Below are 54,941 nucleotides of genomic sequence, written 5' to 3'. Positions count from 1 at the left end.
TTTGCTCCCTCCCCTGGCCTTCTTGCGCTTTCCGCCGAAGCCCTTGAGGGTCTGGGTGAGATTCGCCTTGATCCGCGAGGCCCCCAGTTCGACTGCGCTGCGGAGCGGGCCCTTGCCCTGGGCGGCCTTGCGGCCGCCTTCCAGGGCCAGCTTGGCGAGGCCGGGGCTGTGGCCCTCCGCGATGTCGTTGAGCTTGACCGTGGTACGGCCGAGGGTGCGGCCGACCGCCGTCATCTTCCGCTGGGCCTGCACGGCCAGATAACTCTGCAGCTCCTCTTTCAGTCTCTGAGCAGCGGGGTTGTCTGCGCTCAGCAGGCTCTGTTTCTCAGCCACTGCTACGGCCTCCCCTCGAGGTTGCCTTCTTGGCAGCAGCCTGCTTTGTGGTGCGCCGGCCGGTCCCGGCCGCCTTCTTGGCCGGGCTCCTGCGTGTGGGCGCTGTCTTCTTCGCCGTCTTCTTCGCCGGTTCTTCCGCCTTGGCCCGTTCCTGAGGCTCCCGCTTCTCCTCGTCCTCCTCCAGGTCCTGATCGGCCTCGTCCTCACCATGCACATCGGAGTCAGCGTCGTAGATTCGGTCCTGCACGCTCAACGTCCGCTCGTGCAGCCGGTCGGCCATTCCTTCGAGCTGCCGGTTGACCAGCGCTCCGGTCGCCGCCCTGCCCACCCCGCGCAGGTCCTCCCGCAGTTGGTCGCCGATCGCCTTGAACTGCGGGTTGCTCTGCAGCTGTTGGGTAACGAGGTCGCCGAGCGCTCTCGGACTCAATTGCAGCCGCTTGCCGGCCACCATCGTGCCGATGGCGAATGCCAGCTTCGCCTTTTTGGTGCGCCCGAGCACATACCCGGCGCCCACGGCGAGGCCCATCACCAGCCGGTTGTTCAAGCTGTTCATTGCTTCTGCTCTCTGTTCTGCATGATCTGCAGCCGCTCGAGGAGTTCGTCCTCGCGGCGGTCGAATTCGGCCTCGTCGATATCGCCCGCATCAAACTGCTCTGCGAGACGGGCGAGTTCGCCCTGTATGGCCGACGGGTCGTAGTACTGCCGTTCCGCCTCGTCCACGACCTGCTGCAGCACCCAGGCGGTGCCACGCAGGGGTGCGGCAGGCAGCAGCAAAAGTTCTCCGAGCAGCCCCATCGCTCACTCCACGAAGCTGTACGGAGGAAGGGGCCCGGTCACGGTCAGTGCCAGGTGTGGCTGTTGCAGGCGCAGCTCGTCGACGGCGTTCAGGAATTCGGCACCGCGTTCGCGAATCACGAGGAAGGAGAGGTTCGTCAGCCATCCGGTGCTCTGCGGTCCGGCGCTCACTTCCTCGGTCGATCCTTCGAGCGTCGCCCGCACCAGATCGGCGTCCAGGGCCTCGCGCAGCTGCACGGCGGCCGCGATGCGCTCGCCGAGCTGTACCTTCTGCTCTTGCGAACCGCCCTCGGCGGTTCGGCCGGCCTCAGCCATGGCCCGCAGTCCGGGGTCGTCGGCGAGCACCCGGTGCAGGACAGCGTCTTCGTCGTGTGTTGCCTTGACGTTGTACTCGGCCTTGCCGTCCAGTGCGCGCAGCCGGTCCAGGTAGTGGTCCTCACGTTCGGCGAGCACGGCTGTCAGTGTCTCGTCGTCCGGCGAGATGCCACCGAAGCGCAGGGGCAGTACGGTGCCCTCCTCGCCCGCCTCGCGCAGCACGTTCTGATGCGCCAGCAGATCGCGCCGCTTGGGCTTCAGGTCTTCGGGCGCATCGCTGACCAGAGCCAGGAGCTTGCCCTGCCTCAGGGCGCGTACGGGCCGCGGCGGGTTGCCCACCCCGGTCGCCGTCTCCGGGAGGCTCGGGTGCGAGCTCCGTGCGATGCCATAGACGTACGTACTCACTCCGTCTCCTCCTTCTTTGCGCGGGACGTCGTGCGCCTGGTGCGCGGCCTGGATTCGGCCTTCTCCTCATCACGGCCCTGCCGGAACGAGTCCGAGATCTTCTCCGCGGCGCCTTCCAGCACGCCTTTGGACTTGCCGCGCGCTCCGGACTCCGTGATCTCTCCGACCAAGTCGGGCAGACCCGGGTCCTTGCGCGGCCCGGCCTCGAGGTCGAGCCGGTTGCACGCCTCCGCGAAGCGCAGATACGTGTCGACGCTGGCGACCACGATCCGGATATCGATCTTCAGGATCTCGATTCCTACGAGGGAGACCCGTATGAAGGCGTCAATGACGAGCCCACGGTCGAGTACGAGTTCCAGGACGTCGTAGAGGCCACTGCTGCCTCCACCCCTGCTTTGCTGTGCCGGCACAACGGTCATCGGTGCCAGCCTCCTTTCTCGGTTGTCGGTTCTCGGCGCTGTCGGGTTCTCGGCTGTCGGTCGGGTGCGCGGCGTACCTGCTATCTGGGGTCGGCCCTGCCGCGCTCGTAGCGGCGAACGCGTCGGTAGCCGGTCAGCTCGCCCTGGGCGTCGAGGGTCACCTCGTACGTCGCCAGGAGGCTTGTCGTCGCGGGGACGCGGGCCAGTTCGAGCACCTCGACCTCCAACGACCAGCCGTCCTCGGTCTGGACGAACGACGAGACCGATTCGACCTCCATGCCGGTGAGTTCCGTCAGCTGGGCACGCGCCTGGCGCAGCAGCTCCATCGGGCCCGGCCTGTCCGCCGCATTCCCGTTCCTCTTCGGTGTGTTCTCTGATTTCGGGGTGTTCTCTGATGTATTCGCCATGGCTCCTCCCTGCTGCGGGTTGCACGTCTGGGCAACTTCAAACATCAACTCGCGAGGAATGGTGCCGAATTGGCGATGGCGAAAATGTTTGGAGGCTGGCCGGGAAGGGAGAGGGAACCCGGAGCACAGTTCCCAGGAAATGGCATGGAGCTCATCGCCGTGCTCGTTCCGATGGCGATGCTGGGCATCGGCCTGGCACTCGGCCGCCTTGAAGAACTGCTGCTGCCACCGCAGGAGGCGGCGAGCGTCGAGTACGCGACCGGCCGCCGCGTGGGGCCGCCCGGCGTGCTCTCGCTTGTCGAAGGGGCGACAGTGGAAGGAGCGGCCGGCCACCGCCAGTGACGCGGGTAGTGCCCCGCGCCCGGCTCCGAGGTGGCCGTCACGGTGCGAAGGAGCCGAGATGCACCCCGTGGAGGCGCTGGAACGGATCGCGTTCCTGCTGGAGCGCTCCCTCGCCGAGACCTACCGGGTCCGCGCCTTTCGCACCGCAGCCGCCGTCCTGGCTCAGATGCCCGATGACGAGATCCGCCGACGCGCGGAGGCGGGGTCACTTGAAGCCGTCAAGGGCATCGGCCCGAAGACGGCGGGTGTCGTACGTGAGGCGCTGTCTCAAGAGGTACCGCGCTACCTTCAGCGGCTGGAGGACGAGGCGTCCAGGCCGCTTGCCGAGGGCGGGACAGGGCTGCGTTCCCTGCTGCGGGGCGACTGCCATCTGCATTCGGACTGGTCGGACGGTGGCAGCCCCATCGAGGCGATGGGGCGGGCGGCGATCGCCCTGGGCCACGAGTGGGCCGCTCTCACCGACCACTCTCCGCGGCTGACCGTCGCGAAAGGGCTGTCCGCCGAGCGGCTGCGTGAGCAGTTGGAGGTCGTGGCGGAGCTCAACAGGCGGTGGCCCCCCTTCCGGCTGCTGACCGGCATCGAGTGCGACATCCTGTCGGACGGCTCCCTCGACCAGGAGCCGGAGCTGCTGGATCAGCTGGATCTCGTGGTCGTCTCGGTCCACTCGGAGCTGCGCATGGAGTCGGCGGCAATGACACGGCGGCTGGTCAAGGCGGTTCAGAACCCCTTGGCCGATGTGTTGGGCCACTGCACGGGCCGACTCGTCTCGGACAAGAAACGACCCGAGTCACAGTTCGACGCGGAAGAGGTCTTCGCGGCCTGCGCCGCCCACGGCACAGCCGTGGAGATCAACAGCCGGCCCGAGCGACGGGATCCCCCCAAACGCCTGCTGCGCCGAGCGGTGGCTGCCGGAACCTTCTTCGCCGTCGACACGGACGCACACGCCCCGGGGCAGCTCGACTGGCAGATCATCGGCTGTGCCCGGGCCGAGGAGTGCGAGGTGCCCGCGGACCGAGTGATCAATACCTGGAACGCGGCTGACCTGCTCGACTGGACCGGGTCCCGCGTGGGCCCGGCCTCCTGACCGGAAGCCGTCGAGAACGTCGGGCACGAAGTCGGCCGACCCCGCAGGTGCGCGGCTCGGCAGTCTCTGTTTCAGACCGGCCACGGCCGAGGGCCGCGGTCGGCGTCGACTCCCCGGCGACCCGGCGACCGAGCGCGACCTGCTTTACCACCCGGGTGACGTGGCAGCGGCGCCGACCCCAACGAGTGACCGTGCCGACGCCGTGCGTGAGCGAAGTGGGACAGGGATATTCTGCCGGTATGCCCCTACTGGACCGGGACGCTGAGTGTGATGGACAAGGAAACGACACCGGCGGCGTCTGACACGACGTCGAGCCACGATGTGTATGGCGCGCCCTGCTGGATCACCCTGCTGGCGCGCGACCTGTCAGAAGCGCAGGCCTTCTACGGCGCGGTACTCGGATGGCAATTCCGGCGGGCCAAACTCGGGGACCAGTTCAGTACCGCCATGCTCGATGACATGCCGGTTGCCGGCCTCGGCTCACCCGAGCCCGCTCTGCGGGCGCCGTCCGGCTGGACGCCGTATTTCGCGGTCGCCGACGCGGACGAGACCGCGGCGCGGATACTGGAACGCTGCGCCACGGTCGCGGTGGGCCCGCTGACCTTTCCCGTCGGCCGTGGTGCGCTGGCCGCGGACCGGGACGGCGCCGTCTTCGGGATCTGGGAAGGACAGCTCGTGTCCGACTGGCTGAGCTGGCGCAAGAACGCGCCGGCCTGGCTGCGTCTGCGGACACGGGACGCGTTCGATGCCGCGATCTTCTACGGGCAGGTCCTCGACTGGGCATGCGAACGCCCCGGCTGCTGCGAGGTCGAGTACGAGAAGGAGGAAGTCGTACTCCGCCAGGAGGGGCACATCGTGGCCCGCCTCAGCTCCGGCGCGGTCGAAACCGCGCCGGACCCCATGATCCGGCCGCGCTGGCACGTCCACTTCCCCGTCGCTGATGTGACCGCCACCAGCGAGGCGGTGCGCCGCAACGGAGGCATGGTTCTCGGGCAGCGCGACACTCCCGAGGGCCGGGCAGCGACCGTGTGCGACCCCAACGGCGCCCTGTTCACGATCACCAGCCGCACGTTCCCCGACTGAGCCACCGCCGGGCGAGCTCTGCAAGGCGACTTCGCTTCTCCGCAGTTGGTGGCGTTCCCGCGGTTCGGCGTCAGGAACTCGCGCGCCCCGGACCTGTCCCGAAGCGTCGCGGTCGGGGCAGCATGCAGAGGCGACCGGTGCCCAGGGCCGCTTCCGGCCTCGGGCGGATCGTCGTCCCGGGCACGGGCCGGAGCTGCCAGCGCGTACTGATGGCTGCCAGGGCCAGGGTCGCCTCGGCCAGGCCGAATGCCTCACCGATGCATTTGCGGCTGCCGGCGCCGAAAGGCACCATCGCGCCACGCGGCACTGATGCCGCCCGCTCGGGAAGCCAGCGATCGGGGTCGAAGCGATCGGGATCGGGGAAGAGATCAGGATTGCGGCCGAGGACGTAGGGGCTGTACAGGACGGTCGCGCCCGGTTTCAGCCTTTCCCCGGCGAGTTCCGTCTCGACGGTGACCATCCGGCTGAGCAGCCAGGCGGGCGGGTAGAGGCGAAGGGTTTCGGTGATGAGGCGTCGGGTGTAGTCCAGGGCGGGCAGGTCGGCGAACACGGGCAGTCGGCCATCGAGGATGCGGTCGGCTTCGTCGTGCAACTGCTTTTCGACCTCGGGGTGGTGACTCAACAGGTGGAAGGCCCATGCCACGACGCTCGCGGTGGTCTCGGTACCTGCGATCAGCAGGGTCATGACCTGGTCACGGAGGTCGTCATCGGTGAAGCATTCACCGCTCTCCTCGTCCCGGGCACCGACCAGGGTCGACAGCAGGTCCCCGTTGTCGGCCCCCGAGCGCCGGCAGCCCTGCACCGTCTCGTCGATGACGGCGCGCAGCCTCCTGCGTGCCTGCTCGAATCGCCTGTTCTCCGGGGTGGGCAGTCTCTCCAGGAGACCGACCGGCGCGGTCATCCGCCGGTAGATGCCGCGGAGGATGATGGGCAGGCAGTGCTGTACGTCGGCAACGACCCGACCACCGACCGTGGTGGAGAACAAGGTTCGCGTGGTGACCCGGACCGTCAGCGCATGCAGCGTGGCGCCGAGGTCGATGGCATGGCCCTCCTGCCACGAACCGAGGACGGCGCCTATCTCTTCGCACATCACGGCGACGTACGACGCCGTCCGACCGGGGTGAAAGGCGGGCCGCACCAGTCGGCGCTGTAATCGGTGTTCCGCCCAGGCCGAGCTGAACAAGCCGTTGCCCACGAGCGGTCGGACCTTGTCGAACAGCGGTCCGCCCTTGTCGTAGGTGCGCGGGTCCAGCAGGACCTGCCGTACGAGTTCGGGGTGGCAGGCCAGGTAGGCGCGCTTGGGGCCGAGACGGATCTCGACCAGATCGCCGTGCGCGGGCAGGTCGACCAGGAATTCCAGCGGACGGCGCCGCAGGGGGATCGCATGGCCGAGAACGGGGAGCCTGCCGGGGGCGCTGCCTTTCCTGGACGGCGCCGCCACGCCGGTCGTCGAGTTGCCGGCGCACGGCCGTATACGTGCGGTCTCTGTCACTCTTCAGCTCCTCGTCAGGGATGGTGTCGCCACCTTCGGCCTGCTGCTCTCCACATCGGTATGGGTATCGGTGCTGCTGGTGGCGTTGGGCTGTGCGTTGGCGTTGGGCTGTGCCCGGAATCGGGTGACGGGAGCGGTGAGGCTGATCCACCCCGAGGTGGAACCGTCCCAGACGAAGCCGTCGCCGAAGTAGCGAGGCGTGAGGTACTCGAACTCCGCGCTGCCACCGATGAGGTGGTTCAGGCCGTTCAGATAGGCACGGATCTCCGCGCGCATTCCGTGTGGACCTTTCAGCACCTGGTCCCGAGCCACGATGTAGGCCCTCTCATGGTGATCGACCAGCTCACGAAGCCGGTCGACACACTGCTGCAGGCCTAGTCCCTCGCGCTCGATCAGCACGCGAACCACCGTCATCTTGTCGCCCTGGGCGTGTTCCTTGCGCCACGAGAGCAGGTCGTTGACGATGATCATCTGCCGCATGCAGTGGGTGTGCACGTCCGCGAGCAGCCGGTCGAGTCCGCTCATGTCGACGGCCGCCGCGTATTCGGTCATCAGCCGTATGAAGTCGCAGCCGAAACTGTCCAGCCGCACGGTCATGCAGGTCTCGTAGTCCGGAACCTTCTCCGTCAGCTTGAAATGGATCTCGGTGACGCACGCACGCAGAAACGCTTCGAGAGCACCGGCGAACCGTCGTATCTGACCCGGAGAGAGCCCGGGGCTGATACGACGCCACAGCTCCTTGCCCGCCACACCGTAGGGAAAGTCCTCCCTCCCGCCGCCGTCACCGTGAAAGTCGTCCATGATGTCGGCGAACACGTCGCGAGCACTCGCCTCATCGGCTCCCAGCGCCGAACGGTCCGAGACGAAGCTGTCGATGACGGTGACGTACTGGTACCAGTCGGCGATGTCGAGCGCCCGCTGCTCATCGGCGTACGGCACGGTGAGTGGCCCGTACAGTCCGTTCCGCTGGCGCAGGTAGCGCAGCAGGTCTTCCTCACTCGCGAAGCAGTCGCCGAGGCGGCTGCGCACCCAGCCGTTCGACCGGAACTCGATCTGCGCTGCCTTGGGGTGGTAGGCAACCGGAAGCAGCCGAGGCAGCTCGGGCAGGAAAAATTCGGTCATGACGTCCTCACAGAGGCGGCGTGGGCGAGTTGGCGCAAGGTTTCGATGGCCGCCTCCGGGAAAGGGGCGCGATCCAGGGCCTTCATGGCTTGCCGGTGGCGACGGGCTATCATCCGTTCCACCGCGAGGCGGGCGCCGGTGGCTTCCAGAACGGCCCGTACCGCATCGGCTTGCTCCTCGGTCAGATCGGGACGGCCCACCAGAGCATGCAGCAGGCGGCGTTGCGCCGGAGTGGCCCGTACGACGGCGAGGGCCATCAGAACGGTGCACTTGCCGTGGCGGAAGTCGTCGGTGCTGGGTTTGCCGGTCGCCGCAGGATCGCCGAATCCCCCCAGCAGGTCGTCCCGGAGCTGGAATGCCTCTCCGATGGGAAGGGCGTAGGCGGTGCAGGCATCCCGCACGGCGCCGCTGCAGCCGGCCAGGGCGCCACCGAGATGCAGCGGTCGCTCGACGGTGTATTTCGCCGTCTTGAAGCGGCTCACGGTCAGGGCACGGGCAATACTGCCGTGCGCCCTGCCGGTCCCGAGCAGGTCGAGATACTGGCCGAACATGATCTCGCTACGCATGGCGTCCACCACGGCAAGGGCCGCGCGCAGTTGGGCGGTCGTGAGACCGGCTGTGTGCAGCAACTCGTCGGACCAGGTCAGTGCGAGGTCGCCGAGCAGGATGGCTGCGTTTGTGCCGAACCGGTCTGCGTCCCCGGGGCCATTGCGGCTCCGGTGGCGGTCGGCCAGGGACGCGTGGACGCTTCGATGCCCTCTGCGGGTGTCACTGTCGTCCATGACGTCGTCGTGAATGAGGGCGCAGGTGTGGAACAGCTCCAGAGATGCCGCCGCCCGCAGCACTGGCTCCGGGTCTCCGTGACCATCCGCGGCATACCATCCGCACACACACATCAGCGGCCGTATTCGCTTGCCGCCTGCGAAGAGGAATCGGCGTAACGTATCGAGGAGTTCCGGGAGTTGAGGAGGAGCGGAACGGCTCTTCGCCGCCAGAAACTCCACAAGCACGGAGTCGACCGCGCGGCGGACCTCCACCAGGTCCGGCGCGGCATCGGTGAGGGCCATCAAGATTTGGCCCTTCGCACCTGCCACAGCAGCGCGCATGGCCCCCCTCCGAGGGAGCGAGACGAGGAAGCAAGAGCGAGCAAGCCAGGGCGGGGACCAGGCGCTCCCCGTTCTCTCGCCCTTGATGCTTCACCTATCGGCGCCGGGAGAAACCGACGATGCCGCCCCGGGCGCACCATGCCTCACCACATGGGGCACGGCACGCCGCGGGCGGGCTACAGTGCGCCGTTGACTACGTGGATGGTGCTCTGCTAGGCGGAACGTGGCGGGCCACCTCCAAGCGGCGCGGCCTCAGCCCCGCTGCGACCAGTTCGTCACGCGCCCGCGCCGCCACACCCCCGGCCCCGCACTGACCGGCCAGATCCACACCACGGTGCAGGGGCTCGGCCGCTTGTGAGAGAAGTCCGGCACGGCGCAGAGTGGTGCCGAGTTCGACCAGAGCGCCCGCGAGTTCGTACGACGACGGCGACAACTCCAGCGTAGTGACGGCACGCTGCAGCAGAGCGATTCCCCCGGGCCCCTCCGTCACCCGGGCAAGCACACACAGCGCCTTCCCCACTGCCGTTGCCGTACCGAAGCGCTCGGCTCGGCGCAGTGCCTCCCGCGCCAGGTCCAGCGCCCGCCCAGCATCCGTCGTACAGGTGGCCAGCGCCAGCTGGGGCAGCCACGGGCACCAGGCGGGATTGCGCATCCCGCGCAGGTCGAGGCGGTGGCCCACTGCGGCCAGCTCTTCAGCGGCCTCCTTGTCCATGCCCCGGACCAACAGCAGTTCGCCGTGGACGGTTTCGGCGTCGGGAAGCGTCACAGCCGACGGGAACGGCTTGCCGAACCGGCGGCGCACCGCCAGCTCCTGGGCAGCCGCGGCCTCTCCGCGGGCCATCAGGATTTCGATCAGGCTGGCCATCGCGTACCACTGCGCATGAATGCCCGCGGGCCCCAGGCGGTCCGCGAGTTGCAGCCCGGCACGTACGAAGTCTTCCGCGTCAGTGAGCTGGCCCTTCCACAGCCGGATGTAACCGAGCAGGCTGTAGCCGAGCGAGAGATGCACCCCGCGCCAGCCCTGCTGCTCGTACTCCGCGATGGCTCCCGCGTACAGCTCCTCGGCCCGGTCCGGGCGGTCGCAGTACAGGAAGGTGAGAGCCACCAGCGACGGGACTTCGAAGCCCCACTGCTCGTCCGTCCAGCTCATCCCGGCGGATCCCAGCGCCCGCTCCGCGAACTCCAGCGCGGTCGCCGCCGGTTCACCGCGCACCATCGCATCCCATGCGCGCAGCCCGTAGAGGTAGCGCTCGGTCTGGCTCTGGCCGGACAGCCGCTGCGTGAGGTGGCTGAGCCGGCGCGACAGGACCGGGGCTTCCCGGTCGTCGGAGGTGAACGCCGACATCATGAAGTGCTCCATGAGCATGCGGAGGCGCACTCGCGAGTCTGCGGCGATACGGAATTCCGCCATCGCCACGTCGGCCGCCTCTGTGAGCCGGTCGCAGTGCGACAGCGCCCGCCCGAGACGGATCACGATGCTCTGCCGCAGCTCCGGCGGCAGGTCCGGTTCCTCCAAGGCAGCCCGCAAATGATTCACCGTCACCGCCGGATCGTGCAGCAGCGCCGGGGAACCGAGTTCATGCAGTACCACGGCCCGCAGTCCCGTGGGCGGAGGCTCCCGCAGAGCACGGCGCAGACAGCGCCGGGCAGCGTCGGGAGCGCCGAGGCGCACGTACTCCCGGGCCGCGTCGCGCAGTTGCTCCGCCACCCAGACGTCACCCTCCGGCTGCGTCTCCAACAGATGCCGAGCCGCGACGGCCGGACCCTTGCCCGCCTCGACGAGCTCCCAGGCGGTCTTCCCATGCAATGCCACCCGCATCGCCGAGGGAATGGCCCGGTAGACCGCCGTCGCGATCAACGGATGGACGAATTCCGGCTTCATGCCGTACGTCAGAATGCGCTCGGTCCGCAGCGTATCCGTCGCGCCGGCGGCCTCTGCCGGTCCCAGCGCCGCCAGGGACGCGGCCATGCCGAAGGTCGCCTCCGAGCCAAGGACGGCCACAGCCCAGGCCAGTCGCACCGCGGCCGTGCCCAGCTGCTCGAGCCGGTCCACCAGGCCGCCGCCCTTGGTCTCGGCCGCGAGGTCCCGCAAAGCGCAGGCGTTCTCCATCCCGGGGGCCAGCTGACGGTCGCGTACCTTCGCCGCCAGCTCGACCGTCTCGAAGGGATTGCCGCCGGTGACCAGCCAGGCCTCACGGCAGAAGCCGTCGTCGACGTGGGTGCCCAGCGTGTCGCGCATCAGACGCGCGACCGCGGCCGGCGTCAACGGCGCCAGGTCCAGCGGGCTCACCCGGTTCCGCTCGACCATGTCGCTGAACGCCGTGACCTCATCGGGCATTTCCTCGGGGCGGTACGCGATGACCAGGAGCACAGGCAGTTCCTCGACCCGTGCGGCAAAGGAGGTCAGCCAGGCCAGGGACTCCGCGTCCGCCCAGTGCGCGTCGTCGACGACCAGGACCAACGGGCCGCGCCGTACCGACACATGAGTGACCACCCAGTCCAGACCGTCCCGAACACCTTGCGGATCCGGCACCACTCCCTCCGCGGCGGGACTCAGGCCGACACAAGGGCCAACGATGCCGTACCAGTCGCCCAGCACCTCCCGGCGCTCGCTCTCGGAGTACGAGGCAAGCAGCGGCTGGAGCAATTGCCGCACCACATGGAAGGCCAGACTCCGTTCCTGCTCGCCGCCCTTGGCGAAGAGACCTGTGCACTCCCGCTCGGGCGCAAGACGGCGCACCTCCTCCAAGAGGGTCGTCTTGCCCGCTCCGGCCGGTCCTGTGAAGGCCAGTAATCCACCGCGGCGCACCGAGGGGATCACCGCACCCGTCGCCGACCGGCCGCTCACCGCGTCCAACGCCGCGTCGACAACGACCAACTCGGCATCTCGCTCAAGGGTTCTCGGCACGATCCGTATGTCCCGCTCGCGCTGCTCCCCGTCCGGCGCTGGTCCTACGGCTCGCTGCGCGTCCGACCGATCCGTGACCACCCGTTCCCCTCCTGGCACGGCAAGCATGCACGTCTTCCGTCCCGCTCTTGACGTAGCGTATCCCCCCAATAACCGTCAGCGAGAGGGTGGCGGCGCAGATACATCCCCAAGAGTGGACAGTCGACTACACTGCCCCGCCCTTGCGGCGCGTTGACACCCTGTGGACGCGGTGGCCTTCACAGGCTTCGGTTGCGGTCGCAGTCAGCCGGGCCAGGTTCCGGTCAGACGGTGCACCGCGCTCGCGCCGCCGCGGTCGACCGCCGCCTTGACCGCGGCGAAGATCGCACCCTGCAGGATGGCGGCGATCAGGACTTCCCGCCAGCCGCGATCTTGGTCGGTGGCGTGAGGAGCGTCCTGGTCGTGGCCGGTGGCCTTCCACACCTGCTTGAAGGCCACGCCGGCGAGAGCACCGCTCATGACGCCCAGCGCCAGGCCGACCGGCTTGTAGGCAACCTTGGACGCTTTCATCAGCTCTTCCTCCTACGGCGGGCGAGGATGACGACGGCCAGGGCGGCCGCGCCGGCGATGAGCAGTGTGCGGTTGCCGCGCGCGAGCTGCGCCGTCCGCCCCACCTTGTCGCGCACCGGCTCCGGGGTGTTGTCCTGGATCTTCCCGCCGACGATGTGGGCAGTCTCGGTCAGTTGCTGCTTGGCGTGCGCGGCCTTCTCACGTACCGGCTCCGGGGTCTTGTCCTGCGCGAGGTGGAGGGCGTGGGCGCTCCTGTCCTGCGCGAGGTGGAGGGCATGGGCGCTCCTGTCCTGCGCGAGGTGGAGAGCATGGGTGCCCTTGTCCTGCGCAGCGTGGAGGGCATGGGTGCCCTTGTCCTGCGCAGCGTGGAGAGCATGGGTGCCCTTGTCCTGCGCAGCGTGGAGAGCATGGGTGCCCTTGTCCTGCACCTCGCTCTTGACCTTCGCCGCCTTCTGCTGCGCCTGGGCCTTGATGTCGGCCTTGGCGGCCAGCGCCTCGACGGTCTGACCGAGTTCCTCTCGGGTTCCCTTGGCCTGCTCGCGCAGTTCTTCAGGGGTGGGTGTGGCGTCCTTCTTCCGGGACTTGTCCGTCATCGGTGTGCCCTCTCCTTGATCTCTGCGACGTCTTCCTTGACATCCTCGATGGCTTGCTCGGGGGTGGGCGGGGTGGCCTGCCTGATCTGCTTCTTGCCCACGGCAGCGAGCACACCGGCCACGACAAGGAGGACGGCGGCCACAGTCAGCGCCGAAACCCACAGGGGCCAGATCAGATCCAGAGCCACGATCGCGGTCGCCGCGAGGGCCTGCAGGGCGATGAAACCGATCACGCCGGCTCCGCCGAACAGGCCGCCACCGATCCGGAACCGTTTGCCCTTTTGCTCCATCTCCGCCTGCGCAAGTCGCAGCTCCTGCCGCATCAGCCGGGAGACCTGCTCCGATGCCTGCTTTACCAGTTCGCTCACCGATACCTCGGAGGCCCGGCGCGGCGGTTGGTCCAGTGACCTGTTCATCGTGACCTTCCGTTCGGTTCGTGCACGGCTTGATCTCTTCGCGAGTACCCGAGCCCGGCCCGCCCATTCGGCTGTCCGCCGCCCCGGCCGAGGCAGCCATGGACGCATGATCACCCCTTTCCCGTCGCCGGACGCAACGCCCCGCTTGAGACCGTTCGCGATTTTCCCCGGCATGGGCGGGTCAGCGGTCGCCCATCTCCTTGTGTTCCTCTTCGGTCCATGTGCGGGTGTCACGCGGCTCCACGTAGGGCTCTTCCTTCTCGGGGTGGCCGCCGATGATCGCGCGTTCGCGGACCATTTCCGCGTCGAATTCCAGGCCCAGAAGGATCGCCAGATTCGTGATCCACAGCCAGACCAGGAAGATGATCACGCCGGCCAGGGTGCCGTAGGTCTTGTTGTAGGAGGCAAAGTTCCCGACGTAGAAGGCAAAGCCCGCCGAGGCGATCATCCAGATCACCAGGGCCAGAAAACTCCCCGGGCTGATCCACTTGAATCCGCGGCCCTTCGCGTTCGGCGACGCCCAGTACAGGATCGCGATCATGATGGTGACCAGCACCACCAGGACCGGCCACTTGGCGATCGACCACACCGTCAGCGCCGTGTCCCCGATCCCCAGCGCCGTACCCACCTGCCGGGCCAGACCGCCGGTGAACACCACGATCAACGTGCTGACGCAGGCAAGGATCATCAGCACCAGCGTGAGGCCCAGCCGCACCGGCAGCACCTTCCAGACCGGGCGACCCTCGGGCACGTCGTAGACGGCATTGGACGTGCGGATGAACGCCGCCACGTACCCCGACGCAGACCACAGGGCAACCAGCAGACCGACAATCGCCAGCACCGATCCGGTGCCACTGCTGCCCTGGAGCTGCTCGATTGCGTTCGAGATGATTTCGCGCGCCGAGCCGGGAGTCAGCCGCTTGATGTTGTCCAGAACCCTTTCGGTCACCGACTCACTCGCGATGCCGAGCAGCGAGACCAGGACCAGCAGTGCGGGGAAGAGTGCCAGCACGCCGTAGTAGGTCAGTGCCGCTGCACGGTCGGCGAGCTCGTCATCCTTGAACTCCGCCACCGTCCGCTTCAGCACCGCCCTCCACGACTTCTTCTCCATCGCTGTCGGCGCGTCCGGAGCGTCCCGCTCCACCTGCGGAGCCGGCCCGATCCGGCCGCCGTCCGGCCCCGAATCCGTCCCACGGCCTGCCTGACGGTGCCCGCCGTCCTGCTGGTGCCGCTCGTCCCGCTTGCGCTGCCACATCGGTGCCATACCGTGCGGGTAACCACAAACCGCCGTCCTGAACCCGGTGCCGGGCACCCGAACCCGGCGCCTGGTCGGAAGGTGACCGGGCATGCCGCCCAGCCGACGCCGCGCCGTACTGGGGCAGGCGCACGGTGTCATCATCTCGTAGCCCCCGAGAACAGACCCGGGCACTGCCCCCTGCGGCTCGGTCCCGGCATTCAGCTGCGCGGAAGAAGGGTTCCGAGTGGTCCGAGGTCGAGGTTGAGGTCCTCCTGACGCAGCCCGTGCTGGTCACAGAGTTCGGTCATGCGTTGCTCGAGCAGCATGAGTGTTGTACCGATCTCCTCGACCTGCCCATCAGTGAGGTCGCCCAGTTCAACCCGCCGGATTGCCTGACGTTCCATCAGCTGTCTGAGGAGCTCCACCACGGTCAGAACAAGCGTGACCAGGTCGCGTCCCATCTGGTCCCGGTCCACATCGAGCCGACTGGTCGTCATAGGGGGCCTCCGTCCGCCCAAGGTGCGGGAACTCGCTCGTTGACGGACGAAAGCAGAGCGTGCAGGGACAGCCGCACCAGTGGAACCTCGGCGATCGCGATGACCAAATCACCGCTGATGACTACGCCAGTGCCCAGAACGCGGTCCAGGAGATCGACGAGCGGAACCCCGATGGGGCCCGACAAGGGCCCCGGAGCATCCCAGGGCACCACCTCGTGCGTCATGGCTTACACCTCCCCGACGAAGGAGTACGGCACCCAGGGCCCTGAAACCTCGATCTGTGCTCCGGTCCGCTGCCGCAATGTCTCCGCGAGCCGGCCGAGCTCATGAACGCGTTGCTCAGCCACCAGATACGTGGCGTTGAGAATCTGAATCCGCCGATTGCCCGCCGGCTCCTGGCCGTGTGTCCGCAGCCTGCGGAACGCGGTTGCCAGGTTCTGGAGTTCGGCATCCACTTCGTCCGCGATGCGCAACGTCTCTTCCTGATGACGTTCACGCCGTTGCTGAATACCTCGTTTGCGGTCCAGATAGGCAAGTCCGGCGCCCGCGGCCGGAGAGGCGGATACAGCGGGCCGGGTGGTGTGGCGGGCGGTGTCCGGCGGGGCGCTGGGGGCGTACACCTTCACTCCCCATTCGGCGTGATTCTCGATGCGCTTCAGAACGGCGTGGAAACGGTCCGCCTCACTCTGCAGCTTCTTCCGTGCGCTCTCATCGCTGAGGTACAGAGTCGCCAGCGGAAGGGGAATCGTGGGGCCACCGGCGGCAACGACCGAAACCACTTCATGGTGAGCGCGTGCACAGCGCTCGAGTGCGTCGCGGTCCGAGAGGCGCTCCTGCCAGGCCTCGTCGATGAAGTCGGCAGCGGGCACGTGCTGGACGACAGCGGTGAGCGTCCCGAACGGCAGTTTTCGCACGGGCGCATCGTCCGTAAGGCCGGGCAGCCCCGTCACCGTGGCCGCCTCCAGGGTCCGGCAGACAGCGAAGACGTAGGTCGCGACGGCATCGGCGGAGTCGGGGTCCTGCTCCTTCATGTGCCTCGTTTCTCCTTGGTCCGTTGCAGGGACGAAGTGTCGTCCACCTTCGATTCGAGCGCTTCCAGGCGCTCACGCAGCCGGTGATTCTCGTCCTGCAAGGCACTGCGGGACGCTCGGGAACTCAGTGCCGGGTCGGTCTCCCACCAGTCGATGCCGGCCTTCTTCGCCGTGTCCACGGATGCCACGAACAGACGGAGCCGGATGGTCAGGAGCTCGATGTCGAGAAGGTCGATCTTGATATCGCCGGCGATAACGATCCCCTTGTCGAGGACGCGTTCAAGAATGTCGGCGAGGTTGGAGTTCTGGGGCCCGGGAACGGGGTGGGAGCCTTGTCTGAAGTCGACGTCGGTCACGTGGGCGCCTCAGTCCTCTCTCTCCTCGTCGGCGGGTTCCTCTTCGTCCTCCCACTCACCGTCCTCCTCCTCGCCCTCCTCGCCCTCCTCGTCCTCTTCGTCCTCCTCTTCGCCCTCCCCGTCACCGTCCTCGTAGTCGTCCTCCTCCGTGTCCTCGGCCTCGTCATCAGCTGCTTCTTCCTCCTCCATGGCCTCTTCATGGGACACGACGACCTCGGCGTCACGGATTTCGCCGCGCCAGCCTTCGGGCTCTTCGTCGGTGAGGGTGACGTACCGCTGGAAATGTTTGAAGTCCAGTCGCATTCGGCGACCTTGTGCGCGCCACAGGTTGCCGGTCTTCTCGAAGAACCCGGACGGGTAGTACTCCACGACCAGGACGATGCGGGTCAGAGTCGGCGCCAGCTCATGGAAACTGACGGCACCGCGGGTGGTGCCCTTGGGGCCCTCGGAGGTCCATACGATGCGGTCGTCGGGAATCTGCTCCTGCACGGTCGCTTTGAAGCTCCGCGAGGAAGGCCCGACTTTGACCTTCCAGTCACTGGACATCTCGTCGCTCATCGAGACGTCCCGGACCCCCTTGGTGAAACTGCTGAACTGGTCGTACTGCGTCCAGTAGTCGTAGGCCGTACGCAGGGGCACTCCCACATCGAGGACTTCGACGATGTTCATGGACTTGCCGCCGCTGCCCTTGCCCTTCTTCTTGCCGCCGCCCAGGGCGTCTTTGGCTTTGTCCACGACGTTGTCCTTGACGCCCTTTGCCTTCTGGGTGACAAAGGCCTTCAGCGGCGACTCTCCCTGCATGATGGAGCCGAGCGCAGGCATGAGTGACCCACCGTTCTCGGCGACATCGGTAAGCCGGCCTGTGACGTCAGTGAGCTTTTCACCTGCCTTCTCGGCGAGTCGTCCCACCTGCGTGCTGAGGAAGTTCGACATCTCCTCGCGGAGACGGTCGACACCTGATTCTTCTGCCTCGGGCTCGTTCCTTTGCGTCCTGGCCATGGCTGGCTACCTCCGGCGATCGGCGCGGTTGGTTGTCTTCTTGGCGCCGCGCTGGGATGACGTCGTCTTCTTCGCCGCGCTCTTCTTGGCCGGGGCCGTCTTCTTCGCCGCGGTCTTCTTGGCCGCGGTTTTCTTGGCCGGGGCCGTCTTCTTGGCCGCGGTCTTCTTGGCCGGCGCAGCCTTCTTGGCCGGGGCGGTCTTCTTCGCCGCGCTCTTCTTGGCCGGCGCAGCCTTCTTGGCCGGGGCGGTCTTCTTCGCCGCGCTCTTCTTGGCCGGCGCAGCCTTCTTCGCCGGGGCGGTCTTCTTCGCCGCGCTCTTCTTGGCCGGGGCCGTCTTCTTCGCCGCGGCCTTCTTCGCGGGGGCGGTCTTCTTCGCCGCGGCCTTCTTGGCCGGGGCCGCCTTCTTCGCGGGGGCGGTCTTCTTCGCCGCGGCCTTCTTCGCAGGGGCCCTCTTCCTGCCTGCGGCCTTCGTGGAGCGCCCTCGGGGCCTCTGCACACTGCGGCGCCGTCGCGGACTTACCTCCTCCGGCTCCTCCTCTTCGTCTTCCTCTTCCTCCTCTTCCTCTTCTTCCGGCTCCTCTTCCGGTTCTTCCTCCTCCTCGTACTCCTCCTCCGGCTCCTCCTCTTCCTCTTGCTCCTCCTCTTCCGGCTCCTCCTCCTCGTACTCCTCCTCCGGCTCCTCCTCGTACTCCTCCTCCGGCTCCTCCTCTTCCTCTTGCTCCTCCTCTTCCGGCTCCTCCTCCTCGTACTCCTCCTCCGGCTCCTCCTCGTACTCTTCCTCTTCCTCTCCCTCGCCGAGGCGCGCTGTACGGTCACTGATGGCGTCAGCCAGCGAGCTCATCCCTCGGTTCGCTGTAGCTGTCACCGCCTTGCGGCCGGCGTCGAGGACTTCCCCCTTCAATTGCTCCTGCAGCTCGGCGAATTGTGGGATCTCACCCAGCCTGCGCATCCCTTCAGCGGCGAGCTGACGCGGTTCCAGCCCGAATCGCCTGCCCGCGATATACGTTGCCACGGTGAGGGCCAGTCGGCCTTTCTTGGTGCGGCCCAGCACGTAGCCGCCCACGATTGACACGGCGAGGGCCAACTTGGTTTGCTCGTCCATGGGTTAGTCACCTTCGTTCATTCCGCGCGCAGGACGCTTCATGGAGTCGGTCGAGCAGCCGCTCCTCTTCTCGCTCGAACTCCTCTTGACTGATGTTTCCGTCTTCGAGCTCCTGATTCAGCGCGACCAGTTGGGCGCGCAGTACGGCGGGGTCATGCAACTGGCGGTCGGCGGCTTCATTGACTTTCTCCGCTACCCAGATCACTCCGCGGACCGGTGCGAGAGGGAATGTGAGCAGTCCCGTGAGGAGTCCCATGTCATGCTCCAGCCGGCGTGGGAGTGCCCTCTGCCGCGACGAAGCTGTAGCACGGCAGAGGCCCCGCAATGCGAAGCTCGACGCGTTCACGGTGGGCATCAGCAAACCGCTGCGCCGTCGTTCGGAAGACGTCGCTGTCGCTCCGGTTGACGAGGAAGGACACGTTGAGAGCGCACCCCTGAACTTCCGGTCCCGCTGCCACCGCGCGGGCCACGGGCGTGAGCTCGCGCACCGCCCGCTGACCGGCTTCGGCCGCCCTGCGGGACAGCGCCCCGGCCACGGCTTCACCCAGCCGGAGAGTGGCGTCGTAGCTGGGATGGCGACGTACATCCTCGCGGAGTCGCCTGATGTTCTTGTCCTCGGCGACGAGGGCGGCCAAGCCGTTCTGGGCCGGAAGGGCCTTGATATTCATCTCGACCCCGCCGTCCAGGTGCTCCAACGCCGCGATGTGGCGCGTCTCGGCGGCCTCCAGTTGCTTGCGCACGGCCTCCTCATCCGGTGCAACCATTCCGAAGCGCATCGGCAGCACCGGTCCGCCGTCAGCCAGGTGCATCAGCAGGTCCTGGTGTGCGAGCAGGTCGCGACGCCGTGCACGCAGCTGCGGGGGCGCATCGCTGACGACGGCGGTGACAGGCCCCTGCCGGACCACCCGCAGGGAAGCAGGCGGGTTGCCCACGCCGGTAGAGTCAGCCGGCAGCGGCCTTCCGGTCCGGATGATCGCGTAGACGTACACACCATGGTTCGTCACCGGTCATGCCTCCACGCGTCGGCGTCGACGGGCCCCGCTGCCGGCAGACGCGCGCCGACGGGGACGCTCCTGCTGCTCCTCTTCGGACTCTTCGGACTCGTCGGACTCTTCGTCATCGCGGCTTCCGACCGCCTTCCGCACGGTGTCACCCACGGCTTCCGCGGCCTTCTTCACCTTGCGCTTGCCGACAGCCTTGGCCGCACCGCCGCCGAACAGCTCCGGGACGGTGGTGCTGCGCGAGTCGCGCTCCAGGTCCAGCCGGTTGCACGCTTCGGCGAACCGCAGATAGGTGTCGACGCTGGCGACCACAATGCGGGCGTCTATCTTGAGGATCTCGATGCCCACCAGGGAGACCCGGATGAACACGTCGATGACCATGCCCCGGTCCAGGATGAGTTCCAGCACGTCGTACAACGTGCCGGCGCGCGGCGGGCACGCAACCTCGTCGGAGTAGACGGTCGTGGGCATAGGGTCGTCCTCTCAGCTGGTCGGGCAGCGCAGATCATTCGTCGGCGGAGCCCCTTCGATAGCGGCGGACCCTGCGGTACTCCAAGAGCTCACCGCTCTGATCGAGTTGCACCTCGTACGAGGCGAGCAAGCTCGTTGTGTCCGGAATTCGAGCCACCTCGAGAACGTCCACGACGACGCACCATCCGTCTTCCGTACGTCGTACTGCCGACGCGCCCTCTACCGAATGGCTGATCAGCCGCTCCAGCTGCTGGCAGGCATCGCGGGCAGCCTGCTCCGGCCCCCGAGGGGAAGAGGTTCGCCGGCCCGACGTCTTTACCGAGGACCGATCCCGCGTGCGCCGCTCTTCTGCCATGAGTACAAGTCTCATCGCCAACAGGCACGGCGCATCTTGTACTGAGCCGTCGGCGTGGCAGCTACACCCTCGTCTCCCCGAAATCGGCACGTCGAGTGCAGCGCACGCCTGCCCCGACCGCGGGCCTAACGGTCAACCGCGGCCGCGGCCACCGGCAGCGAGCCCCCGCGGCGCCCGGGCACGGTGTGGACCCGGGAGCGGTTGCCGCCTGATCCGCCGAAGAGCAAAGTGGTAGAGGCATCTATTTGCGGCATCGGAGGACACCGTGATCGCTCTGGGCGTCATTCTGCTTCTCATCGGATTCCTGGCCGGTATCAGCATCCTCTGGACCATCGGGATCATCCTGATCGTGATCGGGGCAATTTTGTGGATCTTGGGGTCCGTCGGGCACGCGGTCGGCGGACGGCGGCACTACTGGTAGAGGAGCGCGCTACGGGGGCGCTCGCGTAGTTCATGCACATACATCTGACGGCGATACGGCCCCGGAAGCAGGCGACTCGGCGCGCCGTCCCGCGCCGGCCTCCTGAACGCGTGACCGCGGCCACCGCGGCCCCCGGCCCCCGGCCCCCGGCCCCGCAAGCTCCCGGCAAGCTCCCGGCAAGCTCCCGGCAAGCTCCCGGCAACGGTGCCTCCGATCCGGCGTGTCGCCGCTTCCCCGACGGGTAACCGGTACCCGAGGGGAGCGGACGGAAGGAAATTCGATGACCGACGCTGGAGGCAGGCGCAGGGGTGTGGGCCCGGCAGATCTCGACGACCAGCAGCTGCTGCGGGAGCTCGAGACCATTCACCGCACGCGGCACGACACACTGCTGCACGGTTCACAGAACGCACTGGTGGCGCACAGCATCCGCATGACGGAACTTGAAGCCGAGTATCTGAAGCGCCATGCCGACCGCCCCGCGGCGAGCGGCAGGACACGGGAAGGCGCCCGCGCGAGGACCGAGTGATCAGTGCGAGACGTCGCGCCCTCGGCGCCTCGGACCGATGGAAGCCCGTGCACGCGCGCCGCCGTCAGCCGTAGGGCAGGGCGGGGAAGGCGGGAATCATGGCTTCGGAACGCCCGACAATCGACGAGTCGTACTGGATGGCCACCACTCCCGATACCGGATACCCACCCGTCGGCGAGGACCTGACCGCAGACGTCGCCGTCATCGGTGGTGGCATCGCAGGCCTGTGCACCGCATGGGAACTGCTGAGTGCGGGCCTGGACGTCGTCGTCCTGGAGGCTGACCGGATCGCCGCCGGAGTGACCGGATACACGACAGCCAAGCTGACGTCCCTGCACGGTCTGGGATACGCGCGGCTCGAGGCGAAGCACGGCGCCGACAACGCCGGGTTGTATGCGCTCTCGCAGCAGGACGCGGTCGACCGGACCGCCGCTCTCTGCGCCCAGCTGGACATCGACGCCGACCTGGAGCGTGCCCCCGCCTACACGTACGCGGAGGATCCGCAGCGCGCGGACGCGATCAGGGACGAGGCGGAGGCGGCCCGCAGGGCAGGACTCGACGCTTCCTTCGTGACCGGGACAGAACTGCCCTTCCCGGTGTCCGGCGCGGTGCGAGTCGAGGGCCAGCTCCAATTTCATCCGCGGAAGTTTCTGCTCGCCCTGGCCGAGAAGTTCGTCGCCGCGGGCGGCCGCGTTCACGAACGCAGCCGTGTCACCGCACTTCACGACGGCAGCCGCTGCCGACTGTCGACGGAGAGCGGAGTCACGGTCGAGGCGCGGGATGCCGTCATCGCGACGCATTACCCGGTATTCGACCGCACCCTCCTCTTCACCCGGCTCAAGCCCCGGCGGGAACTGGTGGTCGCCGCGCCGGTGCCGGCCGCTCTCGCGCCGACGGGCATGTACATGAGTCCCGAGGACAGAGTGCGTTCGGTGCGCAGTGCTCCCCTCGACGAAGAACGCCGGCTGCTCATCGTCACCGGTGAATCGTTCGAGCCGGGGGCCGGAGGCGTACGGGAACGGTTCGCGCGTCTCGACTCCTGGGCGCGCGAGCGGATGCCCGGCTTCGCCGAAGCCGACAGCGCCTACCGCTGGTCGGCGCAGGACAACGACTCGAGCGACCACCTGCCGTACGTCGGACATGCCCACCCGGGCACCCAACACCTCTATGTGGCCACCGGCTTCGGCGGCTGGGGCATGAGCAACGGGGTGATGGCCGGCCGGCTGCTCGCGGCTCATATCGCGGGCGGCGGGCGGCCTGCCTGGACCGACCTCTACGACCCGCGGAGGCTGCCCGGGGTGAGCGAGACGGTGGAGCTGGCGAAGCTCCAGACCGCTGTCGCCCGGCACTTCGTCGGCGACCGCTTGCACACCCACCACGTCGACTCGGTGAACGACATCCCGCCCGGCAGCGGAGCGGTCGTACGGCTGGAGGGAAGGCGCTGCGCCGTGTACCGCGACGAGTCCGGGAACGCCAGCGTTCTCTCCGCGCGCTGCAGCCACCTCGGCTGTCTGGTGCAGTTCAACGATGCCGAGCGGGTCTGGGAATGCCCATGCCACGGCTCCCGCTTCGCGACGGACGGTTCGGTCCTGCACGGACCCGCCGCCAAGGCACTGGAATCACGCGAGGTGCCCGGAACCGGGCGATGAAGGCCGCGGACTCGGACACCCGCATCCCGGTCTGCTCCCGGACTCCCAGCGGCTCGCCGCCAGAATCGCGCAAGGCAGCCCCGCTTCTGCCATTCGGTCCGAAAATTTCGGAAAACTTGGGATATGACGCCGCAATGTGGGCAGTCGCTGTCGAGATGGCAGGTACATATCGCCGCGCGATGATGAAAGGACGTGAGTCCCGTGCGAGTGGCCTTTCTCATGGCTCCCGAGGGTGTGGAACAGGTCGAGCTGACCGACCCCTGGCAAGCCGTCGTCGACGCCGGCGGCGAGCCGGAACTGATCTCGACGAAGTCCGGACGCGTACAGGCTTTCCATCACCTCGACAAGGCCGACACCTTCCCCGTCGACCGGACGATCACCGAGAGCAACGCCGATGACTACGTGGGGCTGGTACTTCCCGGAGGTGTCGCCAATCCGGACGCACTGCGCATGGATAAATCGGCCGTGGCATTCGTCAAACAGTTCTTCGACATCGCCAAGCCGGTTGCGGCGATCTGCCACGCCCCCTGGACGCTGGTGGAGGCCGACGCAGTGCGCGGGAGGACGCTGACCTCCTGGCCCAGCCTGCAGACCGACATCCGCAACGCGGGCGGCACATGGGTGGACGAGCAGGTCGAGGTCTGCCGCGCCGCCCCCGCCACCCTGATCACGAGCCGGAAACCCGCCGATCTGAAGGCTTTCTGTTCGGCGTTCATTCCGGAGTTCGGCTACTGAGCTGCCGTACTCCGGGGAGAGACCGATGGATAGCCACCCTCAGCGATAACCATAGCCACCCAAATGCGCACTCTGGGTGATGCGTGCAGGATGTGTAATCAGCCCACCCCACGCGAAAGGGCAATGATCATGAGTAAGGCAAAAGCAAAGGCAAAGCAGGCCAAGGGAAAGATGAAGGAAACGGCCGGCAAGGCCACCGACGACCTGGGTATGCGGGCGGAAGGCCGCGGCGAGCAGATTGCCGGCAAGACCCAGGAAGTTGCGGAAAAGGCGGCCGATCAGGCGAAGAAGTCCGGACGGTAAGCCTGGTATTACTCAAGGGCTGGACCTGTGGCGCCCCCGCCTCAGGTCCAGCCCTCTGGCGCAAACCGGCTTCTCCGCCCGCAATCCCTCGGACCGGACCCAGCTCTACCTTCGGCTTCCCGGCTTGAGTGGATCGTGCCCGAGGGTCATGAGGCTGTGACGCCACTCAATGTCCCCGGCGCCACCTACCTGCTCCTGCCGCGTTTCGACCGCTTCCACGACCTGGTGCATGACGTGCACGTCATCGTCGGTGAGATCGACACGCCGCTTCAACAGAATCGACAGCACATGCCGGCCCGCCTCGGTGTCGACGCCCGTCGGCAATGTTTCCGTACTCTCGGCCGCCTCGCGGGTCTCGAGCCATGCGCTCAGTTCCTGGGACGTCATGTTCACCAACTGATGAAACTCGTCCCAGAGCGCCTCGCTCTCGACTGCGTCCATCTCACCCATGCTCGGCTCCGTCCATCGTGCCGTCTCTGCAGGCAGCCGCGCCGACGATCGCACGCGGCTGTTTTCGGCCCTGCCGATGGCCTTCGGGTGACCGATCGACAAGGACTCCAAACATGTCGAGCCCGAGACGACCGGACGACCTGGCAGGAGTCCCCGGCGGATTGGTCGGGGCCGGGAGCACGTCAACGGCGTTCCAGGGAGCCCCGGATGAATGCTGCCTGGCCGACGTGCTGCAGGTCGTCGGCGAGGACGCTGATCAGCCGGACGCCCAGGGTGACCGGCGGGGACCAGGTCTCGTCCACGACTCTGTCGAGCGCTGCGTCGTCGAGCCCGCGGACGAATCGAATGGTCTGCTCGTGGACTGCGTCGTAGTAGCCGAGCAGCAGCTCGGCGGACTGGACCCGCACCGCGGCGACCTGCTTGCTGGAGTGGCCGAACCCGGTCGCCCCCTTCGCAAAGGGCAGCTCGAAACGGTCCGCCCAGCCCTGGGAGAACCACACCTGCTCCCATGCGGCTGCATCAGCCACGTGATCGTCCTGGATACGCGTCAAATGCCACACGAGCCAGGCGATCGAATTCGCGCCAGGGTCCAGCCGGGCGTTGAGGCTGTCCGGTGAAAGCCCATCCGCCGCTGCGTGCACCGCCTCCCGTACACGCTCGAACGCGTCCGCCAGCAATTCTGAGCTGTTCATGCACTGATCCTCGGTCCTGGGCTGTTCCGGCACGTGGTCATGTCTCCGGAACCACAGTGGTCATGTCTCCTGAACCACCATGAACCCTTTCCCGCCCCGGTCCATGCGTTCGACACGAAGTAGCGGGGCATGCACAGGGGGCGTGGCGTCTCAGAATCATGCGGTCCCCCAGGACCACCTGGGTGCTGTTGGCCGAGTTGAAGCCGGTCACATCCAGGCAGCGGCCGGACCGCGGGTTGACGAGCGCACGCCGGCCGAGGCTTTGGGGGGGGCGGAGGAGCCGAGACGCGGGCTGCGCGATTACAGCGCGGTAACCGGCGCGTCCGGCGGCAGCCGGAAATGCGTGCGGGCGGCCGACTCCAGCGAGCTCGTACGGTCCCAGTCCTCGCGCCGCACCAACGCCGCGCCCCCTTCCGAGAACGAACGGCCGATCCACTCGTCATAGCCCGCACCGTCGGGCGGACTGTCCTGGCGGCGTACGTGGTAGCCGCCCTTCCCGTCCTTGGAGAGTTCCATCAGCAACGGCCCTCGGACGGCTGTTCCCTCGACAAGGGTCCTGCCCCGCGCCGCCAGTTCCGAGCACTGCGTGACCAGACCCACCTTCAGGACCCCGCCATCGACCTCGCGGATCTCGACGACCTTCTCCGTACAGAACCACCGGGCCGTGGAGGCGAACGAGGAGTCGGCGAGCATGCCGCCCTCATTCTCCAGTCCGGCGACCGCTGCGTCATGCACGACCGGCTGGAGTGTCTTCCTCAGCGTGGGATCGACATCCGGGGCGGGCGCCGTACAGCCCGCGGCCACCAGCGCCAGGACTCCATACGTACCCGCACACCACCACACCCGAGCCCTGCTCATCGTCTCCCCCGCCCCTCCACACCGCCGAGGCGTGAACTCTACGCGGGAGCCTGATTGTTCAGGTCCTGATCTCCACCGCCTCGTACTCGTGCCCCAGCCGCAACGGCGCTGCTAGGCGATGTCCGACCAGCCGTACGGCGGCGGGATGGGTCCGCTCCCCGCTCCGGCGCCCACGGCCTCCAGGTCACGGTCGGCCACCCTCATCAGCTGCCCGGCGATGTCCCTCATGGCCCGGCTCGCGGCCAGTTCGTCGCCGATCGCGGGGACGTCCACGTCCTGGGGATTGCAGTGGGCTGTCCCATGACCGGTGAGCGTCGCGGTGCCGGTGTCCAGCACCGCCTCGGCCTTCGTCGTGCCGTCCTCCTCGGTCAGGCAGACGCGGACCTGCCACTCCAGTGTCCGAGTCATCGCGCACCTCCTCACCCGCGGCCGCGGCGCGCCGCCGCAGCACGGTCCTGCCTTCAGGATCCCTCCAGCGGGGCCCGGGCGCGCGCCATCCACAAACAGGAAACAGGCGGACGCGCGGAGCAAGGGGCTGGCCATCCGGGGGATCTCCTGACTCCGGCACGACGCGTTGCGACGGTAGCCGCGGGGGAGCCATTACGTTCCGGGGACGGAGGCGCTGCGCGGGATGACCAGGCACCCCGTGCTGCGAGGTCCGGGAGGTGAACGGTGGGGCACACAAACGGTCGGGCACGGGCGCGCGGCGGCGCATCGCCGCGACTCGCAGGCCGTGGCACCGCACGGCGCCTGCGGTGCCTCACCGTGATTCCCCTGCTGGCCGGACTGCTCACCTCCTGCGGCTCGGAGGAATCCGGCCCGGTCAGCCTGAACTGGTACAACTTCCCCGACGACTCAGGCGCCCTGGCCGGCGCGGCGAGCAACTGCACCCGTGCCTCGGGCGGGCGCTACCGCATCGTGTACAACAAGCTCCCGCGCGGCGCGGACGGCCAGCGTCAGCAGCTCGTCCGCCGACTCGCCGCACACGACGACACCCTGGACATCCTGGGCCTCGATGTCACCTGGGCCCCGGAGTTCGCCGAGGCCAACTGGATCCTGCCGTGGACGGGCGGCAATCGCCGCAGTGCCACCGCGGGCACCCTCGAAGTGCCGCTGCAGACGGCGACGTGGAAGGGCAAGCTGTACGCCGTCCCGTACAACACCAACACCCAGTTGCTGTGGTACCGAAGCGACCTCGTGCCCAAACCGCCCAAGACCTGGGCCGAGATGCTCGGTATGGCGCGCGGCCTCGCCAAGGAGGGCAAGCCTCACTACGTCGAGATTCAGGGCGCCCAGTACGAAGGGCTGACGGTCTGGTTCAACACACTCGTGGAGAGCGCTGGCGGCTCCATCCTCAACGCCACAGCCACAGCACCCTCGCTCGGGCCGCCCGCGGTCCAAGCGGCCACGATCATGCACAACCTGGCCACCTCACCCGCCGCGGACCCCTCGCTGTCCAACCAGATGGAGGATCAGAACCGGCTGGCCATGGAGTCGGGAAACGCTGCCTTCGAGCTGAACTACCCATTCGTCTATCCGTCGATGAAGTCGAACAAGCCCGCTCTGTTCAAGAGTTTCCGTTGGGCGCCGTACCCCGGCGTGGACCCCGGCCGGCCATCCAAACCCACCATCGGCGGCATCGACCTCGCCATCGGCGCCTACTCGCGCCACCCCGACCTCGCGTACGAGGCCGCGCTGTGCTTGCGCAATCGTCAGAACCAGATGGCCGCGGCGCTCAAGGGCGGGCTGCCCCCCACCCTGCGCGCGCTCTACTTCGACAAGACACTCTTCAAGAGCTACCCGTTCGCTACCGAAGTGCTCTCGGCACTGGAGAACGCCAGCGTCCGCCCCCAGACCCCCGCCTACCAGAACGTGTCCATCGCGATCTCGCACACGCTCTCCCCGCCCTCGGCGATCAATCCGCGGAGCGACGTCGAACACATCGGCAGCCAGATCGAGGACGCCCTCCAGTCCAAGGGGCTGATCCCGTGAACACCGCGACTCCCGCCACGTCGGCGGCCCCGGGCGGGGCCGAGGCGTTGTCCGAGGGCGCGCGGCAGGAGCGACGGCTGGGATGGCTGTTGTGCGCGCCCGCGGTGGTCGTCATGCTCGCCGTCACCGCCTACCCCATCGGCTACGCGATCTACCTGTCGCTGCAACGCTACGACCTGCGCTTCCCGGATCAAGCGCGCTTCGTGGGCCTGAGCAACTACGCGGCCGTACTCTCCTCCGAGTTCTGGTGGGAGGCGTTCTGGGTCACCCTGTTCATCACCGTCATCTCCGTAGCCGTGGAACTCGTCCTCGGCTTCGCGCTGGCCCTGGTCATGCATCGCGCGATCTTCGGCCGGGGAACCGTACGTACCGCGATCCTGATCCCCTACGGCATCGTCACCGTGGTCGCCGCCTATTCCTGGCAGTACGCCTGGACCCCGGACACGGGCTATCTCGCCGCACTGCTGCCGTCCGGTGATGCCCCGCTGACCGAGCAGTGGCCGGCCATCGGGCTGATCATCCTCGCCGAGGTCTGGAAGACCACCCCCTTCATGGCACTCCTGCTGCTGGCCGGACTCGCCCTGGTGCCCGAGGAGACGCTGCGCGCCGCCATGGTCGACGGTGCGTCCGCCTGGCAGCGCTTCATTCTCGTCACGGTGCCGCTGATGAAGCCGGCCATCCTGGTGGCCCTGCTGTTCCGCACCCTGGACGCCTTCCGGGTCTTCGACAACATCTATGTGCTGACCTCGGGTGCTCATGGCACCGGCTCGGTGTCGATCCTCGGCTACGACAACCTGTTCACCGCGCTCAACCTCGGCATCGGATCGGCGATCTCCGTGCTCATCTTCCTGTGCGTCGGCGTGATCGCCTTCGCCTTCATCAAACTCTTCGGGGCTGCCGCTCCCGGCTCACAGGAGGCGGGACGCTGATGGCGGGCGCGGGCAAGAGGCATGTCACGGGCTGGGCCATCGCCAACACCGTGGTGATCGCCTATGCCCTGTTCCCCGTCTGGTGGATCGCGGCCCTGTCGTTCAAGGACCCCAGCACCCTCACCGACGGCAGCTTCGTCCCTCAGCAGTGGACCCTGGAGAACTACAGCGGCATCTTCCAGACCTCGGAGTTCACCCGGGCCCTGATCAACTCGATCGGTATCGCCCTGATCGCCACAGTGATCGCCGTTGTGCTGGGCACCATGGCCGCCTACGCCGTAGCGAGGCTCCGCTTCCCCGGCAAGAGGCTGCTGATCGGCATGTCCCTGTTGATCGCGATGTTCCCGCCGATCTCCCTGGTGTCCCCGCTCTTCAACATCGAGCGCATCCTGGGGATCTTCGACACCTGGCCGGGGCTGATCATCCCGTACATGACCTTCTCCCTCCCGCTCGCGATCTACACCCTCTCGGCGTTCTTCCGGGAGATCCCGTGGGATCTGGAGAAAGCGGCCAAGGTCGACGGGGCCACTCCCGCCCAGGCCTTCCGGCTGGTGATCGCTCCGCTGGCCGCGCCGGGCGTGTTCACCACCGCCATCCTCGTCTTCATCTTCTGCTGGAACGACTTCCTGTTCGCCATCTCCCTGACCTCGACAACCAGGGCCCGCACAGTGCCTGCGGCGATCGCCTTCTTCACCGGGAGCAGCCAGTTCCAGCAACCCACCGGTTCGATCGCCGCCGCCGCGGTAGTGATCACCATTCCGATCATCGCCTTCGTGCTGCTGTTCCAGCGGCGCATCGTCGCCGGACTGACGTCCGGGGCCGTCAAGGGCTGACCGGCAGCAGCCGGCCGTCAGGACAAGGAGCACCGACTGTGGCCGAGATCGTTCTCGAGGGCATCACCAAGAGGTATCCCGACGGCGCCGTGGCCGTGCGGGACGTCAACCTCACAGTGGGCGACGGGGAATTCGTCATCCTGGTCGGGCCCTCCGGTTGCGGCAAGTCCACCACGCTCAACATGATCGCCGGACTTGAGGACATCACCGACGGCACCCTCCGCATCGACAACCAGGTCGTCAACGACAAGGCGCCCAAGGACCGCGACATCGCCATGGTCTTCCAGAGTTACGCCCTCTATCCGCACATGACCGTGCGGGAGAACATGGGCTTCGCCCTGCGCCTGGCCAAGGTCGACAAGGCCACCATCAGGAGCAAGGTGGAGGAGGCCGCCCGCATCCTCGACCTGACGGATCATCTGGACCGCAAACCCGCGAACCTCTCGGGCGGCCAGCGTCAGCGCGTCGCCATGGGCCGTGCCATTGTCCGCAACCCCAAGGCGTTCCTGATGGACGAGCCGCTGTCCAACCTGGACGCCAAGCTCCGGGTACAGATGCGCACCCAGATCTCGCGCCTTCAGCAACGTCTGGGCACCACCACCGTCTACGTCACCCATGACCAGACCGAGGCGATGACGCTCGGGGACCGCGTGGTCGTCATGCGCGGCGGTGTCGTTCAGCAGGTCGGCACCCCCCAGTATCTCTACGACGAGCCACGCAACCTGTTCGTCGCTGGTTTCATCGGCTCACCCGCCATGAACTTCCTCCACGCCACCCTGGAGGAGAACGTGCTGCGCACCATCGTCGGCGACCTCCCGCTGTCCGACGAGGTACGCCGGAGTCTGGAGCGCCAGAACGCGCCGCTGGACCTCATCGTGGGTCTGCGGCCCGAAGCCTTCGAGGATGCCGCCATGGTCGATCCGGGCCGGTCGGGGATGACCTTCACCACCACCGTGGATGTGGTGGAGTCCTTGGGCTCGGATGTCTACGCCTACTTCACCGAGGAGGACTGGCAGCCGACCACCACCTCGGAACTGGAGGAGCTGGCCGCCGATTCCGGCATCAGTGAGACGGGAGCCAGCGGCCACCAGGTGGTCGTCCGGCTCAGTACGGGGACACAGGTCCGCGAGGGGAGCCGGGCCGAACTGTGGGTGGACACCTCGAGGATGCATGTCTTCGACCCACGCGCCGGTCTGAACCTCACCCACCGGGAGAACGATGGCGGATGAGCGGATCCCGGCGGGCCCCGTCGCCGTCGTGTCAGGTCAGTTGCAGGCGCAGCCCGATGCGGCCTTGGCATCGGCGACGGTGGTGGTCGGGTCGGTGGCCTGTTCGCCCGTGGTGCAACAGGCGGTGACTCCGCAGCAGCCGTCCCGGTTCCCGTCGGTGTCGGCGGCGGTGTCCCCGTCGGTGGCGGTGGCTGTGTAGGTGGCCGGCTTTGTGGCGCGGACGATGGCGGAGTGCATGCCGTCGGCGACGGCGGGGGTGGGAGTGATCTCGATGTCGATGAACCCGGCCGCCTTCAGCCCTTGCCGGTATTCGGTGAAGGAGAGGGCGCCGGCGATGCAGCCGACATAGTCGCCTCGCTCGGCACGCTGGGCGGGGGTGAGGGTGTCGTCGGCGATGACGTCGGAGACGCCGATCCGGCCGCCGGGGACCAGCACGCGGTAGGTCTCGGCGAATACCGCCTGCTTGTCGGTGGACAGGTTGATGACGCAGTTGGAGATGACGACGTCGATCGTGTTCGCCGGGAGGGGGATGGCCTCGATGGTGCCCTTCAGGAATTCGACGTTGGTGGCGCCGGCCTTCTTCCTGTTCGCCAGAGCAAGGGCCAGCATTTCCTCGGTCATGTCCAGGCCGTAGGCCTTGCCGGTGGGGCCGACGCGACGAGCGGAGAGGAGGACGTCGATGCCACCGCCGGAGCCGAGGTCGAGGACGCGGTCGCCTTCGTTCAGGTCGGCGACGGCGATCGGGTTCCCACAGCCCAGGGAGGCGGCGACGGCCTCGGCCGGGAGGGCGTCGCGCTCGTCGGCGGCATAGAGAGTGGAGCCGAAGTTCTCGTCGACCTCGACGGCCTGGGGGCCGCAACAGGTGCTTTTGCCCTCGGCGACCTGGACGGCTGCGGCCGCATAGCGCCGGCGGACGGTCTCGCGCAGATCGGTGGACTGCTCGCTCATGACCTTCACTCCTCGATGGCCGGGGCCGGTGCAGCCCCAGGACGGCTATATCGATGTTCTTGAATTCAAGGTTGCGCCTTGAATAGAGGGATGTCAACATAGAAGTATGTCGAAACAAGACCTCGTGACACTTGGCCAGGACGGCATCGGCGGATGCTGCCCCACTCTGCTGACCGCTCCCCTGGACGAGAACCGGGCCGTCGAGCTGGCCAAGGTCTTCAAGGCCCTGGGCGACCCGGTGCGACTCAGGTTGCTGTCGATGATCGCCTCGCGCGACGGCGGCGAGATCTGTGTCTGCGACCTGACCCCGGCGTTCGACCTGTCGCAGCCGACGATCTCCCACCACCTCAAGCTGCTGCGTCAGGCCGGGCTGATCGACTGCGAACGACGCGGGACGTGGGTGTACTACTGGCTGCTGCCCGAGATGACCGACAAGCTCGCCGGCATCCTCACCCGTCCCGGATCTCAGGCCCGTCAGTCCCTCGACGGCGCGACCGGGTCGGCCCGGTAACCGGCAACCACCTCCGGGAGCTCCGCATCACGGCTCCGTTCGCCCACGCCGCGCCTCGGGGTGATTTGATGGGAACTGCACCTGGAAACGCTGCAACCGGAGACGCTGCACCGGTGATGCGTCGGCAGCACCCGGCCCTTGGACGGCCTGGGAGTTACCGGCAGGCATAGTGCCCCACCCCGGGGTTAGGTCGTTGTGTTGGACACACACGAGTCGACGAGTGATCTGCCGGACCAGCCCCTGTCGGCGGTCGGGTACGCGGGTGTGCTCCGTGACCTCCTTCCGATCGCGCTGTGGAGGGCCGATGCGGACGGGCGCCTGGTGGAGTGGTCGCTCGCCGCTCAGGACCTGCTCGGCTACCCGCCGGATGAGCTGCTAGGCCGGCACGGGGTCCCGATACTGGTCCCCGAGCCCGACTGGGAGCTGGCCGATCACCTGATACGGAAAGTCCGGGCGGGTGAGGCTGTGGTCGGGTCCCTCCCCGTGCGGCACCGCGATGGGCATCTCGTGCCGATGGAGATGTGGATCTGCCCGGCCGCAGACCCCCAGGGAGGGGCGGGCATCCTCGCCATCGCCGTGGAGACCTCAGCGGTCCTGCGCATGCGGGATTCACTCGCGGCACTGGAAGGCCTGTTCACCCAGTCCCCCATCGGCCTGGCCATGCTCGGCCCCGATCTGCGCTTCCTGCGGGTCAATGACGCGCTGGCACGGATGCAGGGCGTATCCGCGGCCGACCACATCGGCAAGCGCCCGGCCGAGGTCGTGCCGGGCGTCAACGCCACGGAGCTGGAGACGGCGATGCGGAAGGCTCTTGATGGCGGCAAGGCGGTGGTCGACGTGCGCCGCACCGGTCGCACGCCGGCCGATCCCGAACACGACCGCACCTGGTCCTGCTCCTATGCTCCGCTGCTCGACAGCGTCGGCCGGAGGCTGGGCCTGATCGCCTCGCTGATCGACATCACCGACGGGCAGCAGGCGCAGATCGAGGCGGGGCAGGCGCGGCATCGCCTGGCGCTGCTGGCCGAGGCCGGCACCCGGATCGGGACCACCTTGGACCTGCGGCAGACCGCCGAGGAAGTGGTGCAGGTACTGGTGCCGCAGCTGGCCGACTCGGCCGACGTACAACTGCTGGAAGAGATACTCGACCCCGACGAGGCCGCCGCATCCACCCACGGCGTGGTGCGTCGTCTGGCGGTCTCCTTCCCCGATCCGTCCGCCCCCACCGCGAAACTGGCGGTAGGCGCGACCTTCCAGCTCCCGCTCGGCTCGGTGTACGAGCAGGTCATCGCCGACGGGCGCCCCATGAACCTCTACAAGGCCGATGTCCCGGCGCTGATCACCGATCCGCGCGCCGAGCAACTGCGTACCTACCTCAGCACCCTGGGCGCCGCGCGACTGGTCCCGCTGGTCGCCCGTGGCAAGGTGCTCGGCGCCGTGGTGGTGACGCGTGCCCGAAGCCGCGAGCGATTCGATGAGCAGGACTGCGTGCTCATCGACGAGCTGGTCGCCCGGGCGGCGCTGAACATCGACAACGCGCGCATGTACACCAGCCAGCGAAAGGCGGCGCTCACGCTGCAACGCAGCCTGACGAACAACGCGCTGCCGGACGTGACCGGCCTGGAACTCACCGGACGCTACCTGCCCGCCAGCGACCACGCGGTCGGCGGCGACTGGTTCGACGCCATCACCCTGCCCGACGGCAGGACCGGGCTGGTCATCGGGGATGTGATGGGGCACGGAATCCATGCGGCGGCCGTCATGGGACAGCTGCGCACAGCGGTGCGAACGCTGGCACGGCACGGCATCCCCCCGGCTGAGATGCTCCGTTCCCTGGACGCCGTCGTGAGCGACCTGGGTGAGAATGAAATGGCGACATGCGTCTACGCGGTCTTCGACCGGGCTGCCGGCGGTTGTCTGATCGCCAGGGCCGGCCATCCACCTCCGGCCGTGGCCGAGGCCCGAGGGACTATTGCGTTCCTCGACGGCCCCCCGGGTACACCCCTGGGAGCGGGCGGGCAGGACTTCAGGACCGAGCAGGTGCCGCTGCCCCCCGGCAGTCTGCTGGTGCTGTACACCGACGGCCTCATCGAGGCACGCGACAGAGACCTCGACCAGGGCATGCAGCAACTCGCCCAGGCGCTGCGGCACCTCGACCATCCGTTGGAGGAGATCTGTGACAGCATCCTCGGCCGGCTGCTGCCCTCCACGGCTCAGGACGATGTGGCGGTGCTCCTCGCCAGAACTCCGCGTACTCGGGACTCGGTGATCAGTCACTCCGAGCAGCTCCGCTCACGCGGTCCCGCTCGCAAGGCGCAAGGGTGGTAGCGATGGACACACCGATGACGACGTTCAGCGAGGGCCCGGAGGACCCGTTCGCGGTGCGGCGCGCGGCTTCGGCGGTGCTGGACGACCGCGGGACGGTCATCGGCTGGAGCGAGCGGGCCGAGGCGCTGCTCGGCTACCCGCCGAAGGAGGCGCTCGGGCGGACGGCGCTCGGTTTCCTGATCGACGTCCATGACGACGACGTCGTCATGGACGCACTGGCCGTATGCGTACGCGATCGGGGCTGGTTCGGGGTGGTGCCCGTACGGCACCGCGACGGGCGGCGGGTGGAGCTGGGGTGCCGGGCCCGGGCGATCACGAGGGGCGACGCCGTCCGCGAGTGGTTTCTCGTCGCCGCGCCGGCCGAGGAGGTCATCCAGTGGGAGAGGGACCGGTCGGTCCTGGACGGATTGTTCCGCCGCTCCCCGATCGGTCTGTCCGTCTTCGCCCCGGACCTGAGCCTCCTGCGGGTGAACCGGGCGATCTCGAAGTTCAGTCAGATACCGGTCGAGCAACACCGGGGGCTCCGGGTCAGCGACTTCCTCATCCAGCGGGACTCCGACACGGTGGTGAGGCAATTGGGGGAGGTACTGGAGACGGGCCGGTCCTCGATCTTCACCGAACAGCCCTGCGCTCTGCGGCGGGACCCGGGCCATGAGATGTTCGTATCGATATCCGCATTCCGGATAGAGGACCCCTCCGGACACATCCTCGGCGTGACACAGACGGTCGAGGATGTGACCGAACGTTATCGGGCCCGCCATCGGCTCGCCCTGCTCAACGAGGCGAGCGCCCGCATCGGAACCACGCTGGACGTGGCGAGGACGGCGAATGAGCTGGCCGAGGTCGCGGTCCCGGACCTCGCCGACTGTGTCTCCGTGGACCTGCTGGAGCCGGTGGCCCGCGGCGAGGAGCCCATCCAGGAGGTACTCGGAACCGTGCGCCGGACGGCTATCCGCAGCGTTCTGCCGGATACGCCACAGGTGATGTATCCGGTGGGCCGCACGATTCACATCCCGCCGGAGAGTCTGCAAGCGCGGTGCCTGGCCCAGCGGCGTCCGGTCCTCGACACGCGTCAGGAAGGCGTTACCGGGTGGCTCCCCGAGGACCCGGAGCGGGCCGAGCGCGTCCTCAGTCTGGGCAACCCCTCGCTGATGGTCGTGCCGCTGGTCGCCCGGGGGCTCGTGCTCGGCCTGCTCAGTCTCTGGCGGTGGCAGCGGTCCGAGCCGTTCGAGGATGACGACCTCACACTCGCCGCGGAGTTCGCCTCCCGCGCCGCGGTCTGCATCGACAACGCACGCCGCTACACACAGCAGCACGACGCGGCGCTCACCCTGCAGCACAGCCTGCTCCCGCACGAGGTGCCCGCGCACCCCGCGGTCGAAATCGCCCACCGCTACCTGCCTGCCGACGATACGACCGGCGTGGGTGGTGACTGGTTCGACGTCATCCCACTCTCCGGGCTTCGCGTCGCCCTCGTCGTCGGCGACGTGGTCGGCCGCGGCATCCACGCGGCGGCCACCATGGGCCGGCTGCGCACCGCCGTACACACCCTGGCCAACCTCGACCTCACCCCCGACGAGGTCCTGTCCCGCCTCGATGACCTAGTGGACCGGCTGGCCGCCGAGCAGGAGCCGACCGACGAGCGTTTCCCTCAAATCATCGGCGCAACCTGCCTGTACGCGGTCTACGACCCGGTCTCCAGGCAATGCGCCCTGGCCCGCGCCGGTCATCCGCCGCCGGTGATGGTGACCCCGGACGGGCAGGTCCACCTCGTCGACCTGCCCGCCGGTCCGCCGCTGGGCCTGGGCGGGCTGCCGTTCGAGGCCGCCGAGCTGGAACTGGCCGAGGGCAGCCTCCTGGCCCTCTACACCGACGGCCTCATCCAGGCCCGCAAGCGAGACGTCGACGAGAGTCTGGCGGATCTGTGCCAGGCGCTGAGCGTGCCCACCCGCTCGTTGGAGGAGACCTGCGGGGTGGTGGGGGACGCGTTGCTGCACGACCGGCCGACCGATGACGTGGCCGACGACGTGGCACTGCTCATCGCCCGTACCCGCGTGCTGCCGAAGGAGAAGGTGGCCACGTGGGAGCTGCCGGTAGAACCTACCGCCGCCGCTCAGGCCCGCGAGCTGGCCGGATCCCAGCTGACCGAGTGGGGGCTGGAGGAGATGATCTTCACCACCGAGTTGATCGTCAGCGAGCTGGTCACCAACGCCTACCGGTACGGTGGCGGGCCGATCGGCCTACGCCTCATCCGTGACAGCCACCTCATCTGCGAAGTGTCCGACACCAGCAGCACCTCACCGCATCTCCGCCGGGCCCGCACCACCGACGAGGGCGGTCGCGGACTCTTCCTGGTGGCCCAGCTCACCGAGCGGTGGGGCACCCGGTACACGCGCGACGGCAAGACCATCTGGACCGAACAACCGCTGCCCGCCACGTCGGCAGAGTGAATCAGCGCGCGCAGGTGGCTGTCCGGCCGAGGCTTCCGCTGGTGCATATGGTGGAAAAGTCGCAAGATCGAAGCGACGCAGCACAAGGCGGGAAGCAATGGTGTGGGAATCCGCGACCGACTATGAGGCCGTTTTCCATGCCTTGCCCAGCGCCGTGGCGCTGCTCAATCCGCAGATGGTGTACGCCGACGCCAACGAGGAGTACCTGCGGTTGTCGGGCCGCACCCGGGAACAGCTGATCGGTCTCCATCTGTTCGACGTCTTCCCGGATAATCCCGGCGACCCCGACGCGTCCGGCATGCGCAACCTGAAAGCGTCACTGCTGCGGGTGGTGGAGTCGGGTTCGCGCGACAGCATGGCGCTGCAACGCTACGACGTCGAGGCAGCTGATGGGCCCGGCGTGTTCGAGGAACGGTACTGGAGCCCGGTCAACGCCCCCGTCCTCGGTCCGGACGGGCAGGTGGTGCTGATCGTGCACCGGGTGGAGGAAGTCACCGAGCTCATCAACGCCCGCACCCGTGACGGACGCGCCCGCTCTTCCCGAGGAGGAGACCGCCACCGGCTGATGGAGGCGGAACTCTACACCCGCGCCCGGGAACTGCAGGAGGTCAACGAACGACTGCGCCAGGCACACGCCCGCGAACGGCAGGTCGCCCTCGCCCTGCAGGAAGCGATGCTGCCCGCACCGCGACCGGTCGGCCATCACCGGGTGGCGGTGCGCTACCGGCCCGCCGTCGGCGCTCTGAACGTGTGCGGCGACTGGTACGACCTGGCCGAACTGTCCGGCGACCGCATCGCTGTCGCCGTCGGCGACGTCGTCGGCCACGGCCTGCCCGCGGCCGGCGTCATGGGACAGCTGCGCAGCGCCCTCAGCGCGGCCGTACGCGTTGCCGACGGACCCGCTACGGCGCTCGATGTAGTCGGCCAGTACGCCCGCTCCGTCGACGGCGCCGAGTCCACCACAGCGGTCCAGGCCATCGTCGACTGGGACAGCCACACCATTACCTACAGCAGCGCAGGACACCTGCCGCCTGCGCTGCTCCATCCCGATGGCCTGGTCGAATTTCTCGACCGGGCCACCGACCCCCCACTCGGCGCCCGCCCCGAACACATCCCCCACCCCCAGGCCGCCGCCGCCTTCACCGACGGCGCCACCCTCGTGCTCTATACCGATGGACTGATCGAACGCCGCGATGAGGACATCGACACCGGACTCGCCCGCCTCGCCGACTGCCTCACCCGGCATCCCACTGCCGATGCCGACAGCCTCGCCGACCGCCTGCTGTCCACACTGATCCCACCGGGCGGCAACACCGACGACACCGCTCTTGTCGTCATCCGTCTATGAGCCACGGCCTATGAGATCCGTCCATGAGCCACGGCCGTTCACAGGAACGGCCGCAACCCCTCTGCGGGCGTTGGCCCGGTCCGGTCGAGCCGCCGCCCTATGCCATGGCACGCTCCGCGCCCCCCGGCACCCGCCGCCTTCCCACAACGCTGCCCAGCCAGCCGAGCAGGAACGCGACCGGCATGGACACGAGGACAACCGTCTGGAGCGGGAACCAGTTGAGGTGCCACTCCGGGAAGAACGCCAAGGGCGTGCCCGAGAAGACCGGGCCGGAGATCTGCAGCCCGATGGCACAGCACAGGCCTCCGTACAGCGTCCAGAGCAGCCCGGTTCGTGTGTAGCCCTTCCAGAAGAGTGAGTACACCAGCGCCGGCAGCAGACAGGAGGCAGCCACCCCCAGAGCGAGAGCCGACAGGAAACCGACGTTCCATCCCTGGACCCAGACCGCCAACCCGATGCTCAGTATTCCGACCCCGGCGGACGCCCAGCGCGCGGCGGCAACCTCCCGGCCCTCGGTCGTACTCCCACGGAACAGAACCTGCGTGTACAGGTCGTGGGCGATCGCACCGGCGGCCGCCAGCGTCACGCTCGCCACGACCGACAGCGCGGTGAGGAACACCGCGGAGGAAACGAGAACGACGAGGAATGCCCCGCCCGTGTCGATGGACGAGCCGCCCGCCAGCTCGCCGGTGAGCATCAGCAGGCTGCTGTTGCCTCCCGGATCCGCGGCCAGGATCGCCGGGGCACCGATCAACGCGGCGGCCGCGAACCCCGTCACCGCTGTGGCGAGGCAGAAAGCACCGACGATGCCGACGGTGTGGCGCACCGTGCGGCGCGCGGAGGCCGGGTCGCGAGCCGCGTTGAGTTGCATGGCAACGTGGGGCATGCACGCCACCCCCAGCACGATGGTGATCATCAAGCCGACGAAGTCGAGTGTGCCCCGGGCGCCGGTGCTGCCGGCGAACCGGAGGCCTGGACGCATATAGACGGCCGGTCGGCCGCTGCCCTGTCTGGCGGCGTCGACGAGCGAGTCGGTGCTCCAGTGGAAGCGATGGAACAGCACAGCTGTCACGGCCACGGCCATGCAGAGCAGCGCCACCGTTTTGATCACCTGAAGGGCGAGGGTTCCACGCATACCGCCGAACGCTGTGGCGCAGACGACCAGCGCGCCGATCATGACGATGGCCGTCTGTGCGGCGCCCGGCCCCGACAGCCCCATCAGCATCGCGGTGGTCGCTCCCGCACCGGAGAGTTGCACAACCAGGTAGGGGACGCATGCGCTCAATGTCACGAAGGCAACCGCGATCCTCACCGCGGGCCCCGGAGCCCGCAGAGCGAAGGTGTCACCCAAGGTGTAGCTGCCGCGCTCGCGCAGGGGGGCGGCCAGCAGGAGGAGCACGCCGAGTGAGAGCACGGTGCACAGAGCGATGAACAGACCGTCGTAGCCAAAGACCGCCACGGTGCCGGTGGTGCCGAGCACCGTGGCCGCGGACAGGTAGGCCCCGGACAGTACGAGGGCCCCCCGCAGCGGCGGAAGCCTGCGGCCTGCTGTGTAGAACTCGTTGACCCGGTCCCTCTCAGGGCCGCTGAGAACGCTGATGAACAGTATGGGGACGATCAAGGTCAGAAAGCCCACGAGAACCAGGGAGCGCGTGTCCGTGTCCAGGGTGCCGGGCACGGCGGCGAGGAGGACGTCAGGATTCATCAGTACTCCACGTCCTGCTCGTTCGGTACGCCCATACCCGCACGCCGGTCGTACCGCGCCGCCGTCCACAGCAGGAGAGACCCCTGGAGGAGAACTGCCAGCACGCCGATGGTGGTCTCTCCCCAGATGCGGGTGGCCATGAAGTCGGCGGCAGAGCAGGCGAGCAGCAGATGTACGCCGAAGGTCAGTCCATTGACCACGGCGAAAGCGACACCCGGGCGATGCGGCCGTGGTTGATGATGAAGCCGGGCGGCGTGTTGTTGAGCCATGACGGTCTCCTGGCGGGCAGGTATGAGGGCGGATCCCCTCAGGTGCGGGGCTCACCAGAGCACGTGCGGCTATGGCCGGTCCACGCGCTGTGCTCGCTCTGTTGCCCACTCCCAATACCGACATGAGGTCACTGTGCTGATGCCCATTCAGCCGCGTGTGCCGTGCCGTGGCCCGTGGCGCCTGCGCCGTGCCGCCACGAACGGGCATCCGTCGTCAGGCAGACGGCAGGGGGTTCAATTCGTACGGGGCGCCCAGAACGGCGGCTGGTCCGAGCAGGCGGTGCGCGTCGAGCGCGAGGGTGAGCTGCACCAGATCGCGTGGGCGGGACAGAGCGAGTCCGGTAATCTGCTCGAAGCGGCGCAGACGATTGAGCACGGTGTTGCGATGGCAGAACATGTGCCGGGCGGTCCTGACGGCGGAGCCACCGTTCTCCACCCAGATACCGAGGGTGTCGAAGAGCGTGTCACGGTCGGCGGGCTCAAGGTCGTACAGGGGCCGGAGCACCCGGTGGGCCAGCTCGGCGGACAGGTCGGGCCGTGAGATCAGGAGCCCGTCGGGCAGGCAGGTGTCGAGCCGGGCGATCTCACCGTCGGCCCGGCAGGTGCGAACGGCGAGTTCGGCCATGTCACGCGCACGCGACAGGCTGTCCAGACCCTGCACGACAGGGCTGATCCCGATACGCATCCCGGGACCGGCGGCCAGGCCGGAGGCGAGCGCGTCCAGAGGACGGTCGCCCAGGTGGGCGACGAGCACATCGCCCTGTGGACAGGTGTGGCGCAGCATTCGGATGCCGCGTACCTCGGGAACGGTCTTGGGCACGTGGCCGTAGGGCGGTGTGGCCCGCAGCGCCGCTACCGCGAAGCGTCCGCCGAGCGGCAAATCGAGGATCGCCGCCGCATCCCGGGTGAAATCGGGTTCGGTGCGGTTCTCCAGCAGTGCGGCGAGGATCAGGCGGACGCGTTCACCGTGCCGGCTGGCGACGCCGTGGGCGACCTGCCGGTAGGCGTCGGCGACGAGGACGGCGTCGCGGTCGTTGCTCTTCCACACCAGCTCGGCCACGTGTACCAGCTGGCGCGAGTCGCCGAGTCCGTCCCGCTCCACCACACCGATGATCCCGCTCCACACCTCCGAGCCGGCGACACGGAAGGCGTGCAGCACCTCGTCGAGAGGGCGGCCTTGTTGCGCGCGTCTTATGCCGAGCTCTCTTGTGTAACGCTCGACGTCCACGATCCTGGTCGGATCCAGGCTGGCTTCCAGCCCGTGGCGTACGCCTGTGCTCACGGATTGCCTCAGGTCCGGTGGTGCCAGCACCAGGTCGGCGTAGTACGGCACCTCGGAGCGGATCTTCTCCACCACGCTGTCGGCGAATTCCGTCCCACGCCCCAGAAGGTGCCGGCAGGCACTGTCGAAGAGCTGGAGAGGGGAGGAATTCATGATGCGATCGGTCAGCGGGGCGCTGACGACTGCGTCGTGGCTGCGAGAACTGGTTTGCATGGACCCTCCAGGTGGACGGGGCGTGCGAGAACACCACGGCGAGCCGCCATGTCCTGAGCTGGGCGGAGCGCCGTGCGACCTCCGCCGGGTCAGCCGTCGGTGCGCGGAAGCAGGCCACCTTCCAGGGAGCCACCATGCTAAGCAGTTGGTTAGCTCGGGGCGAGGTCTCAGCCAAACCGTGATGATTCCGTGCAGCCACGGTATGGAAGGGCTCTCCCCCGCGAAGCGGTCGGTTCCCGGACGGGAACGACACTCGCCCGCTCCCTCGGGAACGCTCCCTGGGCCGTCTTCTCGCAGCACCCGGCCCCACCGAGGCACGACAGATCGGCGACCGCCACCACCGACAAGCGCCGCGGCAAGAACGAGCGCCACCCCTGTCGGGGGGGGACCCTCGCATCGGTATTCGGCCATGGGCGGAGATGCCGACGCCCGGCATGCACGGGCCGAAGTCACCCGTCTGATCACCGCCGGTCCGGGGGCGTCCCGAGTGCTGGTGCCGACCTTCGACGAGGTGACCACGTCTACGGCGCGCTCCGCGCCGGTGCGAGCGGATTCGCGGTCACGGACCCCTGCGACCGGTCCAGGGCATCACACCGCCGCGCGATCAGCACAGCGTGGGCCGCGGAACTCGTTGCCCCATGACCTGGACGAACTCCGTACCGCGGACCACTATGAAGCCTGCCTCAATACGCAACCGCAGATGCCACGGGCCCACGTGAGTCATACTGCGGCCCGGACTACCACGGACGCGGATGCACGACAACACCCGGGATGTTCCCATCCCGTCCCGGCAGTTGGACCTTGCCCGCTCTCAGGAGGAGACCCAGCAGCCGTGAGCCCACACGACGAGACCGTCGGCTCCCCCGGCGAGCGAATGGTGCAGAAGCAGTTCGGCACCGCCGACCGCGCGGCCGACTTCTACGACCGGCAGATGCATGACTTCCTCACGCCCCCCATGCGGGAGTTCATAGCCCGACAGACCATGGTGTTCCTGTCCACGGCCGACGCGAGCGGCGCCTGCGACTCCACCTTCCGCGCCGGGCCGCCCGGGTTCGTCACCGCGCTGGACGCCCGCACATTGACCTACCCCGAATACCGCGGCAACGGCGTGCTGGCCAGCGTCGGAAACATCACCGAGAACCCTCATCTCGGTCTGCTCTTCATCGACTTCACTCGACACCACATAGGCCTGCACATCAATGGAGCGGCCGAACTGCGCACCGAGCAGGAGCAACGTGCCGAATACCCGAGCCTCCCGATGGACGCAGCACCCGGCCGACAGCCGCAGATGTGGATACACATGACGGTCGAGGAGGCGTATGTCCACTGCTCCAAGCACATCCCGCACCTGGAACCCGCTCCACGGCCGCGCGCCTCGGAAATGAATCGCCCCAAGGATGCCGCATACTTCACCGACCGGATGCCCGCCTACCCCGCGGCGTCCGGGGCGGACTCCGGCGAGAGCCCTCCGGAATCCCGTCGGCTCCGTCGATGGCTCCGGCGCTGACGGACAACGAGCCGGACCCACTCATGCGGCACGGTGTTGTGCGTATGCCAACTCACCGGTCAGCTCAAACAGTTGGCTCGCGGCACGCTACGCGCCGGGCCACCACCCGGCCGGGCGGACGATGCCCAGCAGCAACAGCACCAGCTCGTCGACGACCTGATCGAGCGTCGCGTCCACCCAGCCGGCCCTCCAGTCGTGGAGGAGACCGTTCACACTGCCGATGAAGGCCGCCGCGGCGACCCGGTAGTCACGAGGCGCCGCCTCACCCCGCCCGACCGCCGCCGCGGCTTCCGCGCAGATGAGATCCACCCAGCGGGAGCGCCGGGCCAGACGCTGCTCCTCCAGCCGCGGGCTGACACCGATGATCTCGACGAATGTGATCCGGATACGGCGTGGATCGCCGGTGACGTTGGCGGCATAGGCGCGGAAGGCCGCCGCGGCGCGTTCCGCGATCGGCAGACCGTCCACATCGACGAGCGCGGCAAGGGCGGCCTCCTCCGCCCAGTCGTTGACCTGAAGGTGCAGGGCGGCGAGCACGTCTTCGAGGGTGCGGAACTCCTCGTAGAACTGACGGGTGGACAGTCCCGCGGCCTCGCTCAGAGCGGCCACGGTCGTGGCGCGGTAGCCGGGACTGTCGCCGAAGAGCTGGAGCCCGGCAGCAAGAAACCGCTGACGCCGGTCGGCCTGCCGTTCCTCGGCGGACCTGCCTGCGTAACGGCCAGTCGGTTGTCTGAGCCTGCCCGCCACTGACCCCTCCCTCGTCGGTCCGCACCATTTTCTCGTGTCGTGAGCCTTGTGGAGTGTCCCCCCTCTCGTTACTTTCCAGTAGCCCAATCTGAATGGACGCGTATTCAGATTGGGCGGAGCAGGCCCGAGGCCCAGCTGTTGAGGCACAACTCACCGCGCTCCACTACGACTTCCGGCACCGCCAGTACCACTTCCGCACCACGAGGCCCCACTCGCCCCCACGGAAGGAACGACGATGTCTCTGCCCACAAGGCGGCGTTCACAGCGGATCGTCTCCGTGCGTGTTCCCCAGCGCCGCCCGTCCCTGCGCTCGCTCAGCGCTCTCGCCACAGCCTTCACCATGGCCGTCGTGGGCCCGGCGGCAGCGGCCGCCGCGCCCACCGCTCCTCGAGTGACGACCGGCGGCGCCGCACATGCCGGCGCAGCCGATCTCAGGGAGGTGATGTTCGTGGGCAACAACTGGGACGGCACCGCCGACGTCATCGCGTCCCACGGCGACTTCTCCAAGATCGGCCGCATCAACGTCATACCGGACAAGGCCCAGCGGCTCACGGAGATCTACCTCAACCCGGTCAAGCTGATCTACTTCCTCGGCATCCGCAACGGCCCCGGCGAGGGACACGACCAGTTCGTCGACGACATGTACTCCACCCCGGACGGCTCGGCGATGGTCGTCTCCCGCCCGAGCTTCGCCGACGTCGTGTCGATCGACATGACCACCGGCCGGGTCAACTGGCGCTTCCCCGTCTCCGGATACCGCTCCGACCACATGGCGGTGTCCCCCGACGGCACCCGCGTCGCCCTCTCGGCCTCCACCTCCAACACCGTCCATGTGCTCGACATCCGGACCGGGAAGCAGCTCGGGTCGTTCAAGACCGGCGACAAGCCGCACGAGAACGTCTTCACCGACGGTGGCAAGTATCTGTGGAACATGTCGATCGGCGAGGTCAACACCGCGCTCGACGACCCCGCCATGGACTGGACGAAGGGCGATCGCCGCATCACCGTCGTCGACGCCGCCGCTTTCAAGGAGGTGAAGGTCATCGACATGCGCTCGCGGCTCGACGCCTTCGGCCGCAAGGACTTGTCCGACGCGGTGCGGCCCGTCGCCTTCACACCGGACCAGTCCAAGCTCTACTTCCAGGTCTCCTTCTTCAACGGCTTCCTCGAGTACGACATCGCATCCGACCGGATCACCCGGGCGAAGACGCTGCCGAAGAACCCGGCTACCAGCGAAGACCGCACCACATGGGTAAACGACTCCCGCCACCACGGTATGTCGATGAACTCCGCGGGCGACAAGCTGTGCATCGCCGGGACCATGGACGACTACGCGACGATCGTCGACCGGAACTCGCTCCAGGAGGGGCCGCTGGTGCCGGCCTCGAAGCCGTACTGGGCGACCGTGAGCGGCGACGGCACATCCTGCGTCATCTCGGAGAGCGGCGCCGACCGCGTCACTGCGATCGACTTCGCCACCGGCAGAAAGGTCGCGTCCGTAGCGGTCGGCGACCACCCGCAGCGTGTACGCATCGCCCATGTGGCCGCCGACTGGACCAGCCCCGCCGGCTGAGCTCTGCGCCGCCGCCCGTATCCGCCGCCGGCTCCGGCACGAGCGGCCCTCCGGTTGGACTGCGAGTGAGCCCGTGGGACGGCGCAGCCGCCGGTTGGCGACTGCGCCGTCATTATCCGATCAGGCCGCCGCTCGTCAGGGAGTTGCGGTGGGGTTGATGCCGAGGAGCACGGTGCCGATGACACCTTGGCTGAGCGTGCTGCCGACCATGGTGATGGCGAGCAGCGTCGACGACCCGCCGTTGCGGTAGATGCCGTCCTGGGCGTTGAGCGTGCGGCGGGCGGTGTTGGTCCGGTACGGGGTGAGGGCGGCGACCTGTGTGTTGTAGTTCTCGGGGAAGTACAGCTGGCCGGTGTGGGAGACGTGCCCGCCCTCGTACGTGCCGCCGGAGACGGTGCCGCCGACGTGCGTCTTGAGGTGGATGTGCAGGGCGCGGCCGGCGTACCAGCCGGGGTAGATGGTGGTGAACTCGGCGACGCCGCTGGAGTTGGTGAGCTGAACACCGCGCAGGAAGGTGGTGTCCGGAGTCGAGCCGCCGGCGACGTAACCGGAGTAGATCCCACGCGCGTCGCAGTGCCATATGTCGACGGCGACATTCGGGATCGGGGCGCAGGTTCTGGTGTCGATCACCGTGGTGCGCAGGGTGAGCGGCACGCCGGGCCTGCCTTCGGTGATGTTTTTGCGGACCGTCTCCAGGTCCAGGTAGTAGGGGCCTTCCGTCTGTTCGGGAGTCAGCACGCATGCGGCTTCGAGCGTGGCGGCTGCCGGTGCCTGTTCGATTTGGGGGCTCGTCCCGAGCCCTTCGGGGGCCGCCAGTCCCGCGGCGGCCAGTGACAGTGCGGTAGCGCCGAGTCCGGTGAGGACTGCGCGGCGGGATGCGTTCTCGCGGCCGTTGGACGGCTCGCCCTGGGGGTGGGGGGAATCGCTCATGAACGGAAAGATAGGCGTCCGCCGTGTGCATGACAAGAACATCTTTTGGCCACAAACGATTGCCTCGCGGTTCAGGGTCCGCCGACGTAGCGGTCGAGTGCGGACGCTGTGCGGGGAGCGTGCCCGGCAGTGTGCCAGTTGTCCAGACCACATGGACGTCACCGTCCGCCGAGGATCGCTCGCCGATGGCCGGACAGCGCAGCCTTGAAGCGGGGATTGACCTGCACCCACACCCGAGCTGCGGCCCGCCGCGGAGCAACTCCCCCTCCCCGGCGGCCTCTCGAAGACATTCGAAGTCTTTGCCGACCCCGGCTCGTCGGCCATGGTGCGGAGTGGGCAGACGCCACTCCGCACACCCGACGCCGCGTGGCCTGATCCGCACCCACCTATAATTCGAGTCCGAACAACCGCGACCATTCGGAGGAGGGTTCGTGCCTGGTCAGCGATCCATCACTGAGACCGAGCGGATGGTCCGGGCCAAACTGGGCGACACACCGATCCGGCACGAGCAGATGGCCATGGTGGGCAACATCCACCGCGCGGCCGCAGCGGTGCGCCAGCATGTGGAGAACTCCGTGCTGCGCGGCTCCGATCTGACCTGGACCGGCTTCGTGGTGCTGTGGGTCGTATGGATCTGGGGCGAGATGGAGACCCGCCAGGTGGCCGAGGAAGCGGGGATCTCGAAGGGAACACTGACGGGCGTCGCGCGCACCCTCGAGTCGCGGGGGCTGGTCAGGCGTACCGAGCACCCCACCGACGGCCGACGGGTGCTGCTGGCCCTCACCGACAAGGGCGAGGCGCAGATGCACAGCCTCTTCCCGGAGTTCAACGCCGAGGAGGCCTTCGTCGCCGAGCAGTTGAGCGACGAGGAGTGCCTGCAGACGGCGAACGCACTGCGCCGCATCGTCGTACAGATCGAGGCGCATGGCGAGGAGCGCCGGATGCAGCTGCTCGACGGGGCTCCCCCGGTGCCGCGGCGCAGCGGCCGGCGCCCGAAGGCGTGAGCGACCGCCGCCAGGCATGAGCACGCACATCGCCGGGCCTGAGCACGCGCGCGGCCCCAGGCCTCACGATCCCACCGGTCGCACGATGCCTGACCTCACGCCGCCTCCGGCCTCACATACGGTCAGGCCCTTGACGGTGCGGACGCGGATTCATATCGTTTGATCTCAAACAACGGCGTTCGGGGCTCCGGACCAGCGACCTCACCACCGCACCTCGAGTCTCGCGCGCCCTGAAAGCCGCTCACGCCCTGGAGAAGTACACCGAGCTCACATCGACCTGGATCCAGCTGTGACAGCCCCAAGACCCCTGATCGCGCTCCCCGCCCGCTTCGCCGACTCCACCTCCGCGCTGCGGTACGCCGCCGAGGTCAACGCCCGTGCCCTCGTGGAGGCGGTGTGGCGGGCGGGCGGTGAGCCCGTGACCATCCATCCGTACGCCCCCGGAGGCATCGCCGATCCGGCCGGGGTCGCGGCCCGACTGGCCCGGTTCGACGGCCTCCTGCTTCCCGGCGGAGGCGACCTCGCCCCCCATCGCTACGGAGACCGGGGCCGCCACGACAGTGTGTACGACGTCGACGACGAGCAGGACGGCTTCGACCTCGAAGCCGCCCGCCAGGCGCTGCGCAGTGGTCTGCCGCTGCTCGCTGTCTGCCGCGGGCTCCAGGTCGTCAACACCGTTCTGGGCGGCACTCTGCACCAGGACATGGGCGGTCGCGAGCACCGCGATACGGTGCACCCCGTAGCAATACGGCCCGGTTCGCGGATCGCCCGGATCACCGGCGCCGAGAAGACCGAGGCCTCCTGCTGTCACCACCAGTGCGTCGACCGACTCGGTGACGGGCTGCGCATCACCGCCACGGCCGCCGACGGCACACCCGAGGCTGTGGAACTCACCGGAGCGCAGGGCTGGTTCGCGGCCGTGCAGTGGCATCCCGAGGACACCGCGCACGAGGATCCCGCCCAGCAACGGCTCTTCGACGCGCTCGTGCGGGCTTCCGGCGTTCTGTGATGGGCTGAGAGGTGTGGGGCCGGATCCCTGATGATCCGGGCCCACTCCTTGGCTCGGGGTCTCAGTCCCGCCCGGGCGGCCTGACGCCGCGGAACTCCCAGTCGCCGCCGAGCGCCGTTGAGAGCACCTCCTCCGACTCGGTGGGCTGCGCGCCCACGTCCGCGCGGATCGCGGCCGGGCCGCTGACGATGTGGTTGGTCAGCCGGCCGAGGCCGTCGACCTCCACCTCCACGACATCGCCGGGCTTGACCGGCCGCGAGTTGGCCGGCGTGCCGGACAGCAGAACGTCGCCGGGGAACAGGGTGATGGTGCGGGCGATGTCGGCAACGAGATAGTGCATGTCCCAGTTCATCTCGTCGGTCGAACCGTCCTGGACGACTTCGCCGTTGACGTATGTACGCAGCCGCTTGCCGTGGAAGTCCCAGTCGGTGACAAGGCCGGGGCCGAGCGGACAGAGCGTGTCGGAGCCCTTGACGCGCAGCATGGAGCCGGCGTCGGTGTCGCGGAAGTCGTGCAGGCCGAAATCGTTGGCGATGGTGTAGCCCGCGATGTACTCCCCCGCCCGGTCGGGCGCTACGTTGCGGCAGGTCCTGCCGATGACGATGGCGACCTCGCCCTCGTAGTTGAGCCATTTGCATCCCGCGGGGCGGACGATGGCGCCCTGGTGTGCGTTGAGCGACGACGTCGGCTTGTGGAAGTACGTCGGTGTGTCCGGGAGCCCGATCCGGAACTCGTCGACCCTGCTGCGGTGGTTGAGATGGACCGCGACGATCTTGGACGGGACGACCGGGGGGAGATGCCGTGCCTCGTCGGCCTTGACCCGGCGGCCGTCGCCGGCGACCAGCTCATCGCCGTCACGGACGGTCTCGACAACGGCGCCGTCGAGGAGGATGCGGCGGTACTCGGAGATCTCGGTCGTCTCAGGCATGTCAGCTCTCCTGGTCGGCATGCGGGTCGCGGTGGTGGTGCGGGTCGTGGCGCAGTCGGTGTGCGGCGTTAGGTGTGCCGGTCCCGGTCCAGCCCTCGGCCGGGCGGTCGAACCAGAGGTGTGCCTGGCCGGTGCCGATGGCGTTCTCGTACTCCCCGTACTGCCGCGCCCCGGCGATGCACTCACCCTCACCGAGCGCGCCCGCCATCATCAGATAGTGGAAGAACTTCGCCTCGGGCTTGTGCTTCCAGAATTCCGGCATGGTCTCAAGGACCTTGGCGTGGCGGCCCTCCTTGAACCAGGCGATGCGCTTGCGGTCGGCCTCCCGGGCCTCGGCGCTGAAGATGTGGGAAGGGTCGCTGGGCTCGTGTTCGCGCAGCTCGCGCAGCGGCCAGAACGTGTGCGAGAGGGCACCGGAGGCGATCAGCAGCACCTTGCGGCCGGGGGTCGCTGCGATGCCGTCGGCGAGGGCGCGGCCGAGCCGCAGGTGGTCCTCCATGTCGCCGGTCTGGCAGACGCCTATGGTGACCCAGCGCTTGTCCGGCAGCCCTTCCCCCAGGTACTTCCACAGGTTGACGGTGGCGTAGTGGATCGGCAGCCAGGTGTCGTCGGCGGCGGTGATCCAGGTGCCGTGTTTCCCGGCGAACCGAACGACGTTGTGGGCGAGTTCGGGGTCGCCGGGAAAGTCGTAGGGCATACGGCGCATCCCTCGCGGCAGCTCTTCGGAGGTGAACAGGCCGGCGCGGCGGTCCTGGGCGGTGATGACGAACTCGACGGTGGTCGCCCAGTGCGAGTCCAGGACGACGACGGTGTCGTAGCCGACGGCCCCGAAGACGTCCCGGCGCAGCTCCTGAAGGCCGGTGACAAGGGTGATCTCCTTGCCGTTGTTCAGCTCGAACCGGTCCTCCTGCGGGAGCACGATGGTGGGGACGTGCGAAAGCAGTCCCGCACCGACGATCTCACCCATGGTCCTGCCATCCCCTCGGTGCCGTCACGGTGTTCTTGATGTCGCAGTAGAAGTCGAAGCTCCAGGTGCCGCCTTCACGGCCGATACCGGAGTGGCGGGAGCCACCGAACGGTGCCTGAAGGTCTCGCACGAAGAAGCAGTTGACCCAGACGGTGCCCGCGACGAGCTGTGCGCCGACGCGCCCGGCGCGCTCACGGTCGCCGGTGACGACGGTGGCGGCAAGGCCGAAACGGGTGTCGTTGGCGAGAGCGACACCTTCGTCCTCGGTGCCGAAGGTCTGCAGCGTCAGTACGGGGCCGAAGACCTCCTCCTGGACGATCTCGCTGTCCTGCGCCACGTCGGCCAGCAGCGTCGGCCGGTAGAAGAGGCCGCCCAGCTCGGTGTTGGGGCCGCCGCCGATGACGGCGCGGGCCCCGGCCGCCAGCGCCCGCCGCACAAAGCCGTCGATCTTCTCGAGCTGGCGGGAGTGGATGTTGGGGCCGATGCCGGTGGCCTCGGCTCGTGGGTCGCCCTGCCGCAGCTGTTCCGCTTTGGCCACGAAGCGCCGGGTGAACTCGTCGGCGATCGAGTCCTCGACAAGGATGCGGGTGGCGGCCAGGCACACCTGTCCGGCGTTGTCGTACTGTTCCACGGCCAGGTCGACCGCGAGGTCGAGCTCTGCGTCCGCGAAGACCAGCAGGGGGGACTTGCCGCCCAGTTCGAAGCTGACGGGTGTCAGGTTGGCGGCGGTCGCGGCGGCAATCGTACGAGCGGTGGGCACCGAGCCGGTGAAGCTGACGCGCCGCACGTCCGGGTGCGAGACAAGAGCGCTGCCGGCCTCGCAGCCGTAACCCTGGACGACGTTGAGGACGCCGGCCGGGAGTCCCGCCTCGGCGGCGACGTCCGCCAGCAGGGATGCGGTGAGCGGGGACCACTCGGCGGGCTTGAGGATCACCGTGTTCCCGGCGGCGAGAGCAGGGGCGATCTTCCAGGTCGCGAGCATCAGCGGAGCGTTCCACGGCGTGATCAGGACACAGGGGCCGGCCGGGTCCCAGGAGACGTGGTTGGTATGACCGCGAGTGTCGAAGTCCTCGTGGCCGAGCTGGAGCAGCCGGTCCGCGAAGAAGCGGAAGTTGTGCGCGACGCGCGGTATGACGCCGCGGCGGTGGGAACGCAGCAGGGCGCCGTTGTCATGTGTTTCGACGATCGCCAGGTCCTCGATGCGTTTCTCGACGCCGTCGGCGATGGCGTGCAGAATGCGGGCGCGTTCTGCTCTCGGGGTGCCCGCCCAGGCGGGGAAGGCGGCCTTCGCGGCGGCGACGGCCGCCTCGGCCTCCGTCGCCGTCCCGCGGGCGATCTCGCCGAGCGTGCCGCCGTCGATGGGCGAGACGTCGGTGAAGGTCCCGGCGGAGGCCACGCGCTCGCCACCGATCCAGTGCCGGGTGTCGACGGTGACGCCGGCGACGGCGGTGATGTGTACGGTCATGTCCAGGTGCTCCAGATTGCGATGACGGTTGCGGGCGCCGCTGAACAGCCCCGTGAGGTCCTCCGGACGAGGGCTGGAAGAGGTGGGGCGCGGATTCGGGTCGGAACCCACGCGATGGAGCCCCGTGATCGAGCCGCACAACAGCACAGCGGACAGGGCGACAAGGGCCGGCCGCGGGCGCTACACGGCCCCGGACGTGCCGGACTCCAGCAAACGGCCTCCGTCCCAGACCACTCCCACCTGCCGGTAGTACGCCGCGATCGGCTCCCGTACATCCAGCCGCGCCAGCTCCTCCGTCGGCGCCTCGAACAGCTCGAGCTCGGCCTCGCCGCGCCAGGCCTGCCCGGCCTCGAAGGACGCGGCGCCGGTCTCGATGAGCTCGTCGAGCGCGAGCCCCTTGCCCTTCTCGATGGAGGGGAGCCAGCGGTGGTGGGCCATGGGGTGGCCGTTGACGAACCCGTTCGTCCCCGACTCCTCCCGCAACGTCACCACGGCCTGCGCGAGGCGCCGGTCGGCGGCCGCGAGGGTCGCCCCGAAGCGGGCGCCGCACTCGATTCGCGGGGCGGCCCCGTACGGATGCGGCCGGGTCTGATGGATCGAGCCGAGCTTCTTGGGGTAGCCCTGGTGCAGCCCGCGGGCGACAGCGAAGTCCTTGTCGACCCAGATGTAGACGCAGCGCGAGTACGTTCTCCCCCGGTAGGAGCAGCGGACCACGGCGAACGCCTCCTTGTACTGGGAGCGCACCGGGTCGAGCAGTTCCTCGCGGGAGCCGGAGCAGGACTGCCAGTCGGCCCAGATGAGGGCGACCGCACCGGGGTCCTCGTCGGTGAGCTCCAGCGGTTCGGGGAGCAGTTCGCGCACCCGGGCGGGATCGGTGCGGTACTCGACGGTGAGGAGGTCCCCGGAGTAGTGCCACGGGGGCGAGGGGATGAGTGATGAGATGCCCGTCGCCGTCTTGGGGTGGAAGTAACCGCGCGTCAGCGACACGATGTCTCCTCGGTGGGGTGGACAGACGCAGTTCGTTTGGATCCAAATAATAATCCTCCCGCACCCTCCGTCAACCCCGCCCGCCACCCGATTCACTTCCGTCCGGCCCGGCCCACGCGGGAGGCTTGCCAGCCAGGGACCCACCGAATACGTTTGAGCCCAAATGGAGCGCCGCCGGACGACCGGAAGGGGCATACCGTGTCCACCCAACCCTCCCCCGCGCATCCGGGCGCCACACCACAGGAACTCACCGCCCTCGCGGACGAGCTCTCCGCCCAAGGCATCGACCTCGTCCGGGTGCTGTGGAGCGATCTGCACGGAGTCGCCCGGGGCAAAGAGGTACACGTCAGCGAGTTGTCGCGGTTCGCCGGACCCGGCCTGTCCTTCTGCCAGGCCGTCATGGTCACCGACCTCGGCGGAAACCCGCTGGACCTGTCCGAAAGCTCGGGAAGCGGCTGGCCCGACGCACACGCCCGGATCGACCCGGCCACACTCGCGATCCCCGGCTACGCGCCCGCAACCGCGTTCCTGCTCGCCGACGTCACGGACTCGTCGAAGAACCACGCCCCGCTGCATCTGGACCCGCGGGGGCTGCTGCGCAACCAGGTCGACCGACTCGCCCGCCGCGGCCTCCATGCCGTCGCCGCGCCCGAGCTGGAGTTCTATCTGCTGACCCCGGACTCAGGGGCACCGCACGGCTGGCGGCAGTACTCCGAACACGACAGCGCCGGATACGCGGTCGGAGCGGCGCACGACCCCGATGGCCTGCTCCCGCTGCTGATCCGCGAATGCCATGCGCTCGGGCTGCGCGTACAGACCGGCAACCAGGAGTTCAGCGGCGGCCAGTTCGAGATCAACCACACGCACGGACCGGCGCTGGAGGCCGCGGACCGGGCTTTCCTCTTCAAGTACGCCGTCAAGGAGATCGCCGCGGCCCGCGGTCTGCGGGCCACCTTCATGGGCAAGCCCTTCGCCGACAAGGCGGGCAGCGGGCACCACGTCCATATGTCGCTCGTGAACGACGACGGCGGGAATCTGTTCGCCGATCCGTCGGGCGAGGGCGGTCTCAGCAGCCTCGGACAGTCTTTCCTCGCCGGCGTTCTGGAACACGCACCGGCGCTCACCGCCCTGCTCAACCCCACCGTCAACGCCTACAAGCGGCTCGCCTCGCCCGACTCGCTCGCACCCACCACCGCCAACTGGGGCTATGACAACAGGACCGCCTACGTCCGGATCCCGCCCGAGCGCGGGCCCGGCACCCGGATCGAGGTCCGCGTCGCCGACGGCGCCGCAAACTCCTACCTCGTCATCGCGGCCCTGCTCGCAGCGGGACTTGACGGCATCGATCGCGACCTGGCCCCGCCCCCGCCCCTCACGGAGAACCCGGGCACCGAGGGAGCGCCACTGCCCTCCTCGTTCGGCAGCGCTCTCAGCGCCCTCGAGGAGGACAAACTCCTCGGCGAAGCGCTCGGCCCCCGCTTCGTCGAGGTCTTCACCGCCCTCAAACGCCAGGAACACTCCCGCTTCGAACGCGCGGTCACCGACTGGGAGTTCCGCGAGTACGCACGCATGCTCTGACCACCTCACGAAGGGGAATCCATGGACCTGCAACACTGGCTCCGCGAAGCGGCACGATCCAACCAGGAGTGGTCGGCAGGCTTCGGCTCGTACACAACACACCCGTCACTCGCCGTCGATGACGACCGATTCACCGAGGTGTTCGAGGAGTTCACCGAACG

General features: G+C 68.2%; 59 protein-coding genes and 1 pseudogene (2 of these 60 running past the window's edge). 22 read left to right on the top strand and 38 right to left on the bottom strand.

Annotation, left to right across the window (positions count from 1 at the left end):
* The 6 genes from OG966_RS37075 to OG966_RS37050 all read right to left on the bottom strand — a co-directional run.
* On the bottom strand, positions 1 to 333 hold the 5' portion of the coding sequence (locus tag OG966_RS37075) for an SRPBCC family protein (protein WP_326654479.1). 684 nt of this gene lie to the left of the window's left edge; only the first 333 of its 1,017 coding nucleotides appear in the window; the start codon lies at positions 331 to 333; its stop codon lies beyond the left edge, outside the window.
* Positions 326 to 886: a DNA primase gene (locus tag OG966_RS37070; protein WP_326654478.1), complete on the bottom strand. Its 561-nt coding sequence runs from the start codon at positions 884 to 886 to the stop codon at positions 326 to 328. Before OG966_RS37070 ends, OG966_RS37075 begins: the two co-directional genes overlap by 8 nt.
* Positions 883 to 1,128, bottom strand: a complete 246-nt coding sequence (locus tag OG966_RS37065) for a gas vesicle protein GvpG (RefSeq protein WP_326654477.1) — start codon at positions 1,126 to 1,128, stop codon at positions 883 to 885. Before OG966_RS37065 ends, OG966_RS37070 begins: the two co-directional genes overlap by 4 nt.
* Positions 1,129 to 1,131: 3 nt before the next feature.
* Complete coding sequence (locus OG966_RS37060; protein WP_326654476.1) at positions 1,132 to 1,848, bottom strand: GvpL/GvpF family gas vesicle protein; 717 nt, start codon at positions 1,846 to 1,848, stop codon at positions 1,132 to 1,134.
* Positions 1,845 to 2,267 carry a gas vesicle structural protein GvpA gene (locus OG966_RS37055; protein ID WP_326654475.1) on the bottom strand — a complete coding sequence of 141 codons (423 nt, stop codon included), beginning with the start codon at positions 2,265 to 2,267 and terminating at the stop codon, positions 1,845 to 1,847. Before OG966_RS37055 ends, OG966_RS37060 begins: the two co-directional genes overlap by 4 nt.
* 80 nt (positions 2,268 to 2,347) lie before the next feature.
* Entirely contained in the window at positions 2,348 to 2,674 is a 327-nt protein-coding gene (locus OG966_RS37050; RefSeq protein ID WP_326654473.1) for a gas vesicle protein GvpO, read from the bottom strand.
* A 144-nt stretch (positions 2,675 to 2,818) separates the two neighbouring features.
* Between OG966_RS37050 and OG966_RS37045 the strand changes: the two genes are divergently transcribed.
* The 3 genes from OG966_RS37045 (at position 2,819) to OG966_RS37035 (ending at position 5,183) form a co-directional block, all read left to right on the top strand.
* Entirely contained in the window at positions 2,819 to 3,016 is a 198-nt protein-coding gene (locus OG966_RS37045) for a hypothetical protein (protein WP_326654472.1), read from the top strand.
* Between the two features lie 58 nt (positions 3,017 to 3,074).
* Complete coding sequence (locus tag OG966_RS37040; protein ID WP_326654471.1) at positions 3,075 to 4,100, top strand: PHP domain-containing protein; 1,026 nt, start codon at positions 3,075 to 3,077, stop codon at positions 4,098 to 4,100.
* Between the two features lie 270 nt (positions 4,101 to 4,370).
* The gene (locus OG966_RS37035) at positions 4,371 to 5,183 is read left to right on the top strand and encodes a VOC family protein (RefSeq protein WP_326654470.1); all 813 of its coding nucleotides are present in this window, start codon (positions 4,371 to 4,373) and stop codon (positions 5,181 to 5,183) included.
* A 70-nt stretch (positions 5,184 to 5,253) separates the two neighbouring features.
* Here OG966_RS37035 and OG966_RS37030 read toward each other — a convergent pair whose 3' ends face one another.
* The 18 genes from OG966_RS37030 to OG966_RS36945 form a co-directional block, all read right to left on the bottom strand.
* Positions 5,254 to 6,675 carry a cytochrome P450 gene (locus tag OG966_RS37030; protein WP_326654469.1) on the bottom strand — a complete coding sequence of 474 codons (1,422 nt, stop codon included), beginning with the start codon at positions 6,673 to 6,675 and terminating at the stop codon, positions 5,254 to 5,256.
* Positions 6,676 to 6,678: 3 nt separating this feature from the next.
* The gene (locus tag OG966_RS37025; protein ID WP_326654467.1) at positions 6,679 to 7,797 is read right to left on the bottom strand and encodes a terpene synthase family protein; all 1,119 of its coding nucleotides are present in this window, start codon (positions 7,795 to 7,797) and stop codon (positions 6,679 to 6,681) included.
* The gene (locus tag OG966_RS37020; RefSeq protein ID WP_326654466.1) at positions 7,794 to 8,864 is read right to left on the bottom strand and encodes a polyprenyl synthetase family protein; all 1,071 of its coding nucleotides are present in this window, start codon (positions 8,862 to 8,864) and stop codon (positions 7,794 to 7,796) included. The genes OG966_RS37025 and OG966_RS37020 overlap by 4 nt, the downstream gene beginning before the upstream one ends.
* A 232-nt stretch (positions 8,865 to 9,096) precedes the next feature.
* Positions 9,097 to 11,892 carry an ATP-binding protein gene (locus OG966_RS37015; RefSeq protein ID WP_326654465.1) on the bottom strand — a complete coding sequence of 932 codons (2,796 nt, stop codon included), beginning with the start codon at positions 11,890 to 11,892 and terminating at the stop codon, positions 9,097 to 9,099.
* Between the two features lie 201 nt (positions 11,893 to 12,093).
* Entirely contained in the window at positions 12,094 to 12,360 is a 267-nt protein-coding gene (locus OG966_RS37010) for a DUF4235 domain-containing protein (protein WP_326654463.1), read from the bottom strand.
* A complete protein-coding gene (locus tag OG966_RS37005; RefSeq protein WP_326654462.1) occupies positions 12,360 to 12,953 on the bottom strand; it encodes a DUF3618 domain-containing protein in 594 nt (197 codons plus the stop codon). Before OG966_RS37005 ends, OG966_RS37010 begins: the two co-directional genes overlap by 1 nt.
* Positions 12,950 to 13,369 (bottom strand): phage holin family protein, encoded by a 420-nt coding sequence (locus OG966_RS37000; RefSeq protein WP_326654461.1) that lies wholly within the window; start codon positions 13,367 to 13,369, stop codon positions 12,950 to 12,952. Before OG966_RS37000 ends, OG966_RS37005 begins: the two co-directional genes overlap by 4 nt.
* Before the next feature lie 181 nt (positions 13,370 to 13,550).
* A complete protein-coding gene (locus tag OG966_RS36995) occupies positions 13,551 to 14,633 on the bottom strand; it encodes a YihY/virulence factor BrkB family protein (protein WP_326654460.1) in 1,083 nt (360 codons plus the stop codon).
* 191 nt (positions 14,634 to 14,824) lie between these two features.
* Positions 14,825 to 15,103, bottom strand: a complete 279-nt coding sequence (locus tag OG966_RS36990) for a gas vesicle protein K (RefSeq protein WP_326654459.1) — start codon at positions 15,101 to 15,103, stop codon at positions 14,825 to 14,827.
* Positions 15,100 to 15,327, bottom strand: coding sequence for a gas vesicle protein (locus tag OG966_RS36985; protein WP_326654458.1), 228 nt, complete (start codon positions 15,325 to 15,327; stop codon positions 15,100 to 15,102). Before OG966_RS36985 ends, OG966_RS36990 begins: the two co-directional genes overlap by 4 nt.
* Positions 15,328 to 15,330: 3 nt before the next feature.
* Positions 15,331 to 16,134: a GvpL/GvpF family gas vesicle protein gene (locus tag OG966_RS36980; RefSeq protein ID WP_326654457.1), complete on the bottom strand. Its 804-nt coding sequence runs from the start codon at positions 16,132 to 16,134 to the stop codon at positions 15,331 to 15,333.
* Positions 16,131 to 16,490 carry a gas vesicle protein gene (locus tag OG966_RS36975; protein ID WP_326654456.1) on the bottom strand — a complete coding sequence of 120 codons (360 nt, stop codon included), beginning with the start codon at positions 16,488 to 16,490 and terminating at the stop codon, positions 16,131 to 16,133. Before OG966_RS36975 ends, OG966_RS36980 begins: the two co-directional genes overlap by 4 nt.
* A gap of 9 nt (positions 16,491 to 16,499) precedes the next feature.
* Positions 16,500 to 17,489: an SRPBCC family protein gene (locus tag OG966_RS36970; RefSeq protein ID WP_326654455.1), complete on the bottom strand. Its 990-nt coding sequence runs from the start codon at positions 17,487 to 17,489 to the stop codon at positions 16,500 to 16,502.
* Positions 17,490 to 17,495: 6 nt separating this feature from the next.
* Positions 17,496 to 18,590 (bottom strand): histone protein, encoded by a 1,095-nt coding sequence (locus tag OG966_RS36965; RefSeq protein WP_326654454.1) that lies wholly within the window; start codon positions 18,588 to 18,590, stop codon positions 17,496 to 17,498.
* A 7-nt stretch (positions 18,591 to 18,597) separates the two neighbouring features.
* On the bottom strand, positions 18,598 to 18,846 hold the full coding sequence (locus tag OG966_RS36960) for a gas vesicle protein GvpG (protein ID WP_326654453.1): 249 nt from the start codon (positions 18,844 to 18,846) through the stop codon (positions 18,598 to 18,600).
* A gap of 1 nt (position 18,847) precedes the next feature.
* Positions 18,848 to 19,594, bottom strand: a complete 747-nt coding sequence (locus OG966_RS36955) for a GvpL/GvpF family gas vesicle protein (RefSeq protein ID WP_326654452.1) — start codon at positions 19,592 to 19,594, stop codon at positions 18,848 to 18,850.
* Positions 19,595 to 19,597: 3 nt separating this feature from the next.
* A complete protein-coding gene (locus OG966_RS36950) occupies positions 19,598 to 20,062 on the bottom strand; it encodes a gas vesicle structural protein GvpA (protein WP_326654451.1) in 465 nt (154 codons plus the stop codon).
* A 34-nt stretch (positions 20,063 to 20,096) separates the two neighbouring features.
* Positions 20,097 to 20,417, bottom strand: coding sequence for a gas vesicle protein GvpO (locus OG966_RS36945; protein WP_326654450.1), 321 nt, complete (start codon positions 20,415 to 20,417; stop codon positions 20,097 to 20,099).
* A 265-nt stretch (positions 20,418 to 20,682) separates the two neighbouring features.
* Here OG966_RS36945 and OG966_RS36940 point away from each other — a divergent pair, with 265 nt between their 5' ends.
* From OG966_RS36940 to OG966_RS36920, 5 genes are all read left to right on the top strand, one after another.
* Positions 20,683 to 20,838: a DUF6131 family protein gene (locus OG966_RS36940; RefSeq protein WP_326654449.1), complete on the top strand. Its 156-nt coding sequence runs from the start codon at positions 20,683 to 20,685 to the stop codon at positions 20,836 to 20,838.
* A gap of 280 nt (positions 20,839 to 21,118) precedes the next feature.
* Positions 21,119 to 21,364: a DUF6158 family protein gene (locus OG966_RS36935; RefSeq protein ID WP_326654448.1), complete on the top strand. Its 246-nt coding sequence runs from the start codon at positions 21,119 to 21,121 to the stop codon at positions 21,362 to 21,364.
* A 98-nt stretch (positions 21,365 to 21,462) separates the two neighbouring features.
* The gene (locus OG966_RS36930) at positions 21,463 to 23,013 is read left to right on the top strand and encodes an FAD-dependent oxidoreductase (RefSeq protein WP_326654447.1); all 1,551 of its coding nucleotides are present in this window, start codon (positions 21,463 to 21,465) and stop codon (positions 23,011 to 23,013) included.
* A 201-nt stretch (positions 23,014 to 23,214) separates the two neighbouring features.
* Positions 23,215 to 23,748 (top strand): type 1 glutamine amidotransferase domain-containing protein, encoded by a 534-nt coding sequence (locus OG966_RS36925; protein ID WP_326655525.1) that lies wholly within the window; start codon positions 23,215 to 23,217, stop codon positions 23,746 to 23,748.
* Between the two features lie 129 nt (positions 23,749 to 23,877).
* Entirely contained in the window at positions 23,878 to 24,051 is a 174-nt protein-coding gene (locus OG966_RS36920; RefSeq protein ID WP_326654446.1) for a CsbD family protein, read from the top strand.
* A 105-nt stretch (positions 24,052 to 24,156) separates the two neighbouring features.
* On the opposite strand, the gene OG966_RS36915 is transcribed toward OG966_RS36920, so the two are convergent.
* The 4 genes from OG966_RS36915 to OG966_RS36900 form a co-directional block, all read right to left on the bottom strand.
* Complete coding sequence (locus OG966_RS36915; RefSeq protein ID WP_326654445.1) at positions 24,157 to 24,501, bottom strand: DUF3140 domain-containing protein; 345 nt, start codon at positions 24,499 to 24,501, stop codon at positions 24,157 to 24,159.
* A 182-nt stretch (positions 24,502 to 24,683) separates the two neighbouring features.
* Entirely contained in the window at positions 24,684 to 25,193 is a 510-nt protein-coding gene (locus OG966_RS36910; protein WP_326654444.1) for a mycothiol transferase, read from the bottom strand.
* Between the two features lie 300 nt (positions 25,194 to 25,493).
* Positions 25,494 to 26,051 (bottom strand): hypothetical protein, encoded by a 558-nt coding sequence (locus OG966_RS36905; RefSeq protein ID WP_326654442.1) that lies wholly within the window; start codon positions 26,049 to 26,051, stop codon positions 25,494 to 25,496.
* Positions 26,052 to 26,162: 111 nt separating this feature from the next.
* Positions 26,163 to 26,459, bottom strand: coding sequence for a DUF1876 domain-containing protein (locus tag OG966_RS36900; protein WP_326654441.1), 297 nt, complete (start codon positions 26,457 to 26,459; stop codon positions 26,163 to 26,165).
* Positions 26,460 to 26,816: 357 nt separating this feature from the next.
* Here OG966_RS36900 and OG966_RS36895 point away from each other — a divergent pair, with 357 nt between their 5' ends.
* The 4 genes from OG966_RS36895 to OG966_RS36880 are packed head-to-tail and all read left to right on the top strand — an operon-like array spanning position 26,817 to position 31,034.
* Entirely contained in the window at positions 26,817 to 28,043 is a 1,227-nt protein-coding gene (locus tag OG966_RS36895; protein ID WP_326654440.1) for an ABC transporter substrate-binding protein, read from the top strand.
* Positions 28,040 to 28,972 (top strand): carbohydrate ABC transporter permease, encoded by a 933-nt coding sequence (locus tag OG966_RS36890; protein ID WP_326654439.1) that lies wholly within the window; start codon positions 28,040 to 28,042, stop codon positions 28,970 to 28,972. Before OG966_RS36895 ends, OG966_RS36890 begins: the two co-directional genes overlap by 4 nt.
* Entirely contained in the window at positions 28,972 to 29,805 is an 834-nt protein-coding gene (locus OG966_RS36885) for a carbohydrate ABC transporter permease (RefSeq protein ID WP_326654438.1), read from the top strand. The genes OG966_RS36890 and OG966_RS36885 overlap by 1 nt, the downstream gene beginning before the upstream one ends.
* A 38-nt stretch (positions 29,806 to 29,843) precedes the next feature.
* Positions 29,844 to 31,034: an ABC transporter ATP-binding protein gene (locus OG966_RS36880; protein WP_326654437.1), complete on the top strand. Its 1,191-nt coding sequence runs from the start codon at positions 29,844 to 29,846 to the stop codon at positions 31,032 to 31,034.
* Positions 31,035 to 31,238: 204 nt separating this feature from the next.
* On the opposite strand, the pseudogene arsM reads toward OG966_RS36880, so the two are convergent.
* Positions 31,239 to 31,982, bottom strand: a pseudogene (gene arsM / locus OG966_RS36875) (arsenite methyltransferase); the annotation flags it as partial.
* A gap of 106 nt (positions 31,983 to 32,088) precedes the next feature.
* Here arsM and OG966_RS36870 point away from each other — a divergent pair.
* From OG966_RS36870 to OG966_RS36855, 4 genes are all read left to right on the top strand, one after another.
* Complete coding sequence (locus OG966_RS36870) at positions 32,089 to 32,493, top strand: ArsR/SmtB family transcription factor (protein ID WP_326654436.1); 405 nt, start codon at positions 32,089 to 32,091, stop codon at positions 32,491 to 32,493.
* A gap of 198 nt (positions 32,494 to 32,691) precedes the next feature.
* Positions 32,692 to 34,818, top strand: a complete 2,127-nt coding sequence (locus OG966_RS36865) for a SpoIIE family protein phosphatase (protein WP_326654434.1) — start codon at positions 32,692 to 32,694, stop codon at positions 34,816 to 34,818.
* 2 nt (positions 34,819 to 34,820) lie between these two features.
* Positions 34,821 to 37,268, top strand: a complete 2,448-nt coding sequence (locus tag OG966_RS36860; RefSeq protein WP_326654433.1) for a SpoIIE family protein phosphatase — start codon at positions 34,821 to 34,823, stop codon at positions 37,266 to 37,268.
* Between the two features lie 97 nt (positions 37,269 to 37,365).
* Positions 37,366 to 38,616 carry a PP2C family protein-serine/threonine phosphatase gene (locus tag OG966_RS36855; RefSeq protein ID WP_406730350.1) on the top strand — a complete coding sequence of 417 codons (1,251 nt, stop codon included), beginning with the start codon at positions 37,366 to 37,368 and terminating at the stop codon, positions 38,614 to 38,616.
* A gap of 97 nt (positions 38,617 to 38,713) precedes the next feature.
* On the opposite strand, the gene OG966_RS36850 is transcribed toward OG966_RS36855, so the two are convergent.
* From OG966_RS36850 to OG966_RS36840, 3 genes are all read right to left on the bottom strand, one after another.
* The gene (locus OG966_RS36850) at positions 38,714 to 40,321 is read right to left on the bottom strand and encodes a sodium/solute symporter (RefSeq protein WP_326654431.1); all 1,608 of its coding nucleotides are present in this window, start codon (positions 40,319 to 40,321) and stop codon (positions 38,714 to 38,716) included.
* Positions 40,321 to 40,590: a hypothetical protein gene (locus OG966_RS36845; RefSeq protein ID WP_326654430.1), complete on the bottom strand. Its 270-nt coding sequence runs from the start codon at positions 40,588 to 40,590 to the stop codon at positions 40,321 to 40,323. Before OG966_RS36845 ends, OG966_RS36850 begins: the two co-directional genes overlap by 1 nt.
* 214 nt (positions 40,591 to 40,804) lie before the next feature.
* Complete coding sequence (locus tag OG966_RS36840) at positions 40,805 to 42,085, bottom strand: PucR family transcriptional regulator (RefSeq protein WP_326654429.1); 1,281 nt, start codon at positions 42,083 to 42,085, stop codon at positions 40,805 to 40,807.
* Between the two features lie 832 nt (positions 42,086 to 42,917).
* Between OG966_RS36840 and OG966_RS36835 the strand changes: the two genes are divergently transcribed.
* Positions 42,918 to 43,592 carry a pyridoxamine 5'-phosphate oxidase family protein gene (locus OG966_RS36835; RefSeq protein WP_326654428.1) on the top strand — a complete coding sequence of 225 codons (675 nt, stop codon included), beginning with the start codon at positions 42,918 to 42,920 and terminating at the stop codon, positions 43,590 to 43,592.
* 87 nt (positions 43,593 to 43,679) lie between these two features.
* On the opposite strand, the gene OG966_RS36830 is transcribed toward OG966_RS36835, so the two are convergent.
* Positions 43,680 to 44,339 (bottom strand): TetR/AcrR family transcriptional regulator, encoded by a 660-nt coding sequence (locus OG966_RS36830; RefSeq protein WP_326654427.1) that lies wholly within the window; start codon positions 44,337 to 44,339, stop codon positions 43,680 to 43,682.
* 340 nt (positions 44,340 to 44,679) lie between these two features.
* Between OG966_RS36830 and OG966_RS36825 the strand changes: the two genes are divergently transcribed.
* Positions 44,680 to 45,912 (top strand): YncE family protein, encoded by a 1,233-nt coding sequence (locus OG966_RS36825; RefSeq protein ID WP_326655522.1) that lies wholly within the window; start codon positions 44,680 to 44,682, stop codon positions 45,910 to 45,912.
* A 135-nt stretch (positions 45,913 to 46,047) separates the two neighbouring features.
* Here the strand turns inward: OG966_RS36825 and OG966_RS36820 are convergent, their stop codons facing one another.
* On the bottom strand, positions 46,048 to 46,842 hold the full coding sequence (locus OG966_RS36820; protein WP_326654426.1) for an intradiol ring-cleavage dioxygenase: 795 nt from the start codon (positions 46,840 to 46,842) through the stop codon (positions 46,048 to 46,050).
* 431 nt (positions 46,843 to 47,273) lie between these two features.
* Here OG966_RS36820 and OG966_RS36815 point away from each other — a divergent pair, with 431 nt between their 5' ends.
* Complete coding sequence (locus OG966_RS36815) at positions 47,274 to 47,846, top strand: MarR family winged helix-turn-helix transcriptional regulator (RefSeq protein WP_326654425.1); 573 nt, start codon at positions 47,274 to 47,276, stop codon at positions 47,844 to 47,846.
* Positions 47,847 to 48,135: 289 nt separating this feature from the next.
* A complete protein-coding gene (locus OG966_RS36810; RefSeq protein ID WP_326654424.1) occupies positions 48,136 to 48,855 on the top strand; it encodes a gamma-glutamyl-gamma-aminobutyrate hydrolase family protein in 720 nt (239 codons plus the stop codon).
* 61 nt (positions 48,856 to 48,916) lie between these two features.
* Here OG966_RS36810 and OG966_RS36805 read toward each other — a convergent pair whose 3' ends face one another.
* The 4 genes from OG966_RS36805 to OG966_RS36790 form a co-directional block, all read right to left on the bottom strand.
* Positions 48,917 to 49,765: a fumarylacetoacetate hydrolase family protein gene (locus tag OG966_RS36805; protein ID WP_326655521.1), complete on the bottom strand. Its 849-nt coding sequence runs from the start codon at positions 49,763 to 49,765 to the stop codon at positions 48,917 to 48,919.
* Positions 49,766 to 49,784: 19 nt separating this feature from the next.
* The gene (locus OG966_RS36800; protein ID WP_326654423.1) at positions 49,785 to 50,750 is read right to left on the bottom strand and encodes a 3,4-dihydroxyphenylacetate 2,3-dioxygenase; all 966 of its coding nucleotides are present in this window, start codon (positions 50,748 to 50,750) and stop codon (positions 49,785 to 49,787) included.
* Positions 50,743 to 52,215, bottom strand: coding sequence for an aldehyde dehydrogenase (locus OG966_RS36795; RefSeq protein WP_326654422.1), 1,473 nt, complete (start codon positions 52,213 to 52,215; stop codon positions 50,743 to 50,745). The genes OG966_RS36800 and OG966_RS36795 overlap by 8 nt, the downstream gene beginning before the upstream one ends.
* Positions 52,216 to 52,395: 180 nt before the next feature.
* A complete protein-coding gene (locus OG966_RS36790) occupies positions 52,396 to 53,202 on the bottom strand; it encodes an acetoacetate decarboxylase family protein (protein ID WP_326654421.1) in 807 nt (268 codons plus the stop codon).
* A gap of 198 nt (positions 53,203 to 53,400) precedes the next feature.
* Here OG966_RS36790 and OG966_RS36785 point away from each other — a divergent pair, with 198 nt between their 5' ends.
* Together OG966_RS36785 and OG966_RS36780 are read left to right on the top strand one after the other, a co-directional pair.
* Positions 53,401 to 54,780 carry a glutamine synthetase family protein gene (locus OG966_RS36785; protein WP_326654420.1) on the top strand — a complete coding sequence of 460 codons (1,380 nt, stop codon included), beginning with the start codon at positions 53,401 to 53,403 and terminating at the stop codon, positions 54,778 to 54,780.
* A gap of 21 nt (positions 54,781 to 54,801) precedes the next feature.
* On the top strand, positions 54,802 to 54,941 hold the start of the coding sequence (locus OG966_RS36780; protein WP_326654419.1) for a pyridoxal phosphate-dependent decarboxylase family protein. The gene runs 1,225 nt beyond the window's last position; 140 of the gene's 1,365 nt are visible here — the first part of the coding sequence; its start codon is at positions 54,802 to 54,804; the stop codon falls past the right edge of the window.

It is taken from the genome of Streptomyces sp. NBC_01750, from assembly GCF_035918095.1.
GTDB lineage: Bacteria > Actinomycetota > Actinomycetes > Streptomycetales > Streptomycetaceae > Streptomyces.
Note: the sequence above shows the minus strand (reverse complement) of the source record. Positions and strands in the feature narration are given on the sequence as shown.

What these genes read in the sequence shown, in the direction of transcription:
- OG966_RS36910 (WP_326654444.1), bottom strand. Translation starts at nt 25,193, where the DNA reads ATGAACAGCTCAGAATTGCTGGCGGACGCGTTCGAGCGTGTACGGGAG.
- OG966_RS36915 (WP_326654445.1), bottom strand. Translation starts at nt 24,501, where the DNA reads ATGGGTGAGATGGACGCAGTCGAGAGCGAGGCGCTCTGGGACGAGTTT.
- OG966_RS36950 (WP_326654451.1), bottom strand. Translation starts at nt 20,062, where the DNA reads ATGCCCACGACCGTCTACTCCGACGAGGTTGCGTGCCCGCCGCGCGCC.
- OG966_RS36970 (WP_326654455.1), bottom strand. Translation starts at nt 17,489, where the DNA reads ATGGCCAGGACGCAAAGGAACGAGCCCGAGGCAGAAGAATCAGGTGTC.
- OG966_RS36795 (WP_326654422.1), bottom strand. Translation starts at nt 52,215, where the DNA reads ATGACCGTACACATCACCGCCGTCGCCGGCGTCACCGTCGACACCCGG.
- OG966_RS36885 (WP_326654438.1), top strand. Translation starts at nt 28,972, where the DNA reads ATGGCGGGCGCGGGCAAGAGGCATGTCACGGGCTGGGCCATCGCCAAC.
- OG966_RS36945 (WP_326654450.1), bottom strand. Translation starts at nt 20,417, where the DNA reads ATGGCAGAAGAGCGGCGCACGCGGGATCGGTCCTCGGTAAAGACGTCG.
- OG966_RS36820 (WP_326654426.1), bottom strand. Translation starts at nt 46,842, where the DNA reads ATGAGCGATTCCCCCCACCCCCAGGGCGAGCCGTCCAACGGCCGCGAG.
- OG966_RS37055 (WP_326654475.1), bottom strand. Translation starts at nt 2,267, where the DNA reads ATGACCGTTGTGCCGGCACAGCAAAGCAGGGGTGGAGGCAGCAGTGGC.
- OG966_RS36900 (WP_326654441.1), bottom strand. Translation starts at nt 26,459, where the DNA reads ATGACTCGGACACTGGAGTGGCAGGTCCGCGTCTGCCTGACCGAGGAG.
- OG966_RS36840 (WP_326654429.1), bottom strand. Translation starts at nt 42,085, where the DNA reads ATGCAAACCAGTTCTCGCAGCCACGACGCAGTCGTCAGCGCCCCGCTG.
- OG966_RS36800 (WP_326654423.1), bottom strand. Translation starts at nt 50,750, where the DNA reads ATGGGTGAGATCGTCGGTGCGGGACTGCTTTCGCACGTCCCCACCATC.
- OG966_RS36825 (WP_326655522.1), top strand. Translation starts at nt 44,680, where the DNA reads ATGGCCGTCGTGGGCCCGGCGGCAGCGGCCGCCGCGCCCACCGCTCCT.
- OG966_RS36920 (WP_326654446.1), top strand. Translation starts at nt 23,878, where the DNA reads ATGAGTAAGGCAAAAGCAAAGGCAAAGCAGGCCAAGGGAAAGATGAAG.
- OG966_RS37040 (WP_326654471.1), top strand. Translation starts at nt 3,075, where the DNA reads ATGCACCCCGTGGAGGCGCTGGAACGGATCGCGTTCCTGCTGGAGCGC.
- OG966_RS36855 (WP_406730350.1), top strand. Translation starts at nt 37,366, where the DNA reads ATGGTGTGGGAATCCGCGACCGACTATGAGGCCGTTTTCCATGCCTTG.
- OG966_RS37045 (WP_326654472.1), top strand. Translation starts at nt 2,819, where the DNA reads ATGGAGCTCATCGCCGTGCTCGTTCCGATGGCGATGCTGGGCATCGGC.
- OG966_RS37000 (WP_326654461.1), bottom strand. Translation starts at nt 13,369, where the DNA reads ATGAACAGGTCACTGGACCAACCGCCGCGCCGGGCCTCCGAGGTATCG.
- OG966_RS37010 (WP_326654463.1), bottom strand. Translation starts at nt 12,360, where the DNA reads ATGAAAGCGTCCAAGGTTGCCTACAAGCCGGTCGGCCTGGCGCTGGGC.
- OG966_RS36990 (WP_326654459.1), bottom strand. Translation starts at nt 15,103, where the DNA reads ATGACGACCAGTCGGCTCGATGTGGACCGGGACCAGATGGGACGCGAC.
- OG966_RS37065 (WP_326654477.1), bottom strand. Translation starts at nt 1,128, where the DNA reads ATGGGGCTGCTCGGAGAACTTTTGCTGCTGCCTGCCGCACCCCTGCGT.
- OG966_RS36985 (WP_326654458.1), bottom strand. Translation starts at nt 15,327, where the DNA reads ATGACGCACGAGGTGGTGCCCTGGGATGCTCCGGGGCCCTTGTCGGGC.
- OG966_RS37050 (WP_326654473.1), bottom strand. Translation starts at nt 2,674, where the DNA reads ATGGCGAATACATCAGAGAACACCCCGAAATCAGAGAACACACCGAAG.
- OG966_RS36960 (WP_326654453.1), bottom strand. Translation starts at nt 18,846, where the DNA reads ATGGGACTCCTCACGGGACTGCTCACATTCCCTCTCGCACCGGTCCGC.
- OG966_RS36905 (WP_326654442.1), bottom strand. Translation starts at nt 26,051, where the DNA reads ATGAGCAGGGCTCGGGTGTGGTGGTGTGCGGGTACGTATGGAGTCCTG.
- OG966_RS37025 (WP_326654467.1), bottom strand. Translation starts at nt 7,797, where the DNA reads ATGACCGAATTTTTCCTGCCCGAGCTGCCTCGGCTGCTTCCGGTTGCC.
- OG966_RS37070 (WP_326654478.1), bottom strand. Translation starts at nt 886, where the DNA reads ATGAACAGCTTGAACAACCGGCTGGTGATGGGCCTCGCCGTGGGCGCC.
- OG966_RS36980 (WP_326654457.1), bottom strand. Translation starts at nt 16,134, where the DNA reads ATGAAGGAGCAGGACCCCGACTCCGCCGATGCCGTCGCGACCTACGTC.
- OG966_RS36965 (WP_326654454.1), bottom strand. Translation starts at nt 18,590, where the DNA reads ATGGACGAGCAAACCAAGTTGGCCCTCGCCGTGTCAATCGTGGGCGGC.
- OG966_RS36995 (WP_326654460.1), bottom strand. Translation starts at nt 14,633, where the DNA reads ATGGCACCGATGTGGCAGCGCAAGCGGGACGAGCGGCACCAGCAGGAC.
- OG966_RS36935 (WP_326654448.1), top strand. Translation starts at nt 21,119, where the DNA reads ATGACCGACGCTGGAGGCAGGCGCAGGGGTGTGGGCCCGGCAGATCTC.
- OG966_RS36930 (WP_326654447.1), top strand. Translation starts at nt 21,463, where the DNA reads ATGGCTTCGGAACGCCCGACAATCGACGAGTCGTACTGGATGGCCACC.
- OG966_RS36850 (WP_326654431.1), bottom strand. Translation starts at nt 40,321, where the DNA reads ATGAATCCTGACGTCCTCCTCGCCGCCGTGCCCGGCACCCTGGACACG.
- OG966_RS37020 (WP_326654466.1), bottom strand. Translation starts at nt 8,864, where the DNA reads ATGGCCCTCACCGATGCCGCGCCGGACCTGGTGGAGGTCCGCCGCGCG.
- OG966_RS36860 (WP_326654433.1), top strand. Translation starts at nt 34,821, where the DNA reads ATGGACACACCGATGACGACGTTCAGCGAGGGCCCGGAGGACCCGTTC.
- OG966_RS37035 (WP_326654470.1), top strand. Translation starts at nt 4,371, where the DNA reads ATGGACAAGGAAACGACACCGGCGGCGTCTGACACGACGTCGAGCCAC.
- OG966_RS36845 (WP_326654430.1), bottom strand. Translation starts at nt 40,590, where the DNA reads ATGGCTCAACAACACGCCGCCCGGCTTCATCATCAACCACGGCCGCAT.
- OG966_RS37005 (WP_326654462.1), bottom strand. Translation starts at nt 12,953, where the DNA reads ATGACGGACAAGTCCCGGAAGAAGGACGCCACACCCACCCCTGAAGAA.
- OG966_RS36870 (WP_326654436.1), top strand. Translation starts at nt 32,089, where the DNA reads ATGTCGAAACAAGACCTCGTGACACTTGGCCAGGACGGCATCGGCGGA.